55 protein-coding genes, 1 pseudogene and 2 other annotated features (1 of these 58 running past the window's edge) are annotated in these 57,671 nt (G+C 34.3%); of the genes and pseudogenes, 46 read left to right on the top strand and 10 right to left on the bottom strand.

Annotation, left to right across the window (positions count from 1 at the left end; translation table 11 throughout):
* From ytxC to thrS, 3 genes are all read left to right on the top strand, one after another.
* On the top strand, positions 1 to 440 hold the end of the coding sequence (ytxC, locus tag BLP68_RS12410; protein ID WP_176759013.1) for a putative sporulation protein YtxC. The gene continues 481 nt to the left of window position 1, outside the view; the window shows 440 of its 921 coding nt (coding positions 482-921); the start codon falls outside the window, past its left edge; its stop codon occupies positions 438 to 440.
* Positions 441 to 569: 129 nt separating this feature from the next.
* On the top strand, positions 570 to 1,175 hold the full coding sequence (locus BLP68_RS12405; protein WP_242876976.1) for a DUF445 domain-containing protein: 606 nt from the start codon (positions 570 to 572) through the stop codon (positions 1,173 to 1,175).
* A 58-nt stretch (positions 1,176 to 1,233) separates the two neighbouring features.
* Positions 1,234 to 1,449: a binding site (T-box leader), on the top strand.
* Positions 1,450 to 1,527: 78 nt separating this feature from the next.
* Positions 1,528 to 3,447, top strand: coding sequence for a threonine--tRNA ligase (gene thrS, locus BLP68_RS12400; protein ID WP_091544030.1), 1,920 nt, complete (start codon positions 1,528 to 1,530; stop codon positions 3,445 to 3,447).
* Positions 3,448 to 3,623: 176 nt separating this feature from the next.
* On the opposite strand, the gene BLP68_RS22470 is transcribed toward thrS, so the two are convergent.
* Complete coding sequence (locus tag BLP68_RS22470) at positions 3,624 to 3,866, bottom strand: helix-turn-helix domain-containing protein (protein ID WP_091544027.1); 243 nt, start codon at positions 3,864 to 3,866, stop codon at positions 3,624 to 3,626.
* 166 nt (positions 3,867 to 4,032) lie between these two features.
* Between BLP68_RS22470 and BLP68_RS12390 the strand changes: the two genes are divergently transcribed.
* A complete protein-coding gene (locus BLP68_RS12390) occupies positions 4,033 to 4,221 on the top strand; it encodes a hypothetical protein (RefSeq protein ID WP_091544024.1) in 189 nt (62 codons plus the stop codon).
* Positions 4,222 to 4,430: 209 nt separating this feature from the next.
* On the opposite strand, the gene BLP68_RS12385 is transcribed toward BLP68_RS12390, so the two are convergent.
* Positions 4,431 to 6,014 (bottom strand): ATP-dependent metallopeptidase FtsH/Yme1/Tma family protein, encoded by a 1,584-nt coding sequence (locus BLP68_RS12385; protein ID WP_176759012.1) that lies wholly within the window; start codon positions 6,012 to 6,014, stop codon positions 4,431 to 4,433.
* A gap of 340 nt (positions 6,015 to 6,354) precedes the next feature.
* On the opposite strand from BLP68_RS12385, the gene infC reads away from it, so the two are divergent.
* The 29 genes from infC to BLP68_RS12240 all read left to right on the top strand — a co-directional run bounded on the left by infC (position 6,355) and on the right by BLP68_RS12240 (position 39,095).
* Positions 6,355 to 6,873, top strand: coding sequence for a translation initiation factor IF-3 (gene infC, locus BLP68_RS12380; protein ID WP_091544023.1), 519 nt, complete (start codon positions 6,355 to 6,357; stop codon positions 6,871 to 6,873).
* A gap of 20 nt (positions 6,874 to 6,893) precedes the next feature.
* Positions 6,894 to 7,088, top strand: coding sequence for a 50S ribosomal protein L35 (gene rpmI / locus BLP68_RS12375; RefSeq protein ID WP_091544021.1), 195 nt, complete (start codon positions 6,894 to 6,896; stop codon positions 7,086 to 7,088).
* A 28-nt stretch (positions 7,089 to 7,116) separates the two neighbouring features.
* The gene (gene rplT, locus BLP68_RS12370) at positions 7,117 to 7,476 is read left to right on the top strand and encodes a 50S ribosomal protein L20 (protein ID WP_091544018.1); all 360 of its coding nucleotides are present in this window, start codon (positions 7,117 to 7,119) and stop codon (positions 7,474 to 7,476) included.
* A gap of 188 nt (positions 7,477 to 7,664) precedes the next feature.
* Positions 7,665 to 9,011 (top strand): TrkH family potassium uptake protein, encoded by a 1,347-nt coding sequence (locus tag BLP68_RS12365; RefSeq protein WP_091544015.1) that lies wholly within the window; start codon positions 7,665 to 7,667, stop codon positions 9,009 to 9,011.
* Positions 9,012 to 9,024: 13 nt separating this feature from the next.
* On the top strand, positions 9,025 to 9,672 hold the full coding sequence (locus tag BLP68_RS12360) for a potassium channel family protein (protein ID WP_091544013.1): 648 nt from the start codon (positions 9,025 to 9,027) through the stop codon (positions 9,670 to 9,672).
* Positions 9,673 to 10,494 carry a TrmH family RNA methyltransferase gene (locus tag BLP68_RS12355; protein ID WP_242876975.1) on the top strand — a complete coding sequence of 274 codons (822 nt, stop codon included), beginning with the start codon at positions 9,673 to 9,675 and terminating at the stop codon, positions 10,492 to 10,494.
* 102 nt (positions 10,495 to 10,596) lie between these two features.
* On the top strand, positions 10,597 to 10,686 hold the full coding sequence (locus BLP68_RS12350; RefSeq protein WP_091544011.1) for a YqzL family protein: 90 nt from the start codon (positions 10,597 to 10,599) through the stop codon (positions 10,684 to 10,686).
* 38 nt (positions 10,687 to 10,724) lie between these two features.
* Positions 10,725 to 10,949 (top strand) — a binding site (T-box leader).
* Between the two features lie 71 nt (positions 10,950 to 11,020).
* Positions 11,021 to 12,040 (top strand): phenylalanine--tRNA ligase subunit alpha, encoded by a 1,020-nt coding sequence (pheS, locus tag BLP68_RS12345; protein WP_091544008.1) that lies wholly within the window; start codon positions 11,021 to 11,023, stop codon positions 12,038 to 12,040.
* A 27-nt stretch (positions 12,041 to 12,067) separates the two neighbouring features.
* Positions 12,068 to 14,461, top strand: a complete 2,394-nt coding sequence (gene pheT / locus BLP68_RS12340) for a phenylalanine--tRNA ligase subunit beta (protein ID WP_091544006.1) — start codon at positions 12,068 to 12,070, stop codon at positions 14,459 to 14,461.
* 117 nt (positions 14,462 to 14,578) lie between these two features.
* Positions 14,579 to 15,136: a cell division protein ZapA gene (gene zapA, locus BLP68_RS12335; RefSeq protein ID WP_091544005.1), complete on the top strand. Its 558-nt coding sequence runs from the start codon at positions 14,579 to 14,581 to the stop codon at positions 15,134 to 15,136.
* A 379-nt stretch (positions 15,137 to 15,515) separates the two neighbouring features.
* Positions 15,516 to 17,930, top strand: a complete 2,415-nt coding sequence (locus BLP68_RS12330) for a U32 family peptidase (protein ID WP_091544002.1) — start codon at positions 15,516 to 15,518, stop codon at positions 17,928 to 17,930.
* 101 nt (positions 17,931 to 18,031) lie between these two features.
* Positions 18,032 to 19,135: an alanine racemase gene (locus BLP68_RS12325; RefSeq protein ID WP_091543999.1), complete on the top strand. Its 1,104-nt coding sequence runs from the start codon at positions 18,032 to 18,034 to the stop codon at positions 19,133 to 19,135.
* Between the two features lie 141 nt (positions 19,136 to 19,276).
* Positions 19,277 to 19,702: a C-GCAxxG-C-C family (seleno)protein gene (locus BLP68_RS12320; RefSeq protein WP_091543997.1), complete on the top strand. Its 426-nt coding sequence runs from the start codon at positions 19,277 to 19,279 to the stop codon at positions 19,700 to 19,702.
* Positions 19,703 to 19,734: 32 nt separating this feature from the next.
* The gene (locus tag BLP68_RS12315) at positions 19,735 to 19,992 is read left to right on the top strand and encodes a chloride channel protein (RefSeq protein WP_091543996.1); all 258 of its coding nucleotides are present in this window, start codon (positions 19,735 to 19,737) and stop codon (positions 19,990 to 19,992) included.
* A gap of 61 nt (positions 19,993 to 20,053) precedes the next feature.
* On the top strand, positions 20,054 to 20,284 hold the full coding sequence (locus tag BLP68_RS12310; protein ID WP_091543993.1) for a DUF3892 domain-containing protein: 231 nt from the start codon (positions 20,054 to 20,056) through the stop codon (positions 20,282 to 20,284).
* Positions 20,285 to 20,622: 338 nt separating this feature from the next.
* Positions 20,623 to 21,717 carry a dipeptide epimerase gene (locus BLP68_RS12305; RefSeq protein WP_091543989.1) on the top strand — a complete coding sequence of 365 codons (1,095 nt, stop codon included), beginning with the start codon at positions 20,623 to 20,625 and terminating at the stop codon, positions 21,715 to 21,717.
* Positions 21,718 to 21,851: 134 nt separating this feature from the next.
* On the top strand, positions 21,852 to 23,714 hold the full coding sequence (locus tag BLP68_RS12300; protein ID WP_091543987.1) for a sigma-54 interaction domain-containing protein: 1,863 nt from the start codon (positions 21,852 to 21,854) through the stop codon (positions 23,712 to 23,714).
* 265 nt (positions 23,715 to 23,979) lie between these two features.
* Positions 23,980 to 25,281, top strand: coding sequence for a diaminopimelate decarboxylase (lysA, locus tag BLP68_RS12295; RefSeq protein WP_091543985.1), 1,302 nt, complete (start codon positions 23,980 to 23,982; stop codon positions 25,279 to 25,281).
* Between the two features lie 96 nt (positions 25,282 to 25,377).
* The gene (locus BLP68_RS12290) at positions 25,378 to 25,998 is read left to right on the top strand and encodes a nucleoside recognition domain-containing protein (protein ID WP_091543984.1); all 621 of its coding nucleotides are present in this window, start codon (positions 25,378 to 25,380) and stop codon (positions 25,996 to 25,998) included.
* A 13-nt stretch (positions 25,999 to 26,011) separates the two neighbouring features.
* On the top strand, positions 26,012 to 26,548 hold the full coding sequence (locus BLP68_RS12285; protein ID WP_091543982.1) for a spore maturation protein: 537 nt from the start codon (positions 26,012 to 26,014) through the stop codon (positions 26,546 to 26,548).
* A gap of 110 nt (positions 26,549 to 26,658) precedes the next feature.
* Positions 26,659 to 27,588 carry a S66 peptidase family protein gene (locus BLP68_RS12280; protein ID WP_091543980.1) on the top strand — a complete coding sequence of 310 codons (930 nt, stop codon included), beginning with the start codon at positions 26,659 to 26,661 and terminating at the stop codon, positions 27,586 to 27,588.
* The gene (locus BLP68_RS12275) at positions 27,588 to 28,781 is read left to right on the top strand and encodes a M20 metallopeptidase family protein (protein WP_330389157.1); all 1,194 of its coding nucleotides are present in this window, start codon (positions 27,588 to 27,590) and stop codon (positions 28,779 to 28,781) included. Before BLP68_RS12280 ends, BLP68_RS12275 begins: the two co-directional genes overlap by 1 nt.
* A gap of 2 nt (positions 28,782 to 28,783) precedes the next feature.
* Positions 28,784 to 29,638 (top strand): serine hydrolase, encoded by an 855-nt coding sequence (locus tag BLP68_RS12270; protein ID WP_176759011.1) that lies wholly within the window; start codon positions 28,784 to 28,786, stop codon positions 29,636 to 29,638.
* A gap of 153 nt (positions 29,639 to 29,791) precedes the next feature.
* A complete protein-coding gene (locus BLP68_RS12265) occupies positions 29,792 to 31,006 on the top strand; it encodes a radical SAM protein (protein ID WP_176759010.1) in 1,215 nt (404 codons plus the stop codon).
* A 58-nt stretch (positions 31,007 to 31,064) separates the two neighbouring features.
* The gene (locus tag BLP68_RS12260) at positions 31,065 to 31,874 is read left to right on the top strand and encodes an aminoglycoside phosphotransferase family protein (protein ID WP_091543974.1); all 810 of its coding nucleotides are present in this window, start codon (positions 31,065 to 31,067) and stop codon (positions 31,872 to 31,874) included.
* A 416-nt stretch (positions 31,875 to 32,290) separates the two neighbouring features.
* A complete protein-coding gene (locus BLP68_RS12255) occupies positions 32,291 to 34,504 on the top strand; it encodes a hypothetical protein (RefSeq protein ID WP_091543973.1) in 2,214 nt (737 codons plus the stop codon).
* A 62-nt stretch (positions 34,505 to 34,566) separates the two neighbouring features.
* The gene (locus BLP68_RS12250; protein WP_091543970.1) at positions 34,567 to 36,771 is read left to right on the top strand and encodes a glycosyl hydrolase family 18 protein; all 2,205 of its coding nucleotides are present in this window, start codon (positions 34,567 to 34,569) and stop codon (positions 36,769 to 36,771) included.
* A 24-nt stretch (positions 36,772 to 36,795) separates the two neighbouring features.
* Positions 36,796 to 38,544 carry a glycosyl hydrolase family 18 protein gene (locus tag BLP68_RS12245; protein WP_091543968.1) on the top strand — a complete coding sequence of 583 codons (1,749 nt, stop codon included), beginning with the start codon at positions 36,796 to 36,798 and terminating at the stop codon, positions 38,542 to 38,544.
* 194 nt (positions 38,545 to 38,738) lie between these two features.
* A complete protein-coding gene (locus BLP68_RS12240) occupies positions 38,739 to 39,095 on the top strand; it encodes a RidA family protein (protein ID WP_176759009.1) in 357 nt (118 codons plus the stop codon).
* Here the strand turns inward: BLP68_RS12240 and BLP68_RS12235 are convergent.
* Positions 39,083 to 39,691 carry a class I SAM-dependent methyltransferase gene (locus BLP68_RS12235; protein ID WP_091543964.1) on the bottom strand — a complete coding sequence of 203 codons (609 nt, stop codon included), beginning with the start codon at positions 39,689 to 39,691 and terminating at the stop codon, positions 39,083 to 39,085. The two genes, BLP68_RS12240 and BLP68_RS12235, sit on opposite strands and share 13 nt — an antisense overlap.
* A gap of 240 nt (positions 39,692 to 39,931) precedes the next feature.
* Here BLP68_RS12235 and BLP68_RS21990 point away from each other — a divergent pair, with 240 nt between their 5' ends.
* From BLP68_RS21990 to helD, 4 genes are read left to right on the top strand one after another with little or no spacing between them, the layout of a single operon-like run.
* Positions 39,932 to 40,207 (top strand): hypothetical protein, encoded by a 276-nt coding sequence (locus tag BLP68_RS21990; RefSeq protein ID WP_207647919.1) that lies wholly within the window; start codon positions 39,932 to 39,934, stop codon positions 40,205 to 40,207.
* Between the two features lie 17 nt (positions 40,208 to 40,224).
* Complete coding sequence (locus BLP68_RS21985) at positions 40,225 to 40,506, top strand: hypothetical protein (RefSeq protein WP_207647918.1); 282 nt, start codon at positions 40,225 to 40,227, stop codon at positions 40,504 to 40,506.
* A 31-nt stretch (positions 40,507 to 40,537) separates the two neighbouring features.
* The gene (locus BLP68_RS21980) at positions 40,538 to 40,702 is read left to right on the top strand and encodes a hypothetical protein (protein ID WP_207647917.1); all 165 of its coding nucleotides are present in this window, start codon (positions 40,538 to 40,540) and stop codon (positions 40,700 to 40,702) included.
* Between the two features lie 49 nt (positions 40,703 to 40,751).
* The gene (helD, locus tag BLP68_RS12225) at positions 40,752 to 43,094 is read left to right on the top strand and encodes an RNA polymerase recycling motor HelD (RefSeq protein WP_091543962.1); all 2,343 of its coding nucleotides are present in this window, start codon (positions 40,752 to 40,754) and stop codon (positions 43,092 to 43,094) included.
* Here the strand turns inward: helD and BLP68_RS12220 are convergent.
* The 6 genes from BLP68_RS12220 to potA form a co-directional block, all read right to left on the bottom strand.
* Entirely contained in the window at positions 43,091 to 43,639 is a 549-nt protein-coding gene (locus BLP68_RS12220) for a VanZ family protein (protein ID WP_091543956.1), read from the bottom strand. The two genes, helD and BLP68_RS12220, sit on opposite strands and share 4 nt — an antisense overlap.
* A gap of 37 nt (positions 43,640 to 43,676) precedes the next feature.
* Positions 43,677 to 44,372, bottom strand: coding sequence for a helix-turn-helix domain-containing protein (locus BLP68_RS12215; protein WP_176759007.1), 696 nt, complete (start codon positions 44,370 to 44,372; stop codon positions 43,677 to 43,679).
* A gap of 174 nt (positions 44,373 to 44,546) precedes the next feature.
* On the bottom strand, positions 44,547 to 45,590 hold the full coding sequence (locus tag BLP68_RS12210; protein WP_091543952.1) for an ABC transporter substrate-binding protein: 1,044 nt from the start codon (positions 45,588 to 45,590) through the stop codon (positions 44,547 to 44,549).
* 7 nt (positions 45,591 to 45,597) lie between these two features.
* Positions 45,598 to 46,374: an ABC transporter permease gene (locus BLP68_RS12205; protein WP_176759015.1), complete on the bottom strand. Its 777-nt coding sequence runs from the start codon at positions 46,372 to 46,374 to the stop codon at positions 45,598 to 45,600.
* Positions 46,374 to 47,198 carry an ABC transporter permease gene (locus BLP68_RS12200; RefSeq protein WP_091543947.1) on the bottom strand — a complete coding sequence of 275 codons (825 nt, stop codon included), beginning with the start codon at positions 47,196 to 47,198 and terminating at the stop codon, positions 46,374 to 46,376. The genes BLP68_RS12205 and BLP68_RS12200 overlap by 1 nt, the downstream gene beginning before the upstream one ends.
* On the bottom strand, positions 47,195 to 48,241 hold the full coding sequence (potA, locus tag BLP68_RS12195) for a spermidine/putrescine ABC transporter ATP-binding protein (RefSeq protein WP_091543944.1): 1,047 nt from the start codon (positions 48,239 to 48,241) through the stop codon (positions 47,195 to 47,197). Before potA ends, BLP68_RS12200 begins: the two co-directional genes overlap by 4 nt.
* Positions 48,242 to 48,578: 337 nt before the next feature.
* Between potA and BLP68_RS12190 the strand changes: the two genes are divergently transcribed.
* Positions 48,579 to 48,842, top strand: coding sequence for a hypothetical protein (locus BLP68_RS12190; protein WP_091543942.1), 264 nt, complete (start codon positions 48,579 to 48,581; stop codon positions 48,840 to 48,842).
* 175 nt (positions 48,843 to 49,017) lie between these two features.
* Here BLP68_RS12190 and BLP68_RS22465 read toward each other — a convergent pair.
* Positions 49,018 to 49,095: pseudogene (locus tag BLP68_RS22465) on the bottom strand (helix-turn-helix domain-containing protein); the annotation flags it as partial.
* A 373-nt stretch (positions 49,096 to 49,468) separates the two neighbouring features.
* Between BLP68_RS22465 and BLP68_RS12180 the strand changes: the two are divergent.
* Genes BLP68_RS12180 through cas4 form a run of 8 tightly spaced genes read left to right on the top strand, consistent with a single transcriptional unit; the run spans position 49,469 to position 57,534 of the window.
* Positions 49,469 to 51,142 (top strand): TIGR02556 family CRISPR-associated protein, encoded by a 1,674-nt coding sequence (locus BLP68_RS12180; protein ID WP_091543937.1) that lies wholly within the window; start codon positions 49,469 to 49,471, stop codon positions 51,140 to 51,142.
* A 2-nt stretch (positions 51,143 to 51,144) separates the two neighbouring features.
* Positions 51,145 to 52,020: a type I-B CRISPR-associated protein Cas7/Csh2 gene (gene cas7b, locus BLP68_RS12175; protein ID WP_091543934.1), complete on the top strand. Its 876-nt coding sequence runs from the start codon at positions 51,145 to 51,147 to the stop codon at positions 52,018 to 52,020.
* Between the two features lie 10 nt (positions 52,021 to 52,030).
* On the top strand, positions 52,031 to 52,693 hold the full coding sequence (cas5b, locus tag BLP68_RS12170; RefSeq protein ID WP_176759005.1) for a type I-B CRISPR-associated protein Cas5b: 663 nt from the start codon (positions 52,031 to 52,033) through the stop codon (positions 52,691 to 52,693).
* Positions 52,677 to 55,001: a CRISPR-associated helicase/endonuclease Cas3 gene (locus tag BLP68_RS12165; RefSeq protein ID WP_091543927.1), complete on the top strand. Its 2,325-nt coding sequence runs from the start codon at positions 52,677 to 52,679 to the stop codon at positions 54,999 to 55,001. The genes cas5b and BLP68_RS12165 overlap by 17 nt, the downstream gene beginning before the upstream one ends.
* Before the next feature lie 11 nt (positions 55,002 to 55,012).
* Positions 55,013 to 55,666: a CRISPR-associated endonuclease Cas6 gene (locus BLP68_RS12160; RefSeq protein WP_091543926.1), complete on the top strand. Its 654-nt coding sequence runs from the start codon at positions 55,013 to 55,015 to the stop codon at positions 55,664 to 55,666.
* A gap of 2 nt (positions 55,667 to 55,668) precedes the next feature.
* Positions 55,669 to 56,658, top strand: a complete 990-nt coding sequence (gene cas1 / locus BLP68_RS12155; protein ID WP_091543922.1) for a CRISPR-associated endonuclease Cas1 — start codon at positions 55,669 to 55,671, stop codon at positions 56,656 to 56,658.
* The gene (cas2, locus tag BLP68_RS12150; protein ID WP_091543921.1) at positions 56,658 to 56,948 is read left to right on the top strand and encodes a CRISPR-associated endonuclease Cas2; all 291 of its coding nucleotides are present in this window, start codon (positions 56,658 to 56,660) and stop codon (positions 56,946 to 56,948) included. The genes cas1 and cas2 overlap by 1 nt, the downstream gene beginning before the upstream one ends.
* Positions 56,923 to 57,534 carry a CRISPR-associated protein Cas4 gene (cas4, locus tag BLP68_RS12145; RefSeq protein ID WP_091543918.1) on the top strand — a complete coding sequence of 204 codons (612 nt, stop codon included), beginning with the start codon at positions 56,923 to 56,925 and terminating at the stop codon, positions 57,532 to 57,534. Before cas2 ends, cas4 begins: the two co-directional genes overlap by 26 nt.
* Positions 57,535 to 57,671: the final 137 nt, after the last annotated feature.

Raw genomic sequence — 57,671 nt, 5'->3', positions numbered from 1 at the left:
AGAATTACACCATAGAATTAGAGGATACAATAGAAAAGGCGATAGAAGATTATTTAATGGATAGAGAATATAACGAGTTTATAAAGCTGTTAAAATACTTTGTAGATATTCAAGAATCTAAAATTAATACTATTCATATAGTTATAGAGCAGGATCATAATTATAAAATGTATGATGGAGACAATAATCTTATTAACAATGATTATTTGAAGGATATAGCAAAGGAAATGACAGATCATCAATATCTTAGTTATGAAGATATACTAATTAGCACTTTAATTACAATGGCGCCTCAAAAAATATTTATTCATAGAATTAATAATGCTCATCAGCCAGAAATAATAAAAACTATAGGTAGAGTATTTACAACGAAGGTTAAAGTTTGTAATGGATGTGATTGGTGTAATATTAACAGTAATGTAAATAATAATGAAAATTAAACCCCGTAAAAGCGGGGTTTGTTAATTGTTGATGAGGGTAATATATATAATATAAGTAAAACTGCTGATAAAATTGTGATATAATAGCTGAAGTATACTACTAAAGATGATTCAAGAAGGTGAAGGTTATTGGATAGGTTAATAATTATTCTATTACTTGCCCTTATAGGAGCATTAATAGGCTGGATCACAAATCTAATGGCAATTAAACTGCTCTTTAGACCCTTTAAGCCAGTCAAGATACCTCTCTTACCTTTTTATATTCAAGGTTTAATACCAAAAAGGAAGAGCGAGATGGCAAAAAGCATAGGAATTACAATTCAAGAAGAGCTCCTGTCAATTGAGGAGATTATTGATCATTTTATTCAACAGCAAAACAAGGATGAGCTAGTGAAATTTTTAAAGGAAAAAATCAACAATATAATAAATCATCGTTTACCAATAATTATTCCTTCAACAATAAGGGGCATGATTAATAGTTATGTTAGCACTGTTATAGAAGAAGAGGCTTCTGAAGTTATTACCTTGACCATGGAGGGAATGATACATAAGGCAGCAACAAATGTTGATTTAGCTTCTATGGTTGAAGACAAAATAAACGATTTTCCAATGGAGAAGCTAGAAGCAGTGGTTTTAAAAATAGCAAAAGAAGAGTTGAAGCATATAGAAATATTAGGAGGCGTACTAGGGTTTATAATTGGTTTATCACAAGGAATAATTATATTGTTTATGTAAAAAATAAATAGTACTTGACAAATAGAGTTTAATTAATTATAATAATAAAAAATTATACGGTAATGTAATGAAGAGGAAGAGTAGGTTTAACCCAGTACTAAGAGAGGGAGCACCACGGCTGAAAGTGCTTTTGTATATGGTGAACTGAAAACTACCTTGGAGCTGATTCTGAGTAGCGAAGGCGAAAGGGAATACGGTGACTCCGTTATAGTCAACAAGATGGATTGTATATCAATTTAGGTGGAACCGCGGGAACATGTCTCTCGTCCTATGACAAATAGGATGAGGGGCTTTTTATATTTTTGTAAATAATATATTTAAATTCAAATTATATATAAGAGGAGGTCAAAATATGGAAAATATTAAAGTAATACTAAAGGATGGCTCTACAAGAGATGTAAAGAAGGGTACCTCCATCTACGAAATTGCTAAGGAAATTAGCGAGGGCTTAGCAAGAGTGGCAGTTGGTGGCGAAGTTGATGGCAAATTAGTAGATTTAAGTCATGAAGTTATGGATGATTGCAATTTAAATATTCTTCGCTTTGATGATGAGGAGGGAAAAGAATTCTTTAGACATACCAGTTCACATGTCCTTGCACAAGCAGTAAAAAGGCTATACCCTAATGTGAAATTAGCAATTGGACCAGCAATTGATAATGGTTTCTACTATGATTTTGATTTGGAGTATAAATTTACACCAGAGGATTTAGAAAAAATAGAAGCTGAAATGAAAAAAATTGTAAAAGAAGATTTAAAACTTGAAAAATTTCAGCTACCCCGTGATAAAGCTTTAGAAATGGTGATTAATGAAGGAGAAGACTATAAAGCAGAGTTAATTAGAGATCTACCTGAGGATTCAATTATATCATTTTATAAGCAAGGGGAATTTACAGACCTTTGTGCAGGTCCCCATCTACCATCAACAGGTAAAGTGAAAGCCATTAAACTATTAAGTGTAGCTGGAGCTTACTGGAGGGGCAATGAAAAAAACAAAATGCTTCAAAGAATTTACGGTACTTCCTTTGAAAAAAAGAAAGAGCTGGAGGACTATTTAAACAGACTTGAAGAGGCTAAAAAAAGAGATCATAGGAAAATTGGTAAAGAAATGGATTTGTTTAGCCTTCAAGAGGAGGGGCCAGGTTTCCCATTCTTCCATCCAAAGGGTATGGTGGTTAGAAATCAATTGGAGGATTTATGGAGAAGAGAGCATGTTAAGTGGGGCTATGAAGAAATAAAAACTCCAATAATCTTAAATGAGCAGCTTTGGAGGCAATCAGGTCACTGGGATCACTATCAAGAAAACATGTATTTTACTAAAATTGATGATGGGGATTATGCTGTAAAGCCAATGAACTGTCCAGGATCAATATTAACCTATAAAAGAAAGATGCACAGCTATAGAGACCTACCAATCCGAATGGGAGAGCTTGGATTAGTCCATAGACATGAGCTTTCAGGTGTTCTCCATGGTTTAATGAGGGTTAGATGCTTTACTCAGGATGATGCCCATTTATTTATGCTGCCAGAGCAAATTAAGGATGAGATTATAGGTGTAATAGACTTTATTGACTACATGTATAAGATTTTTGGCTTTAAATATCATATTGAGCTTTCAACAAAACCAGAAAATGCCATGGGATCAGATGAAGAATGGGAATTAGCAACAAATGCTTTGAGGGAAGCTATGGAGTCTAAGGGTCTTCCATACAAAATCAACGAAGGAGATGGTGCCTTCTATGGTCCTAAGCTAGACTTCCAGCTGGAGGACTGCATCGGCCGTACTTGGCAGTGTGGTACAATACAGCTTGATTTCCAGATGCCACAACGCTTCGACTTAAATTATATTGGTGCAGATGGCGAAAAACATAGACCAATTATGATTCATAGGGTACTATATGGAAGTATAGAGCGATTTATTGGAATTCTTATTGAGCATTTTGCTGGCAAGTTTCCTACTTGGATTGCTCCAGTTCAGGTGAAAATACTTCCTATTACTGACAAGCATCTAGAATATGCCAGTAAAATAGAGAAGGAAATGAAGGCGAAGGATATTCGCGTTGAATTAGACGCAAGAAATGAGAAAATTGGATATAAAATAAGGGAAGCTCAGCTTCAGAAGGTACCATATATGCTAGTATTGGGAGACAAAGAAATCGAAGCAGAATCTGTTGCAGTAAGATCTAGAGATAAGGGAGAGCTTGGAGTAGTTAAAACTGATAAGTTCATAGATGATATATTAGAAGAGATTAAAAGCAAGAGTATGCAAGTTTAAAAATATATAGACATTGAAAAAGCCGACAATTGTTGGCTTTTTCAATGTCTAGTAAATTATGCTTTTAGCCTCATGCTTCCGAACTAATTATACGCTGCCTTAAGCAGATGGCTGAAATCTTTGATCATGGCAGTGCGCTTATTTCATGGATTGAACTTTTCAACCCTGACCCTAGGCTATTTTATTTCCTGTTCCAAATGAGAAAACAAATCGCAATCAAAAAATTCTCGCACACTTATATTAAGTCCGTCACACAGCTTTTTAATGGTAACTATCCCCGCATTATATGTTGTACCGTTCACAATATCATTTACAGTTGACTGTGTGACCCCCGAAGTGTTACTGAGAGCATTGATTGTCAGATTTCGTTCCCTGCACAAGTCTTCAATACGTTTAACTACTGCTTGAGAAATATTCATTCGCTCACCTCTAAACGTTATTCCGTTAATCAAAGGATATCAATTTATTCTACAAATGGTTAACGGAATACCGTTGAATTAATCTTGAAAGCGATTTATAATAACGTTAAACCGTTAACAGGGTATATGAAGCAACTAAAGCAAAAGATAAGGAGGTTTAATTAATGTGAAGAGAGTGAAATACCAGGAGGAACTGGAAAAAGAGAAAGAAAAATTGGAGAGACTCGTGGGTGAAGCCTTGAAAAATGGTACTCCTATTATACAGGATGAGGCTATTATGACACAGAACCGTAAGGTTGATGTATTAGTAGTTAAGATTCAAAGGGAAAAGGAAAGGCAAAAAGAGGAAAGATAGGACAAGAAAATGAATAGCGCTTTGATTTAAATTATGTAGATAAAGATACTGCCTATTACAGATAAACATATAGCGTATGCAAGTAAAATGGAGAAATGTATCAATTTAACAAAAGTAAATTTATAGGGCTGACAGAATTGTCAGCCCTAAATTAAACATCAATTCAACATTCAACATTCACCATTTATTATTTTACTCATTGCTTTTTATTATACTGCCTTCAATTCCTCTTCGGAAGGAATTTGCTTATTGAAGTCATTACCTAATAATTCATTTAATTCATCATAGTTGAGGGTTTCCTTTTCCATTAAAGCTGATGAGATTTTTTCCAAATCACTGTGGTGACTTTCCAATGCTTCCATTGTATTTTTATAGCATCTGTCAATTATTCTATTCATTTCCCTTGTAATTTGGCGGCTTAATCCTTTGATCATTGAGGGCTCCTGGCAAATATAGCCTAAATCACTCATGCCGTACTCACAGACCATCGATAATGCAATATCTGTTACTTTTTTCAAATCGTCCTTGGCCCCAGTTGAAAGGTGATTAAAAATTAATTCTTCAGCTGCCCTTCCACCCAGCATAACCATAATTTTATTACATAGCTCCGTTTTTGTCATAATGTAGCGATCATCTTGGGGCATTTGCAGAACATACCCTAAGGCTTGACCCCGTGGAATTATTGAAACTTTTTGAACCATATCTGTATTAAGTATTTTTCCAACCAGTGCATGTCCAGCTTCATGATAGGAAACTATCTGTTTTTCCTTCAACAGCACATTGGGATTCTTAACCTGTAATCCAGCAATAACCCTTTCGATGGCTAAATCAAAATGTCTAGGGGTTATAATGGTTTCATTTTCTCTGACTGCTATTATAGCAGCTTCATTAGCAATATTTGATAGGTGAGCACCACTCATCCCATGGGTTTTCTTAGCTAAGGTCTCTATACTAATATCTTCATGTAGAGGCTTGTTTTTAGTATGCACCTTTAATATTTCTTCCCTTGCTTTAATATTTGGATTACCTATATACATATGGCGATCAAATCTACCAGGTCTTAAAAGTGCTTCATCTAATAAATCTAAACGATTTGTAGCTCCTATTACCACCACCGTCTGATCGGTATTAAAGCCATCCAATTCTACCAAAAGCTGATTTAAGGTTTGATCCTTCTCGTTATTACTATCGAGGTGTCTTTTTGCACCTATGGCATCAATTTCATCAATAAATATAACACTGGGAGCTTCTTTTTTAGCCTTCTCAAATAATGTGCGAATTCTTTTTGCACCAACACCAACATATTTTTCTACGAATTCTGAGCCACTGGCTGAAAAGAAAGCAGATTGTGTTTCACCTGCCACTGCCGAAGCCAGTAAAGTTTTACCAGTTCCAGGAGGGCCATAAAACAAAATGCCTTTGGGAATTTTTGCACCCATCTTTTTATACTTTTCTGATTTTTTAATAAAATCAATCACTTCAATTAATTCTTCCTTTACTTCATCTAAGCCTGCTACATCCTCAAAGGTGACCTTTGGTTTTGTGAAAAATTCATTGGTGTTTTGATCTTTATCATTCTTTTTTTCACTATTTATAGTGGCATGTGCGTATTGAGGAGACTTATCTAATTTGATATAATAGAAAAACAGAAAAATTGTAGCACCAAACACAAGCAAACGATCTGTAGAAGTTATTCTGCCATTTATATTGTTTTCAGTCCGGCCAGAAAAGCTAGACATAACAGATAAACCGATAAATATACAAAGAAGTATAAAAATGATTCTTTTTTTCACTGCATCACCACCTTATCTATTCTTCTAAAATTATCTTGCCCAAAAGAATAGAAATAATAAATGAGATTTATAATAATAAAAAGGAAATATATGATAAGAGAAGACTAGGAGAAGACTATTAAATGAAAAATGTTGACAAATAAACCTAACTTTGATATTATATTTAAGACAACAAAGTAGAAGTTCCACTTCTCACCTTGTGACCTAAGTCAGCAGGGTTAATAGAAGATTACTTATAAATTGATTTAATTTATAAATTATTTCTATTAAATTGAAGTGGATACAATAATGTATTCGCTTTTTTTATTGTATATAATATATTAACTGGAGGTGCTAGCTTATTAGAGATTTAAATGATTTACAAATTAATGAAGAGATTAAAGACAAAGAAGTAAGGGTAACTGATGCTGAAGGAGAACAATTAGGGATTCTTCCTACTACAGAGGCTTTAAGCATAGCTGCAAGTAAGAATTTAGACTTAGTTAAAATTGCTCCCCAAGCAAAACCGCCTGTTTGCAGGATTATGGATTACGGTAAGTACAAATACGAGCTTGCAAAAAAAGAAAAAGAAGCAAAGAAAAAACAAAAAGTTGTTACTGTTAAAGAAGTGCGATTAAGCCCAAATATAGAGTCCCACGATTTGAACGTTAAGGCCAACAGAGCTTTAAAGTTTCTTGAAAGTGGTGACAAAGTTAAGGTTACTTTACGTTTCCGTGGAAGAGAGCTTAGTAATACAAGCATGGGTCTTAAGGTAATTAGAGAATTTGCCTCTTTATTAACTGAAGTGAGTACAGTAGAAAAAGACGCAAAATTAGAAGGAAAACAAATGATAATGATCTTAGCTCCAAAAAACGCATAATCTGAAGGGAGGAAGTACTAATGGCAAATAAAATGAAAACCCATAAAGGGGCAGCAAAGAGATTAAAAAAGACTAAATCAGGTAAACTTAAAAGGTTTAAGGCATTTACAAGCCATATCTTAACTAAGAAGTCTGCCAAGAGAAAGAGAAATCTTCGTAAAGCAGCAATCGTTTCTAGAGGAGATCAAAGAAGAATTCAGCAATTACTACCATAGATAACATGAAAAAAAGGAGGTTTTAAAAATGGCTAGAGTTAAAGGTGCTGTAAACGCACGTAAAAAACATAAAAAAGTATTAAAACTGGCAAAGGGCTTTAGGGGAGCAAGAAGTAAACTCTTCAGACCTGCAAACCAGTTTGTTATGAAGGCATTAAGCCATGCATATGTTGGAAGAAAGCTAAAGAAGCGTGAATTTAGAAAACTATGGATTACTAGAATTAATGCAGGAGCAAGAACAAGTGGGTTATCGTATTCAAGATTCATTAACGGGTTAAAAACCTGTGGAATTCAAATGAATAGAAAAGTACTAGCTGATATGGCAGTTAACGATAAAGAAGGCTTTGCTCAATTAGTGGAAACTGTTAAAGAAAAAATAAAAGCATAAGCTATAATATAAAGAGTCCTTATGAGGACTCTTTATATTATAATATGATTAAACATATTATTATAATTAGATAGGCATAAACTGTTAATATAGGTTAATACTTATTTAATGTAACTTTATAATAAAACTTAACATATTTTTACATAAATGATATAATGGGAATAATGAAAATTGAGAGGGAGAAGGATATGAAGAATATAGATAATATTAAGCTAGACCCTACTCAAGTTTTGGTGTTGGGATTTGCAGCTGTAATTCTTGTTGGTGCCTTACTGCTTAATCTACCAATAGCTTCTATTGATGGAAAAAGTATAGGTTTTTTAAATGCACTCTTTACTTCTACATCTGCAGTATGTGTTACAGGATTAGTAGTTGTAGATACAGGGACTTATTGGACAGCCTTCGGTAAAACTGTAATACTAATTTTGATTCAGGTGGGAGGCCTAGGCTTTATGACTATGGCTACCCTTTTTGCAATTATACTGGGAAGAAAAATTTCCCTAAAGGAGCGTTTAGTTATCCAACAGGCCCTGAATCAAAATAGCCTATCAGGGCTAGTTCGTTTTACACAATACATATTAATAGGTACCTTTATAATAGAAGGAATAGGAGCCCTTATTCTTTCCTTTACCTTTGTCCCAGAACTGGGGTGGTCAAAGGGTATTGCATATTCAATATTTCATTCTATTTCGGCATTTTGCAATGCAGGATTTGATATTATAGGTGGAGGAGTAAGCTTAATGCCATATGTTACAGACCCAGTTGTAAATTTTACTGTTTGGGCTTTAATAATATTGGGTGGTATAGGATTTTCTGTTATAGTAGAAGTTGCTAATTTAAGGAAATTTAAAAAGCTAAGCCTACATTCAAAAATAGTAATATTTATGACCTGTCTTCTTTTGGGCATTGGATTTGTTTCATACCTATTGCTTGAGTGGAATAATCCAAATACAATAGGTGACTTAAGCTTCGGAGGTAAACTAATGGCTTCAACTTTTCAAAGCATAACCCCAAGAACAGCGGGCTTTAACACAGTTGATACAAGTCAATTGACAACAGCTTCAAAAATGTTAACAATTGTACTAATGTACATCGGTGGATCACCTGCTTCAACTGCTGGTGGTATCAAAACAGTAACAATGGGAGTTATTTTATTTACTGTTATTACTGAAATAAAAGGGCGAGAAGATACCGAGATATTTGGAAGAAGACTAACCAGAAACATAGTGAATCGTTCATTAACCATTGGTGTAATTGGAATGGCATATATAATTATATCTACTATGCTGCTTACAATTACAGATAGTGGATTCGAATTTATAGAGGTTTTCTTTGAGGCTGCTTCTGCACTAGGCACAGTTGGCTTAAGTCTTGGAATAACATCAGAGCTCAGCGCTTTAGGGAGAATAGTTATAATATTTTCTATGTTTTTAGGCAGATTAGGACCTCTAACCATTGCATTTGCCCTAGCAAGGCAGAATAGAAATAGCAAAGGTGCCATCAGGTACCCTGAAGAGAAAATTATAGTAGGATAGAAGGGGTGGAATAATGAAACAATTTGTTGTAGTTGGTTGTGGGCGATTTGGTAGTAGTGTTGCCAAAACCCTTTTTAAAATGGGTAATGATGTCATGGCCATTGATGGAAATGAGGAAATAATTCAAAACATTTCAGATGAGGTTACCCATGCAGTGCAGGCGGATGCAACTGATGAGCATGCTCTTCGTTCACTGGGTATTAGAAACTTTGATGTTGCAGTTATAACTATTGGATCAGACATACAATCTTCAATTATGACCACTTTGATTGTAAAGGAGCTTGGAGTCAAATACGTTGTTGCAAAGGCTCAAAATGAATTGCATGCAAAGGTTCTTTATAAAATTGGTGCTGATAGGGTTGTTTTTCCAGAAAGAGATATGGGGATGAGGGTTGCCCATAACCTAGTTGCCAGTAATATTCTGGACTATATTGAATTGGCCCCTGACTATAGCATTGTTGAGATATCAGCCCTGGAAGAATGGGAAGAAAAAACTTTACTGGAGCTAAATATTCGCTCTCGTTTTGGAATTAATATAATGGCAATTAAGCACAATAATAAAATAAATGTATCTCCAACGGCAAAGGATATTGTCCATAAGGGAGATATACTGGTGGTAATAGGACATAAGGATGACCTAAGAAAAATAGAAAGAGGCTAGGTGAAGGTGTTGGAGTATCAAGTTATTACCAGTGAACAAAATCCTATAATTAAGCATATAAAAGGATTGAAGCTAAAAAAAAATAGAATAAAATATAATAGCTACCTTGTAGAGGGTGTAAGGATTATTGATGAGGCGATTAGACATCAAGCTCAGATGGAAAGGGTTGTTTTTTGTAGTAGCCTAGTGAATGTAGAGGGTGGAAGAAAGCTCTTAATGCAGGCTCAAAAAAAATATACTGTAAATGAAATTACACCAGAGCTAATGAAAAAGCTATCTGATACAGAAAACCCACAGGGAATTATTGCCGTTGCCCAAAATCAGAACAACTCATTGGAAGCCATAAATATCAACCACCAAGCTACTATAGTTATATTAGATCGAATACAGGACCCAGGAAACCTTGGAACAATTATTCGAACAGCAGAAGCTGCAGGTACCGATGGGATTATTTTAACAAAGGGGAGTGTTGATCCCTATAATAGTAAAACAATACGAGGAACAATGGGAGCATTATTTCATATTCCTGTAATAATTTGTAATGACAATGATGAATGGATAGAATTTATTAAGAAATATAAATTCAAGCTTTTTGCCAGTCATTTAGAAACTAATCAAAGCTATGATGATATAGAGTATCCAGAAAAAACTGCAATAATCATAGGAAATGAAGCCAATGGAATAGATGAGAAGCTTTTAAAAATAGCTGATGAGGCTATTAAAATACCTATATATGGTAAAATTGAATCCCTTAATGCATCTGTTGCGGCGGGACTTTTAATGTATAAGGCTGTTGAAAAACGCAAATCTATAAATGATTAGAAATTTCAAAAAACTTTCTCCAAATATCTATACTTTCTTGTTATAGCAATTATACTATGCTATAATGTACCTATAATGGCTATAGGGAAGGAGTGTGGTCCCATGAAGACCGCCGATGTATTCTGGAGAATATTTGAATTAACTGGTTCCGTAACAGCCTATATGATGTATAAAAAACTCATAATGAATTAATAGTAATAATGAACAGTAATCTAATAATAAAAGTATACTAAAAGGCTTTGAAGGAGAAAAGTAGGCTATACACTGTTTTAAAGAGAGAGGGTGCCGTTGGCTGGAAGCACCTTTATTATAAGAATAGCAGAAGTTCGCTCTTGAGCTGTGGGGTTGAAATATAGTAGGCCCTGCCGGTTTAGACCGTTAAAAATTTTGAGGTGGTGTATAGTTTATATACACTATTAGGGTGGTACCGCGGAGTAAAAACCTTCGTCCCTTTTGGGATGAAGGTTTATTTTTATTTTTGAGTATTTGTAGAAAAGGAATTTTCAACTAAGAAAGGAGAAGCAATATGGAAGCAAAATTAATGGAATTAGAAAAAAAAGCTAAAGCTGAAATTGAAGAAGCAAATTCCTCTGATGAATTGGAGAGGGTGAGGGTCAAATATTTAGGGAAAAAGGGTGAACTAACTGAGGTTTTGCGTGGAATGGGTAGCCTTACTGCTGAGGAAAGGCCCCTTGTAGGTAAAATAGCCAATGAAGTTAGAGGAAGCATAGAAACATTATTACAGCAAGCGAAGGAAAGTATAAAAACTAAGGAGCTACAGCATAAGCTACAGGCAGAGGCTTTAGATGTAACTATGCCAGGCAAACAAGTAGCAATAGGTAAAAAGCATCCCTTAACTAAAGGAATGGATGAGCTAAAGAATATATTTATTGGAATGGGCTTTAAGGTTGTCGAAGGTCCTGAGGTAGATACAGTACATTACAACTTTGATGCTTTAAATTCACCTAAAAATCATCCATCTAGAGATATGAGTGATACCTTCTATATCACAGAAGATATTTTGCTGCGTTGTCATACATCAACAGTACAAATTAGATCAATGGAAAATATGAAACCACCAATTAGGATTATATCACCAGGTCGATGCTTTAGAAATGATACCCCTGATGCCACCCATTCTCCAATGTTCCATCAGCTTGAAGGGCTTGTGGTGGATAAAGGGATCACATTAGGAGACTTAAAAGGAACCCTAGAGGTTTTTGTAAAGCATTTCTTTGGGAGTCATACCAAAATTAAATTTAGACCCCATCACTTCCCCTTCACAGAACCAAGTGCAGAGGTTGATGCAAGCTGTTTTAAATGTGCAGGTGAAGGCTGTAGCGTATGCAAGGGTAGTGGCTGGATTGAACTTTTAGGCTGTGGAATGGTTCATCCTAATGTATTGGCCAATTGTGGAATAGACCCAGAAGTATATAGTGGATTTGCCTTTGGCATGGGAATTGATAGGTTGATTATGAATAAATATGAAATTGATGATATACGCCTATTGTTTGAGAATGATATGCGCTTTTTAAATCAATTTTAGATGAAACAATTATAGGAGGGAAATGAAATGCTAGTACCAGTTAAATGGTTGAAGGAATATGTAAACATTGAATTATCTACAAAGGATCTTGCTGATAAAATGACCATGTCAGGCTCTAAGGTTGAAACAGTTGAAGCATTTGGAAAGGGAATTGAAGGAGTTGTGGTGGGTAAAATCGAATCAATTACGCCCCATCCAAATGCAGATAAGCTAGTTATTTGTAAGATTAACATAGGAAAAGAGCTGCTTCAAATAGTTACAGGTGCAACTAATATTAAAGAAGGTGATTATGTACCAGTGGCCATTGATGGTGCAAAGCTTGCCGGGAATCTTAAAATTAAGAAGGGTAAGCTGAGGGGCGAGGTTTCTGAAGGAATGCTCTGTTCTCAAGATGAAATGGGAATAGCTAAAGGACTTATTTCAGAAGAAAACAAAGATGGAATTTGGATTCTAGATCAAGAATACCCATTGGGGACGGACTTTATGGAGGTAATACCCTTTAAGGATGAAGTTATAGAATTTGAGATAACCTCCAATAGACCAGATTGCTTAAGTATGGTGGGAATGGCCAGAGAAGTAGCTGCCACCATAGGACAGCCTATAAAATATCCTGAAATACAGTTTAAAGAGATTAACGAAAAGGCATCTGATAAGGCTAGGGTAGTAATTGAAGATACAGAAGGCTGTCTACGATATGTGACAAGGGTAATAAAAAACGTAAAAATAAAGCAGTCACCACAATGGATGCAGCAGCGATTAATTAAAGCAGGAGTTAGACCTATTAACAATATAGTTGATATTACCAATTATGTTATGCTTGAATATGGTCAGCCCCTTCATGCCTTTGATTTTGATAAAATAGGTGGAGATACCATCATCGTAAAAAAAGCACAGGAGGGTGAACGCTTTAAAACCTTGGATGGAGTAGAACGTACCCTTAATAGTAATATGACAATGATAGCAGATGCAGAAAAGAATCTTGCCATAGCAGGAGTAATGGGAGGAGAAGAATCTGAGGTTACAAAGGATACAAAGTGGATACTGTTAGAGTCAGCCACCTTTGACATTGATAATACAAGAAACACCTCCAAAACATTGGGATTAAGGACAGAGGCATCTACTCGTTTTGGAAAGGGCGTAGATTCAAGCTTGGCAATAGTAGCTGCAAATCGGGTTTGTCAGTTGATTGAGATGCTGGAAATAGGAGAAGTGTTGGAGGGTGCTATTGATGTATATCCTGCCATAAAAGAAAAAAGAGAATTAAATATTCGTCCAAAGCGTATTAATGAACTGCTGGGCACAAATATTGACACTGTTGAAATGATTGAGATTCTAAAATCATTGGAGATTGACGCCATTGAAAAGGGTGAAGAATTAACAGTAACAATACCCACCTATAGAGACGATCTACTAATGGAGGCTGATTTCGTTGAAGAGATTGGTAGAATCTACGGATTCGATGCAATAGCCCCCACCATGGCCAGAGGAAATATTGTTGTTGGAGGAAAAACCAACGGACAGATACTTGAAGAGCTAACAAAGGAGCTATTGAATGCTTTAGGCTTTAATGAAGTGCTTAGCTACTCCTTTGTAAGTCCTAAAAGCATTGAAAAAATCAACGTTGATGAAAATAGCATTAAGAGAAACTTTGTTAAATTAATTAATCCATTGGGTGATGAAACAAGCGTTATGCGTACCAGCTTGCTTCCTAATTTATTGGAGATTATTTCTCGAAACCAAAATCGTAAAAATGAAGAAGTACGGGCATTTGAATTGGGAAGAATTTTTGTTCCTAAAAATGAAGTCAATGAACTGCCCTATGAAATACCTCACTTGGTTTTAGGTATATATGGTGAAGATGAAGACTTTTTCACATTAAAGGGGGCCATTGAAGGATTGTTAAAGGGCCTTGGAATTAAAGATTATGACTTTGAAGCAGAAAAATACCACAGCACCTATCATCCAGGTAGATGTGCAAATTTGGTTATTGGCGGAAATGTTGTGGGTGCTTTAGGAGAGCTTCATCCTATAGTAATGGATAATTATGATCTTGATAAAAAGTGCTATTGTACAGAGTTGGATTTCAGTCTATTACTACAACTAGCTAGAGTTGATAAATTATATCAGCCACTACCAAAATACCCAGCAATAACGAGGGATTTTGCAGTTGTATTAAAAGAGGACATTTATGTTAAAGAAGTTGAAAAAATCATAAATGAAAATGGTGGCGAGATTTTAGAGAGCTTTAAGCTATTTGATATTTATCGAGGAAATCAAGTTCCTGAAGATCATAAAAGTGTAGCCTATACCTTAACATATCGTCATAGTCAACGCACATTGACAGATGAGGATGTAAATAAAATCCATGATGGAATTTTACAGAAAATTAAAGAACAGTTAGGAGGAAGTCTAAGGGATTAAGACTGTTCTCCAAAATTTAAAAAAATATAGAAGTTTATATAATTTTTGCAGGATATTGCAACTTTATAAAGAAATTATTTAAGTGAATGATTATATTCATTTAAAGGGGCTGGATTTATGCAGGTTAAAAACAAAGTTTTAATCAAAATAAATGGACAAGAGTATCCAATCGTCGGAGCAGAACCTAAAGAATACCTTTTAAAGGTAGGTAGCTTTGTGGATGATCGTATGGAAGAAGTAGCAAGGGCAAATAAGCGGCTTAGCACATCTATGATTGCTGTTTTAACATCCATAAATATTGCAGATCAATATTTAAAGCAAAAAGATGAGATAGAGCTCTTACAACAGCAATATACTGTCCCTTTGAATAAACTTGAAAAAATAAAGGCAGAGCTTGAGATTACTCAAAAACGCCTAGAAGAAACAGAGTACTTCGGCTTACAACAGGATGAGCAATTAAATGAGTTGAGACAATTTAAAGAGAATCATGAGAAGGAAACCATTTCACTTAAAAATAGGCTGCAGGAAAAGGAAAATGATTTACAAAAGGCAGAAGAAATTATAAATGATCTTCAAAATAAGCTGTTTGAAAACCAATTAAAGCTTGTTGAAGCAAGAAAACAGCTGGAAGGTTATATAGAAACCTCTGAAAAGGGAAAGTACAAAAATAAATAACCACATGGTTTTTAGAAGTAGTGATATAATAATATTGCTACTTTTTTTTATTTAATAGAAAAGTCCTACTTTTCTATTAAATTCGGGGTTGTTAAGGGGGCGATCCCCCTTATGATCAATGAGGAGGATACAGCGAAGCGTCCAAAGGACCTGAGGGGTTCCTTTGGAAAACAAAAGCATTTTATCCATAGGATTTAACGCATGAAATGCTTTTGTTCGAAAAATGTCCAAATATTTAAATGAGTAATGAGTAATCTAGGAAGAAATTTACTGTAGTAAATTTCAACATCAATTCAACATTCAACATTCAACATTAATCATTAAACTTATAACTTTTAACATAATACTTATCAATTTGTTTAAGAAAGGTTGTTTTAATATGTCTACAATCGAATTGCTAGCACCAGCTGGAAGCTTCGATGCATTAAAGGCAGCCCTCCTTAATGGAGCAGACGCTGTCTATTTAGGTGGTAAAGATTTCAGTGCCAGAGCCTATGCATCAAATTTTGACAGAGATACACTAAAGGAAGCTGTTGAATTTGCACATATAAGAGGAATGAAGATATATGTCACCATCAATACCCTACTAAAGGATACAGAGGTTAATAAGCTTTTAGAATATGTTGCATTTTTATATGAGATAGATGTTGATGCATTAATCATTCAAGACTTAGGGGTCTTATCTTTAATCCATCATGGATTTCCAGATTTTGAGCTCCATTGTAGCACCCAAATGACCCTTCATAATAGTCATGGAATAGAAGTGGTTAAAGAGCTTGGGGTTAAAAGAGTGGTACTGGCAAGGGAGCTAAGCCTTGAAGAAATTGCAAAAATACATAAATCAACTGGAATGGAGCTTGAGGTTTTTATCCATGGCGCCCTTTGTGTTTCTTATTCAGGACAATGCTTAATGAGTAGCTATATTGGGGGGCGTAGTGGCAACAGAGGTAGGTGTGCTCAGCCCTGTCGCAGAAGCTATAGGCTTTTATCTGATGAGGGTAAGGGAAAAGACAATCAAGCTTATCATTTAAGCATGCGGGATTTAAACACATTGCAATATGTGGATCAGCTAATTGATAGTGGAGTTACCTCCTTTAAAATTGAAGGACGAATGAAAAAACCTCAATACGTTGCTTCAATCGTAAGAAGCTATAGAAGGGCCATTGATAACTACATTAGCACAAAGCAAGTAATTAAGGATGAAAAAACACAGCATGAAATGGCTCAAATATTTAATAGAAAGTTCACTAGGGGCTTTTTATTCAGTAGTCCAAGGGAAGAAATTACAAATATAGAAAAGCCCAATAACAGAGGAATCTATTTAGGTGAGGTAAAAGCAGTATTTCCAGAGAAGAATTTCGTACAGTTGCTTTTAAATGACCCATTGGCCAAAGGAGATGGGGTAGAGGTGTGGAGTTCAACCCAACATGATATTGGGGGATACATTTCGGCTTTATTTGTTAATAAGAAACCAGTAATACATGCTGAAAAAGGAAGTATAGTAGAGTTTGAGATGAAGGGTAGTATAAAAAAAGGGGATAAAGTTTTTAAAACCCTTGATATAAACCTAATGAATGAACTGGAAAACACCTATGCAAATAAGGATGTTGCCATAAAGATCTGGGGAGAAGCTATAGTTGAGAAGTCTAAGCCGATGAAGCTTTATATATGGGACGAAGCAGGAAATACAGTATATCAAGAATCTGAATACATAGTTGAAGAAGCTAAAAAAATGCCAATATCAGAGGAACGGGTGCTGGAAAACCTTAATAAGCTTGGAGGAACTCCCTTTACATTTGAACATATTAAGCTTCAGCTGGAGGATGGGGTTTCTGTACCTGTGTCGTCAATAAACAGTCTTAGAAGAGGTGCAATAGATAAATTAAAAGATATAAGGAGTAACCATAATAAGAGAATAGCTGTTAAAGATATAGGTAAGAAACCACTAAAGGAACCAATCTCTAGGCTCATTGAAGGTAACGATAAAAAAACAGAGTTATCCTTACGGATAGATAGTATAGACATACTAAAATCTATTGAAGCAAAAGAAATTACAAGGGTATATTATGGAGATTTAAATACAATTAAGGAGGCAATTGAACACTGCAGGAAATATAAGTGGGAAATTTATTTTAGGTCCCCTAATATTGTAAAGGATAAAGAGTATATTTTAATTAATGAAAAGCTTAGAAATCTAAAGCTAGACGGTATTTTAGCAGGTGATATTGGGATGATAAGCATTGGACAAAAGTCCTTCAACCTCCCTGTTGTAGCGGATTACACCTTAAATCCCTTTAATAGCTATACTATTGATACCCTTCTAGCCTTAGGAGTTAAAGGGGTTGTATTATCAACAGAGTTAGATTTAAAATCCATAGGGAGCATTATGGCTAACAAATCGATAGACATAGAGCTTATGGCTTATGGCAAGCTGGCTGTAATGACTTTAGAATATTGTCCACTGAAGCTTCAAAAGGAGTGTAACCACAAGTGCCATCAGTGTAATGTAATGGCATATGATTATAAATGGAAACTAACAGATCAAAAAAATATGGCATTTCCCATTGCAAAGGACTTTTTAGGAAGAACTATAATATTAAATTCACAGCCCCTATATATGCTGGATAAGCTTAAGGAACTAAGAAAGATTAATCCTAAGAGGCTCCAGTTATCTATCACCGATGAAAGCCCAGCTGAAGTACAGAAGCTAATCAATCACATTGAGAATGAAGATTCAACAGCAGCTTTACCAAAGAGCTTCACCCGTGGACACTATTTTCGAGGTGTAGAGTAAGTAATTGAAAACAAAAGCAGTAAAATGTAAAATAAACACAAGAAAACAAATTGCATAGGGGGGACAACTCAGTCTGCCCATTGCTAATAAGGGGGATTACTATGGATATAAAAAATTTAGAGACTCCTTGCTTGGTGGTAGATTTAGACAAGCTTGAAAGGAATATAGAAGAAATGCAGAGGCTAGCAGATCATCATGGGGTGGAGCTATGGCCAATGATTAAAACCCACAAAAGCTCCTATATAGTAGAGAAGCAGATGGAGGCCGGCGGGAAGGGTATATTGACAGCAAAGCTGTCTGAGGCTGAAAAAATGGTAGAGGCTAATGTAAAGAGAATTATACTGGCTTATCCAATAATAGGTGAGAATAAGCTACAACGACTGATTGATCTGACAAAAAAGGCTGAAATATATTGTAGCATTGATTCAATTGCAGCAGCTACTATACTGAATGAAAAAGGCATCGAAGCAGGGATTATATTTAAGTGTATCATAATTGTAGATAGTGGACTTAAAAGATTAGGTATAACACCTAATACTGCAGGAGAATTCTATAGAACTATTAGAAATTTAAGCAATGTGAAGATTGTGGGAGTAGCAACCCATGGAGGACATGTATATGGAGCTATTAATAAAGATGATGTAAAAAGAGCTGCGAGAGAAGAGATTAATGCAGTTGAGGTAGCTGCCCAACAGCTACAAAAGGAAGGTATTAATTGTGAAATAATAGCAATAGGATCTACCCCTACAGTAATGGCAATTGAAAATTTTGGATTAATTAAGCAGATTCGTCCTGGCAATTACGTTTTCTACGACGCAGTTCAGGTGGCTTTAGGGGTGGTTCCAGAGGAGAGATGTGCTCTATCAATTCTTGCCACAGTAATAAGTGTTCCGGAAGAAGATAGAGCCATAATAGATGCAGGAAGTAAAATCCTGTGCCTAGATGCAGGTGCCCATGGAAATAATAATATTGTAGGCTATGGCAGAATCAAGGGTAAAGGGAGTATTACTGTAAAAGGATTATCAGAGGAGCTTGGAAAGCTTCAATATGACCCAAAGGAAATAAGCTTAAAGGTTGGAGAAATAATTGAAATAATACCAAATCATGCCTGTACTGCAGCAAATATGCTTGATAAGATATATGGTGTTAGAAATGGCAGGGTAGAAACTGAAATAATTGTATCGGCAAGGGGAATGGTCTATTAATCAAAAATCAATGAGTAATGAGTAATGAAGACCTAAAAACTAATAGGGAACAAATAAAGTAGGGGTGGACGACCCTGTCCACCCAGGGCCCACGACCCTGTCGACCCAAGAGAATAAAGAATTAGAAAAGGGGAGAAAAAAATGCTAAGCAAACTTGCAGAAAAATATTATAGCTCAACGTATGATCTTAATTGTGCAGAAGCTATTATATATGCAGCAAATGAAGAATATAAGCTTAACTTACAAAAGGAAACTTTAAAAGCTATGTCAGGTTTTGGTGGAGGGATGGCTGTGGAAGGAGTGTGCGGTGCAGCAGCAGGCGCCGTTGCAGTTTTGGGTATACTATTTACTAAGGAGAAAGCCCATGAAACAGAAGGCCTAAAGGAGCTGACAGCTGATCTGGTAAATAGGGTTGAAGATAGATTAAAAACCATAAACTGTAAAGAACTAAAGGATTTATATAGAGATGATATAACTAAGTGCAAATTAGTAGTTATTGCTACTGCAGATATACTGGATGATATAGTTACAAATGAGAGGACAAAGGATTTGCGCTATAATGATTAATTAGGAATTAGTACTTAATCTCCAATGGAGACATGGGGCTTTCAGCCTCCTTGGTTATTGCAGGAATGGCAGCCAGTCTTGCTAGTATTGCTAATGTTCCAATTGCAGCAGCAATTATGCTGGTGGAAATGGTAGGACTTCGGTTGGGCGTACCTGCAGTAATAGGAAGTGTTATTGGATACGCAATTGGACACAGTCGTGTTATTTATGGTGTAAACTCTCCTGATCAATGGCAGTTTATGCAGAAGAAACATTTGAAGGATATTGATAAGAAACTAGATAGTCATTAAGTATACAATACGCATAAATAATATGCCAATACAAACACTATCTTCAGGAGGGATTCATAATATGATAGACAAAACTAGAATTATTAAAGTTAGAAAAAATCCTGATGGAGATATTACTGATGTTATGCTGACAGATGGTAATGTATATGCAATAGAAGATGCAATTACCTTAGCAAAGGATGGTAAAATCGAAGGTGTTAATGTTGGTAAGGCCAAAAATGGTCGAGAATATTTAAGATCAAATGCTGATGGTAAAAAAGATAATAATTTAGATAATTTGCAATTGCTTTAAATGTATCAGACCATTTTGATTAAAATAACTCAATTAATGCCAGTCATTTGACTTAACACTCTTGATTTTTTAAATTGGGAGTGTTTTTTATTGAAAGTAAGATAATTCTAATTATGATAAATATTATTCATAAAAAATAAATGTTATATATAACATAATAGAGATATGCTTTCTATGAATTAGAATTTTTTTTATTTATCCTTTAACAACTGAGTCTTCTGAAAAGTATTGCAATTAAACGGACAATTAGATAAACTAAAATTATTACAGAAAATTTAATTTATATGCATAAGGTGATCTGATATATAGAGCTAATATATCAAGGGAGGAAGATAATTATGAAGATTGTAGATATCCAGGTAGGAAGGATATCAGTTCCTTTAAGAACACCTTTTAAAACGGCTTTAAGAACAGTGAAGAGTATTGAGGATATAGTGGTTAAGGTAGTGACAGATACAGGACATGTTGGGTATGGTGAAGCTGCTCCTACTGCTGTAATTACAGGAGATACTACTGGAGCAATAATCGGGGCCATCAATGAATCTATAAAGCCTCAACTAATCGGTTTAAGTATTAATAACTTTGAAGATGTTATGCAAAGACTACATGGATCACTATTAAAAAATTCAAGTGGAAAAGCAGCTGTAGATATTGCCCTTTATGATCTATTTGGACAGCTCCACAATGCACCTTTATACAAGCTATTAGGAGGCTATAAGAAGGAAATCATTACAGATATAACAATAAGTGTCAATGAGCCTGAGGAAATGGTTAAAGACAGCTTAGATGCAGTAGGTCGGGGATATAAAACCCTTAAAATTAAGGTTGGTAAAGACCCTCTAAAAGACATGGAAAGAATGAAGGCAATTAGAAAAGCTATAGGCTATGATATCCAGCTTAGAATCGATGCTAACCAAGGTTGGAAACCAAAGGAAGCAATAAATATTTTAAGGAAAATGGAGGATGCAGGGCTAGAAATAGAGTTTGTAGAACAACCTGTATTGGCCCATGACTTTGAAGGATTGAAGCTTGTAACTGATAATGTAAGTATACCAGTATTGGCAGATGAAAGTGTTTTTTCACCAAGGGATGCATTAAAAATTCTTGAGATGAGGGCAGCTGATTTAATTAATATAAAGCTGATGAAAACTGGAGGAATCTATAATGCATTGAAGATTTGCTCCATTGCAGAAACCTATGGTGTAGAATGTATGATAGGGTGCATGCTGGAAAGCAAGATTAGTGTAACAGCAGCAGCTCATTTGGCAGGAGCAAAAAGCATTATAACAAAAATTGACTTGGATGGACCAGCACTATGCAGTATTGACCCAGTAGAGGGTGGAGCAAATTTTGAAGAATATAAAATAATCCTGCCTGAAGCAAGTGGTTTAGGGTTTGTACGAGTTCCTGAAGAATTTTTCAATAATGATTAAGGTATAAATTAAAAGAAATTAGACACAGAAAAGTCTAGTGTTAAACATAGTATTAGTGATGATGGGGGAGGCAACTCCCCTTTAATTTTAAATGTAATGGAGTTATATTTATAAACTTAAAGGAATGATTAATCATGTTTATAAACGATGGGTACGTAAAACAATTCACCGATATGATGTCGGAGGGATTTATTTTTATTGATACTTCCGGTAAGATACAAATTTATAATAATAAAGCCAAGGAAATTTTCGGCATAATCTATAATCAAGGAACAGGACATATGGCGGGAAGAATTACCGAGGGTGATATTGTAATAATTGGTGACAATAGCTTAGGTAAAGACGATGGAGGACTCACTCCAAACGATTTAAAGGTTATTGGAATCGATGATAATAATATTCAAATAGGAGACGCTATTTTAGCTGTGGGTGTACTGGGAGATCACAAGCAAAAAGCCATTTACAAATATCAGAAGGCATCAGATAAGAATGGAAAATTTCACTTATCAGAAAAAGTATCAGATAAAAATGTAGATATCTCTATTGATTATGATAAAAGAATCATCAATATAGCAGTAAATGACCAAAATTTTGATATGGGTTATGTAAATGCTATAGGTCATATGGTTATATTAGATAAAAACTCTGGAAGAGTTAAATTCTATCAGGCAAAGGGTTATACCACAAGAGGAGAAGAAATAAATTATATACTAAAGGGACGAGAATTTAGAGCAAAGGGCAGTGATGTGGACGCATTAAATGTAATTGGTAAGGATATATTTGAAATACACAATGATAGTCCCACCATCAAGGAGTTTTATGAAGCAGCAAGAGGATCTGATATAAGCTATAAGGATAAATTCACCGAAATCAATGGAAGACCTACCATTTGTACCTTGGTAACTCTAAACAATGGAAAATATAGAGTTGGTGCTGCCCTGAAGGTAGAGGACATTTCTGAAATAAAAAAAGTTATTCGTGAACGAGATGAAGCATTACTACATTTAGAGCAGGTAGAGAAAAAGCTAAAGGAAGAAGAAACTCTATTAGAGTTATTTCCTGAGATAATTGGTGACAGTAAAGAAATACGACATGTAAAAAATCTTGCCTATAGAGCCTCAAAATCTAATTCTACAGTGCTAATTTTAGGGGAAAGTGGTACAGGAAAAAGCTTATTTGCAAAAGCAATACACAAGGCTAGTAAATACAGCCATCACCCCTTCATCCATGTTAATTGCGGTTCGATACCAGAAGCACTATTGGAGAGCGAATTATTTGGATATGAGGGAGGAGCCTTTACAGGAGCTAGAAGCAGCGGTAAGGCAGGTATGTTTGAATTGGCCGAGGGAGGTACAATTTTTTTAGATGAAATAGGAGAGATTTCACCAGTATTACAGGTTAAGCTACTACAGGTTTTACAGAACAAAAGCTTTTATCGAGTTGGCGGAAATAAAAAAATTACTGTAGATGTGAGAATAATTGCTGCAACAAATAAGAATCTTGAAGAAGAAATGATTAATGGAAGCTTTAGGGAAGATTTATATTATAGAATTAATGTTTTCCCAATTTGGATTCCACCTTTACGGGATAGAAAACAGGATATATATTCACTTGTATATTACATTCTCCCATATATTTGCAAAAAAATAGGCTGTGAGGAAAAAAGAATTTCAGGGGAGGCCCTTAATATATTAGCAGAATATCATTGGCCAGGAAATATTCGTGAGCTGGAAAATATTCTTGAAAGGGCGGTTAACTTGGCAGAGGGCAACATACTTTTATCCAACCACTTATTGGTTGAGCATAAAGGTATTAAGAATAGTAGCCACGGCTTAAATAGTGGTAAACCACTTAAGGATACTTTACAAGAGGCTGAAAGAAAGGCTCTTTTGGAAGCACTTAAGATTCATAATGGCAATAGAAATAGAGCAATGCAGGCGTTAAGTATAGGAAAAACTAGCTTTTACGAAAAACTTAAAAAGTACAATATAGAATAGTTCGCATTTGTGTCCTGTTAGTCCGCGAAAACGAACCTGGCCATAAGATGATTTACAGTAAGCACAATCAAATATTCTGTTTAATTATCTGAAGAATATTTGGAATCAAGTTCGCAAAACCGTACAAATTAATATGTCTCCAAGGGTGTAATATGAATTTCACATTGGTAATTCAACCGATTTCATAATTGGCATAATTATTGCTTGTATTGTATTACAGCTCTATATATTAGAAAATTATGAAAAAGTAGAAGGGGACATTGCCATGGAAATCGCAGAAAAGGTGAGGACAAACTTTGAGTTTGCAGGATGTGACACCGTTGAATTAGCTAAAGAATATGGAACACCATTATATGTTGTTTCAGAAGAAAAAATTAGAGAGCAATGTAGAGAAATTACACAATCATTCTTAAAAAAACATCAGAATACTAAAGCCACCTATGCAAGTAAGGCATTTCTTACTCTAGCAATGTGTAAAATAATAGAGGAAGAGGGATTAGGATTAGATGTAGTATCTGGTGGAGAATTATTTACAGCAGTACATGCTGATTTTCCAATGGAAAAAATAGTTTTTCATGGTAACAATAAATCCTATGAGGAGATTTATATGGCTGTATCCCATGGGGTTGGAAGGATAGTTGTAGACAATTCCCATGAGCTTGATATGCTTGAAGATATTACCAATGAACTTAAAAGAACTGTAAAGATTTTATTTAGAGTTTCACCAGGAGTAAAGGGTGAAACCCATGAATATATTTTAACAGGACAAAAAGATTCAAAATTTGGAATACCCTTGGAGGGTGATGGTATTCTTCAGGTGGTAAAAAAAGCCACAAATTCTCAATTTCTTAAGCTAATGGGATTTCATTTTCATTTAGGATCACAGCTTTTTGATAAAAATGCATATATACTAGCTATAAAAGCTCTAACAAATCTAATGAAGGAATTAAAGGATAAATTATCCTATGAGACACAAGAACTGAATACAGGTGGAGGCTTCGGTATCTATTATACAAATGGAGATAAACCAAAATCCATTGCTTATTTTACAGATGCCATTATGGAAGAGTTAAAGATTCAATGTAATAGCCTACAGCATACAGTTCCTTCTGTAGTTATAGAGCCAGGAAGATGGATAATTGGTAACGCGGGAGTAACCCTATATACAATTGGGGCAGTGAAGGAAATTCCCAATGTCAGAACCTATGTAAGTGTTGATGGTGGATTACCAGATAACCCTAGGCCAGCTCTATATAAAGCGAAATATGAAGCAGTTATAGCAAATAAAAATAACCAACCTCGAGATAGAGTGGTTACTATCGCAGGAAAGTGCTGTGAAACGGGTGATATTTTAATTTGGGACTTAGAAACTCCAGAAATTAATTCAGGAGACATTTTGGCGGTGCTTAGTACAGGGGCATATAATTACTCTATGGCAAGTAATTATAATAAGCTCCCTAAACCAGCTGTTGTTTTGGTTAATAAAGGGAAGTCAGATCTAATAGTAAAGCGTGAAAAATATGAGGATTTAATTAGGAGAGATATTATCCCAAAGCATCTTCTATAAAAATTATATTATTAATTTATACAAACCTTTTAAGGAGGTGAAAACTTCAGTTTGTCGGACATTTAACTATAATCTTTTAGAAGGGGGAAGAAGTGTATGATTAATGTTGTTTGGTTTTTATTTATTGCAATAGGAATTATAGTAGCAGCTTTTACCGGTAACATAGAAGCAGTTACAGATGCAGCCATAGCAAATGCAAGAACAGCTGTAGATTTATCAATGGGACTTATTGGAGTTATGGCCTTATGGCTAGGAATTATGAAAATTGCAGAAGTTTCTGGATTAATTAAATCAATTTCAAAAGCACTTAAATTCATTATGGTACCTTTATTTCCAGAAGTACCAGCAGACCATCCTGCAATGGGAGCTATAATAATGAATATGGCGGCAAATATTTTAGGACTGGGAAATGCAGCAACACCATTAGGTTTAAAGGCAATGCAAGAGCTACAGGAGTTAAATCCTAACAAGGATACGGCAACAAATGCTATGTGTACCTTCTTAGCTATTAATACATCCTCAGTTACTTTAATACCAGCAAGTATTATAGCAATAAGAGCATCAGCAGGATCAGCTAATCCAACTGAAATAATTGGACCCATAATTGTAGCGACCCTTGCATCTACTGTTGCTGCTGTTATAGCAGTAAAGCTACTGCAAAAGCTACCTGTTTTTCAAATTAAGCCACAAGACCTAGAAGAAGTAAAAGGCCAATAAAGGGGGGAATAATATGTTTATTGATATAATGAATACGATTTCAAAGTTTGCAATACCATTTATATTATTATCAATACCAGCCTATGCATTTTTCAAAAAGGTTAAGGTATATGAAGCCTTTACTGATGGAGCAAAGGAAGGATTTACAACAGCAGTTAGAATTATCCCCTTCCTAGTTGCAATGCTTGTATCAATTGGAATTTTTAGAGCATCAGGAGCCATGGATCTTCTAGTTAAGGCAGTAAGTCCTATAACAAATCTAATTGGAATGCCTGGTGAAGTATTACCAATGGCTATAATGAGACCCCTTTCAGGTGGTGGGGCATCAGGTATTATGAGTGAGTTAGTTACTAACCATGGACCAGATTCACTAATTGGAAGAATGGCTTCAATTATGCAAGGATCTACTGAAACAACCTTCTATGTATTAGCAGTTTATTTCGGTTCTGTAGCCATTAAAAAGACTAGACATGCGCTTCCTGCAGGACTTATAGCAGATGCTGTTGGTCTTATAACCGCTGTTTTAGTAGCAAATTTAATGTTTAGATAGATAAAAGCATATAATATAAAAATAAATAGGGCTATTATTCAATAGCCCTTTCATTCTTTCATGATACAAGTAAATTATTACTAAAATTAGCTATGGTAGGAGGAAAAATTATGATTAAACCTAGAGCTTTAAAAAAAGGAGATACAATAGCAGTTGTGGCACCTTCCAGTCCTGCAACTCCAGAGAAGGTAAAAAATGCAAAGGTACAGCTGGAGGCATTAGGATTTAATGTAATAATGGGAAAAAGCTGCTATGAAAAACATGGGTATTTATCAGGTATAGATCAAATTAGAGCCGACGATATAAATAACATGTTTATGAATAAGGAAGTTGATGGAATAATTTGCTTAAGGGGCGGCTATGGTGCTGCGAAAACTTTAGAAAAATTAGATTTAGATATGATAAAAGCTAATCCAAAGGTGTTTGTAGGCTATAGTGATATAACAGCCTTACATCTAGCTATGAACCAAATATGTCAGCTTATAACCTTCCATGGACCTATGGCAGCATCTGACATTGCAGGTGGGTTAGACGACTATTCAAAGGAACATATTATAAAAGCCATAATGGAGCCTACACCAATGGGTATACTTAAGAATCCTGAAGAAATAAAAACCCAATGTCTTGTCAAGGGCAAAGCTACAGGAGAAATAGTTGGAGGAAACCTAGCATTGGTTACATCAACAATGGGTACACCATTTGAAATAAATACAAAGGGTAAACTACTCTTTTTAGAGGAAATTGGAGAAGAACCATATCGAGTAGACAGAATGCTGACACAGCTGGCACTTGCAGGTAAGCTTGATGATGCAGAGGGAATAATCTTGGGTGATTGGAATAATTGCAATCCATCTAAGCATAATGAAAGCCTAAGTCTAATGGAAGTGTTTGAAGAGATAATTGTACCATACCAAAAACCCACAGTTTATGACTTGAAGGCAGGTCATTGTACCCCTAAGCTAACAATTCCTTTTGGAGTTAAAGCGACACTAAATGCAGATGAAGGCATTCTGATTATGGAGGAGGCGGCAACAATTTAATGATGAAAACAACACATCCACTTTTTTTAGAGGCAGAATCAATTAATAGTTGGTTAGTTAATGTGAGAAGAGATTTTCATCGGGAGCCTGAACTTGGTATGGAGGAATATCAAACACAAAATAAAATTATTAAATATCTTAAGGAAATGAATATACCCTACACAATAGATATTGCCAACACAGCGGTGGTTGGTATAATAGAAGGTAGTAAAAGGGGTAAAACTGTAGCCTTAAGGGCAGATATGGACGCCTTACCAATGGAGGACTATAAAACTGTCGATTATAAATCGACAATTAAGGGAAAAATGCATGCCTGTGGCCATGATGCCCATATGACTATCCTACTGGGAGCAGCAAAGATATTGAAGAAAAAGGAATCAAATTTAAAGGGCACCATAAAATTGCTTTTCCAACCGGCCGAAGAAACCTTAGGTGGAGCAAAGCCCATGATTGAGGCTGGAGTAATGAAGAATCCAAAGGTAGATGCAGTTTTTGGACTACATGTAACACCAGAGCTTTCTGCAGGGCAAATCGGTGTTAAATATGGACAGATGAATGCATCCTCTGATACAATACATATCATGATTAATGGAGAAAGTACTCATGGAGCCTATCCCCATGGAGGTATAGATGCCATAGTAATTGCAGGTCATATAATAACTGCACTACAGACAATTGTTAGTAGAAATGTAGATCCAAGAGAATCTGCAGTAGTTACCCTTGGTGAAATCTCAGGTGGAACACAAGGAAATATTGTAGCCAACAGGGTATTGATGAAGGGTACAGTTAGGACGTTAAATCCTCAGAGTAGAGACTTGGTAATAGAAAAAACAAAAAAAATTATCGAGAATATTGCTATATCAATGGGAGGTTCAGCAGAGCTACAAAGAAGTGAGGGCTATGCTGCTTTAATAAATGATGACCATTATGTTGACCTTGTAAAGGAAAATGCAGAAGAAATATTGGGAATAGATAATGTAAATATAATAAAAAGTCCTAGCTTAGGAGTAGAGGATTTTGCATATTTTCTACAGGAGGCACCAGGTGCCTTTTATAGACTAGGCTGTAGGAATGAAGACAAGGGTATAATTCATGAAGGACACAGTAATTTGTTTGATGTTGATGAAGACTGTCTTCCAGTTGGAGTAGCTATGCAGGTTAAAAATGTATTATCTGTTCTTGAGGGGGAATGATGATGAAGGAGCTTCAAGATATAATACAAAAGCATATTAATGAGATAGAGGGTACTGCTGCAATTTATGTAAAGGATACGGAAACTAATGAAGTAATAACTATAAATAGCCAGGAGAGGTTTCATGCCGCCAGCACAATTAAAATTCCTATACTATGGGAAGCCCTTAGGCAGGTGGAGAAAGGAAGCATAAAACTTGATGATAAAATCCTGTTGAAGGATGTTGATAAAGTAGGGGGATGCGGAGTATTGTTTCTGCTGCATAATGGACTTCAGTTAACCCTAGAGGACCTACTGCATTTAATGATAGATATTAGTGATAATACTGCAACTAACATGGTGATAGATTTTATTGGTAAAGATAATGTTAATAAGGCATTAGAGGAATTAGGTATGGTAGATACCTTTTTAGCTAGAAAGCTAATGGTGGTTATACCAGGCGTCTACAGCTATACCTGTGCTAAAGATATAGGAAGAATATTAGAGGCTTTTATTACCCATGAAGGTTTACATAAGGAATATGCAGAAAAAGGGTTAGCAATTTTAGAAGCACAGCAACTGAACAATAGACTATCTCAGGAGCTTCACCTATGTGGTCAATGTGAGTTTAGGGTAGGTCATGATAATACATGCCCCCAATGTGGAGCTTCAATTGCTGATGTTGATTCAAAACCCCTACATTTCCCCCACAAAACCGGTGAAATAATAGGCGTAACTCATGATGCTGGTATAATGCACATCAAGAGTAAAAGGATAATAGTTGTGGCTCTAACAAAAGGACTTAAAAATAATAAGATTGGATATAATCTATTAAGTGATATAGGACTTGAAATATATGATTACTTTAATAATCGGTAAATGTATAAAGCCATATAAGTGTGAATCTCTCACCTATGTGGCTTTTTTGATGTATGGTTTTACTATTCCAATGGTTAGATAGGTGTTATAATATAATAATAATGTACTCTCCTAATGAAAAACTTTAACCAAAACTGCCAGAGAGGTGATCTAATGACTGAATTATTTCAACCAACAGCACAACTTAAGATTTCCCTTACCTCCGATTGTAATAATGATTGTGTAATTTGTCTTAATAAAACAACAAGATCTAGGAATGGGCAGAATAAAGGGCTTTCACCTGATAAAATAAAAGAACTGATTGATGAAGCATCTGCTCTTGGAATGGTTGGAGCCTATTGGACCGGTGGCGAACCTTTAATTGAGTACGAAAGCTTATTAAGATTAATGGAATATTCATCTAAAAAAGGTTTAATCTCGTCAATAGTAACCAATGGTGGATTAATTGGAGCCTATGGAAATTATAGAAAATTAAATCAAGAACTTCTTCAAAAAGCAGGCTTGTTTAAACTATCTACTACAGAGATTGTAAAATCTTTAAAAAATGCTGGACTTACAAGAATTTACTTTAGCGTTGATAATAATCACACCACCCTTGAAGGGGCAGACACAGAAGTCCATAAATCTGTACCTACTGAGGTAATCTCTCAAAGCATAGGGACATTTCTAGATGAAGGATTTGGAAGGGTACATGCTTTGGAGGCCATTGGTTATCAGCTAAGGATGACCGCAACCTCCAGTGGTGTATGGTTAAACCCTACAAAAGAAATTATACAGGATGTAATTAATAAACTTGGTGTAAAGCTGGAAAAAGAATTGTCTACCCAAGAAATTGTTTATGCTAATGAAAAAGGTAAAATATTATTAAAGCTTTTAGGTGTTTCCAACATTGGAGATGCAGAAGGTCTTGATGATAGTATGTTGGAGAGTAAAGCAGGAAAAGATATTTTTCATATTAAATGCTCTCATTTTATTCCTACAGAACAGGCATATGATAAGGGCAAATATCATAGAGATCTGTTTGTAGATTACAATGGGATTGTATATACCTGTGGGAATCACGCATATCCGGTTGGAAATGTCTATAGGGAATCCTTGGCATCAATAATAAAGGGGATTAATATGCCAACCCTAGACAATGAGTTTGGAATGAGTAGGAAAGTATTCCATTCCTTACTACTACTTTCCGAAAATAAAAATATCGGAAATAATGCAATTGGTGAGGCATTTCGATTGATGTATGCCGAAAATCCAAAGTTGATAGAAAGTTTAAAAACACAATGTGGTGGGTGTAACTCTTTAGGTAGTCAAAAAGATATACAGACTGCATTTCTTAAAGCCTTTGAGACTATTTATAAAAAGAGATAAAAATTAATAGAATGATATAATGAAAAAATATTATTAGTAGATATGAGGGGATTAATAGATGGGCAAGGGGCAATTAATTGGAAAAGGGATGACAGCAGAAGTATATGAGTGGGAACAGGATAAAGTTTTAAAGCTTTACTTTGATTGGGTTCCTGACCAATGGGTTAAATATGAAGCTATGGTGGGAAAGGCAGTATATGAAGCTGGAGTACCTTCTCCTGCTGTATATGATATTGTAAATGAAGAAGAGGGCAAGGGTATTTTATTTCAACGCATTTATGGTAAATCAATGCTGAAGCATATCGAAAATAAACCATGGAAATTATTTTATTATGCTGGTTGTATGGCTAGGCTCCATGTTAAAATTCATAGCTGCTCTGTAGATAAACTACCAACACAAAATGAAAAATTCACACACGCAATTAAAGCTTCAGCTAATATACTTAAGGATAAAGAGAAAAGGATATTAGGTTATCTAGAAAGCTTACCTGCAGGAGGAAAGGTTTGTCACGGTGATTTTCATCCTGATAATATTCTTATAACAGATAAAGATATTTTAGCAATTGATTGGACCAATGCTTATTATGGAAATCAGCTAAGTGATGTGGCCAGAACCTGTATTATGATCACCACTCCCTTTATGCCAGCCGGGACTTTAAAAGTGACTCTTTTATTTTCTAAAATACTTAAAGGGCTGATATATTCAACCTATTTAAAGGAGTATGTTAAATTATCAAAAACTAAAACTGAAGATATTTTTGCATGGATGCTCCCGGTGGCAGCCGCAAGACTCAAAGAAAAAATACCAGGTGAAGAAAAATGGTTATTGAAAATTATAGATAAAGAATTGAAACGATTAGGTGTATAGGCTTTAATATAATGAGTAATAGCTAATTAAAAAGTCATGATAGAGGGAATTTTCCCTATATCATGGCTTTTGCACGTTTTTAGGAAAAAAATAGATTATTTTACAATAAATAACATAAAAATAATAAAAATAATTTTCATATATTGTAAAATATTACAAATTATACAATATATATATGATATTATACTTATTAAAAAGAAAAAGCCTTAGTTAATAATTTTAAATATTAAGCGGACTTATTTATACATGACACATTACAGCCCTTGATATGTCGAAAAAATAAAATATAATTAATGACCATTTATTAGACATACAAAGAGGCAAGTAAATAATAGGAGGTGAAATTTCAGAATATTCAAGATAAAGCAAGACATATATCGAAAAATTCAACAAGAAAGGAAGGTAAGTAAAAAATTATGATTTGTAAGAAAAAGGCTGTACCGTTTATTTTTCTGATGGTGTTGGCTATAATAGTTCATGGCATTACACCTATTGCAGCAGACAGCACTGCAGAAGCAACATCAGAAACACTTCAAATTATTGGAAATACCACCCAGAGTAATGGATATTATACTTTAAGTATAATAATTCCAAGTGGTTTTACAGGTGGTTCTATTAATCTTTATGAAAACTCTCAACTGGTTAAATCATTTAATAATGTGCCAAAATCACAGCAGCAAGTAATACTAAATATGCCATTTAAAGAAAAAGAAATAGGCGAGTATAGTTATACAGCGGAAGCTATGGGGGATTTTGGGACTATACATAGTCAGCCCCTAACTATACAAATAATTCAAAGAAGTGATGGCAAAGCTACTGGTTTACCACTAAAACCTAGCCTTGCTCAAAGTAACTGGGACGGGAGTAAAGACTATAGTATATATATGAATATGTGGTGGGGCAATAATGGACATGGGTGGTTATTATATGAGAATGATAATCTAATATATGCTGCTGACCTTGTTGATGATTCTCCACAGCCTCAAAGTGCTGTTGCAGTATTTAATAATAAAAGAAGCGGAACCTATATTTATAGATGTGAATTGATAAACGAATATGGTACTGTTTCCAGCGATAGCCTTTCATACACTGTAACAGGTAATGGAGAAGCTCCTGATATACCATTGCCAGACATTGCTCAGACCTACCCAGCAATAGGCTATGCCATAGCAAGTGAAACAGAAACAGATTTTGAATGGATATTTGTCGTATCAAATCCCAATAAAGAATATCTGTGGGATGGAACCTGCTTTGATGTATGGTCAATCAGCTTTGAAACCACTTCAGACATAACAGAAGTCGATGGTGCCCACTCCTTTGTTAAAAATGGTGATACAATAACCATCTACCTTAAAGGTCATGAGCGAGTTTTAACTCAGGATAAAGCTATAACAATGACAGTTAGAGGTAATAAGAGGGGAAATATTACAGAGCCTCAAAATGTGCAAGCTCAATTGATGCGGGGGGACATGCCCTACCCTGAATATAAAGGGCTTCCATCAAGCTGGTATAAAGGGAAGATTAATCTTACTATTTCTGATCTAATAGAAAACCCTTTAGAATACTACAATGGAAACACTCCTATTGGAACAAATCATTTTATTGTATATGACCCAGTAAATGAAACACAACTAATTATTGCTGAGCCTACAGCTGTTGACTATCCAGTTAATGGTGTTGAGGGAATAAAAATGTGGATTCCATCAAGATATGTTGCTATGGGATTAGGCTTTGCTCAAGAAATATTCAAGATAAATCCCCACTATATGACAGCCCTTGGAACAAAAGAAAATTTTACATTTGGATTGGTTCCAGAAAGCTCAGGATATAGTGAAAATCCCGTCATAATTGATGGAGAATTATGGTACTGGCCAATACAAAAAGCTCATGCTGATGGTCCCTTTCAACAGGAGGCTGGTAACTTTAATGAAGTTAAACAGCAATATCCAGATTATTTGAGTAAGGATGCAGTCCATGGTAACTATGTACCTATAACAACTGGCTCAGATGATGATTCAAGCTATGTTGTATCAGCTATTTCCTCTGCTATTAGCCTTACAATGACAAGAGAATTCTTATATAGTATTCCTAAGCTTAAAACTAAAGAATTCTTTACTCAAGCAAGGGATCCTTGGGCAGAATTTACCTTTGTGAACTATGCGTATAACAGAGGGGTTTACGGTTTCCTACAGCTGAATATTTTTACTGATCATAGGGATAGAGCCCTTCAAGCAGAAGATCTTGGTACAGAATTTGGTTTATCAGGCTTTGCCAGTCACCTTGAAAACATTCGTGCCATGATTAATGCTTCCAATAACGAAACAGAGAATATATACGATGCTCAGCTTACCTGGGATAACATCGAAGAATTCTTAAATAAGCTAAGGCTGTTTTATAGAAATGGAGCTCCCACTGATGAAGAATGGACTTTAATGACAGAAGATGTGGAAAGAGCCTTTAATTTGCTTTCTCAGCACTGGGATGGAAATACAGTATCCTTAAGATATGATTTCCTTACACTTTTAAGGGTTGCAAAGGCTCATCTTCCAACACCATATACACCTAATCCAACAGGACAAACCTGGGCAGATCAAATAAACAGCGCAAATGGGGGAACACCACAGCATTAGCATATTAAGCAACCTTGACTAACTAAGTAAAATCATAAAAAAATTTAGTTAGGAGGATAAATATGTACAAAGGAAAAAAAATACTTTTAGCCTTAATGCTTGCATGCTTTACTTTACTATATATGCTGCCTGTAGATTCAATTGCAGTAGAAGATCTGAAAAATAGCAATTCATCCAATCAAAAAAGGATAGTGGCATACTTTGTTGAATGGGGAGATCAGCCTTTAAAGGACAACTACACTGTAGACAAAATACCATGGGATAAGGTAACTCATATTAATTATGCCTTTGCAAAGGTTGGCAGTGACAATAAAATTGCCTTTATTGACAGAAATGCAGCTATTGAAAAGGATTACCCAGGGCAATTGCCAGATTTACCATATAAAGGTCATTTCAACCTTTTAACAAAATATAAGGAAATATACCCTAATGTTAAAACACTAATAGCTGTAGGTGGATGGTCAGAATCAGGTGGCTTTTACACTATGGCAAGAACACAAGAGGGTAGAGAAGCCTTTGCCAATAGCTGTATAGATTTTATCAGAGAATATAATTTTGATGGTGTAGACATTGATTATGAATACCCCACAGCAACATCACAGGCAGGTAATCCTAAGGACTATCCTGTTGCAGAGCCATTAAGAGATGTACTATATGATGATTATGTTGAGCTGATAAAGCTGTTGCGGGAAAAAATAGATACAGCCGGCCAAGAGGATGGCAAAGAGTATTTACTTACAGTTGCTGCACCTGCCTCATCATGGATACTTGGTGGAATGAAAACCAGTGACTACGCTGAATATCTGGATTTTCTAAATATAATGACCTATGATTTTCATGGAGCGTGGAACGGCTTTGTGGGTCATAATGCTGGCCTGTGGCCTGATGACCGAGATCCTGAAACTATGCCCCTAGGCATACCCGTTTTAAATATAGATTGGGCATATAGATATTATCGTGGTGTTTTACCACCTGAGAAGATTAATATCGGTATACCCTACTATTCACGGGGATGGAAAAATGTAAATCCATCAACCTTACCAGGTGGTCTATATGGTTCAGCTCCGCAAAGTGGTGGAGGTGCCGATGGCAATAATGGTATTTGGAATGATCCACCACCAGAAGAGCCATCAGGTACAAATCCTATATGGCATATGAAGACACTTGAAGGAACAGAGGGATATCAAAGATACTTTGATGATGTAAGTAAAGCACCTTATTTATGGCATCAAAATGATAGAGTATTTTTATCATATGAAGATGAAGAGTCACTGTCACATAAGCTGCAATATGTGATTGACAAAGGACTTGGTGGTATTATGATTTGGGAGCTTAGCGGTGACTATGACCAACAAACTGATGGAAGCTATGATGTTGGCTATTCTTTAACAACCTTAGCCCATGAAACCTTTGCTAATGCACCAGACCCAGAATTACCACCAGAGCCCCCTGTTTTACCAGTGTTAGACTATAAAATAGAGTTTGATGGTGACTATGACCATCCAAACTACTCCTATGAAATGAAAATTATAAATAATAGCGACCAAGACATACCAGGGGGATGGAAGCTGGAATTTGACTTTCCCAAAAGTGCAACCATAACTTCTGTATGGGGAGCCGCTTTATCTCAGCCTGTTTCAATGGGAGACTTTTATAGATATACAATTACTGGTAGCTCATGGATGGCAATACCTAAAGGTGAGTATGCTACACTACAGGGCATGATTAAGCTATGCTTTGGTGGAGGACCACAGAATTTTGTATTAAATGGATATGCCTCCAGCTATGAAAGAGGTACTGATCCTGATCCACAAAATCCTAAGGCACCTGTATTAGCAGTTGATAATCACCTTAATCAAGGAGATTATACTTTGACTGTTACAATACCAGAAAACAGCAGAGCCACATCCATGAAGCTATATGAAAATGATGTGGTTATTAGCGAAGAAGCAGTTGATCCGGATAACCATGTGGAGTATATAACTGTAACCTTTAACAATAAACCAGAGGGTGACTACACCTATATCTGTCAATTGACTAATATGAATGGAGAAACAGCTAGTAACCAATTACTAGTTAAGGTTTCAGCCGATACTGAACCAGAGTATCCAACCTGGAATTCCACCTCAATATATTTAACAGGTGATAGAGTAACCTGGAATGGAAGTGTTTGGGAGGCAAAATGGTGGACTCAAGGAGAAGAGCCAGGCACTACAGGAGAATGGGGAGTCTGGAAGCATATTAACACCCTGATTCAAAGTGAATAAATTAAAATTTAAGGAGGAAACGAAATGAAAAGAAAGCAAATTATTAAAATATGTTCAGTGTTTTTCTTAGTAATGCTGTTCTTAGCTAATCAAGTTAGTGTAGGACTTACAGCAGCATCATTGGAGGAGGACCAAAGTCAGCAATCAGCCAATAAAAGAATAGTTGCATATTACACTGCATGGAGTACCTATGGCAGAAACTATAATGTTCCAGATATTCCAGCAGATAAAATTACCCATATTAATTATGCCTTTGCCAATATTTCAAATCAAGGAACAATTATGTTGGGAGACCCTTGGGCAGATGTAGAAAAGGCATTCCCAGGAGATAGCTGGGATCAGCCCCTTAAGGGACACTTTAATCAGTTAAATAAATTAAAAGAAAATCACCCACATTTGCAAACCTTAATATCTGTTGGTGGTTGGACATGGTCAGATAAGTTTTCTGATATAGCTTTAACCAATGCATCAAGGAGTAATTTCGCCGCCTCATGTGTTGACTTTATACGTCAATATGGATTTAATGGAGTAGATATTGACTGGGAATACCCTGTAGAAGGTGGAATGCCAAATAATATATATAGGCCAGAGGATAAGCAGAACTTTACACATCTATTGAGGGAATTAAGAGAGCAATTGGATGCAGCTGGTCAAGAGGATGGAACATACTATTTATTAACTGTTGCAACCAGTGCCGGAGCAGATAAAATACTTAATTTAGAGTTAGATCAAATACATCAATACCTTGACTTTATAAACGTAATGACCTACGATTTCCATGGGGGATGGGAAAATATAACCAATCATCATGCACCACTTTATGCAAATCCAAATGATCCATCCTCCAATAATCCTCCAGGATACATTAAGACAAAATACAACACCCATAGTGCCATTCAACAATATCTTGATGGTGGAGTTCCAGAAGATAAAGTTGTAGTAGGTGTACCATTCTACGGACGAGGATGGTCAGGGGTAACAAATAACAATAATGGTCTTTTCCAAAGTGCAGCTGGAGTGCCGCCTGGGACTTGGGATGATTGGGCCAGTGGAAATACAGGAGTATTCGACTATACAGATATTAAAAGGAATTACCTTCCAACCTATGGCAACCATTTTGATGAAGCTTCTAAAGTACCATATGTCTATAGTCCTGCCACTGGGATAATGATTAGCTATGAAGACCCTATTTCAGTGGGTCTTAAATCAGACTATGTAATGGAAAATAATCTAGGTGGAATAATGTTCTGGGAGATAAGCTGTGATAGAGATAGTGATCTTCTTAATGTTATTTATGATAAGCTAAATGATGGAGGTACACAACCATTAAATCCAAAGTCATCAACAGTAAGTACAGATAAGGTAGAGAATGATGGCAACTACACAGTAACAGTTACCATTCCTCCAAAAAGCAGAGCTGACTATATAAAGCTAACAGAAAATAATGTTGTTATACTAGAGGAAAATGTAGACGCCAATTATAACAATAATACAACAATAGTTGTACCCTTCAGCGATAAACCGGAAGGTATCTATATTTATCAAGCACAACTACTTAATGATTACGGAAGCACCGTAAGTAATGTTCTAAATGTAACAGTATCTGAGGGCGGAGTTGAGCCCATATACCCAGCATGGAACAGCACCAGCATTTACCATGTTGGAGATAAAGTAACCTGGCAAAATTCTGTTTGGGAAGCCAAATGGTGGACTCAGGGAGAAGAACCAGGAACCACTGGTGAGTGGGGTGTATGGAAGCTAATATCAGAGTAGTAGGTTGTTATGAAAAGCTTATATAAATAGATCAAAAATAAATATAATAGAATAAAGCTAAAAGAGCCATATAGGTGAGAAAATAACACCTATATGGCTTTAAATATTGTGAAGGAAAATACGAAGAAATGTCAAATAAGTACTGTAGCAAAATTTTTTTGCTTTTACAAAATAAAATAATGGGGGTTACTTATGTGATAAAGAGAGTTGTAATTCCACCATACGATAAGTATGAGCTATCTACATTTGTTGTAAAAAACGAAACTGTTTATATTGGTCATTATGGTGCAGCAGGGTCAACAGTAGAAGAACAATTGGAAAATATATTGAAGGATCTTGAAAAAGATTTAAGGGAAATAAATTTGACTTTAGAAAATGTAGTTAAATTGACTATTATTTTGAAAGATATTCAGGATTTTAGAAAAATACACGGGGTTTGGACTAAATATTTTAAAGAGGGAAATTATCCCGTCAGAACCACAATAACCTCCGATTTTATTGACGATACATGTTTAATTCAAATTGAAGGTGTAGCTTGCTATAATTTTTGACACACTGCCACCATTAGATAGTATTTTTGATTAGGCTTTGGAATTTCAATGGTGGTATCAATTTGATGATACATTGTTATCTGGGAAAATGCTTTTAAAACCTCTATAAACTCTGACTCTGTGTATTGATATACATGAAAGGGACTTGCACAGGGTTGATTTTTTCCTCTGCCAAAGGGGGTAGATATAATAAGGGTACCATCTGGCTTCAATAGGTTATAAAGATTGCTGACAAAAATAGAATCCCCTTCAAAATGTTCAATGGTTTCTAGACTGACTATGGTATCAAAGGTGCCATATTTTTTATATAAATCTACATTCAAAGCATCATCTACATAATAATCTGCTTCTACAAATCCATAGTTATTTTTTGCATATTCAATAGCTTCTTCAGAAAAATCAATTCCTACGTATTCATTTACATTAAGGTTTTGTTTTAAGATTATTTCACTGCCATAGCCTACACCACAGGCAATATCTAAAACTCTTCCTTTGCAAAATTGCTTAGAAAATTCATAACGGGCAATGTGCTCTATTAAAAGACCGTTTTTTGGATTCATTAAATTAGGTATAACTCTTTCTCCTGTATAATTCATAATTAATTCCTTTCAATTTGAATTTGCATTTTAATTATAACCATAAATTATAAAACAATTATAACAAAATAGCTTAAAGATAACAAATTCATCAATTATTAAACTTGTTGTATACTAGTTTATTATGTATACTATTCAGTAGGAGAAAACTCGTATTCTGATAAAAATATTTTATGCTTAAGGATAGGTTTCTTGATTTAAGAAAATCTATCCTCATTACTTTATATAGGGAGGCGAAAAATGAAAACTAAAGAACATATTCAAACCTCCTTTTTTTATGGGTGGCTTGTAGTAGCAATTGCAGCATTGGGGCTTTTTTTCTCTGGGCCAGGTCAAACCTATTCAATTTCTATATTTATCAATTATTACGTTGATAATTTAGGGTGGAGCAGGACACTGGTATCAAGCTATTATTCCATTGCTACCCTTACGGCAGGACTTATTCTTCCTATAGTAGGAAAAGCTATAGATGCTAAAGGTCATAGAAAAGTGATGGCTTTTATTGCCACATCTTAGGTTTGGTTTGCTTGTGGATGAGCTTTGTAACTAAACCAGCTATGCTGATAGTTGGGTTTGTATTCTTAAGACTTTTTGGTCAAGGCTCCATGACCTTAATTCCTTCTACCCTGGTTCCACAATGGTTTATTAATTATAGAGGGAAGGCATTAAGCCTAATGGCATTAGGCGGTGTTGCTGGTTCAGCGCTATTGCCCCCCATTAACAATTGGTTAATAAATAATATGGGAGTAGGTTTTGATCTTTGTGGCCTTCGACTCAGTCAGTACCGGTGTGCTATGGCCCAATTATTTCGGTAGAAAAAACCTAGGAAGTATTCGTGGTATCACAATGACAGCAATGGTTATTGGTTCTTCTTTAGGACCGTTGCCCTTCGGATATGCATATGATGTTTTTGGAGGATATAAAGAGATTCTATTATTTATGATGATATTTCCTATATTGGGAAGCTTATCCTCATTCGTGTCACCAGCACCTAAGGATCCTATAAAATAAAATGTAGACTAATACTATAAAAAAGACCTTGAAGGAAGGGAGAAAGTTAATGCCGGTAAAGGGACATCCAGATTATAAGCAGGAAGTAGAGCGATTAGAGCATACTAAGGAATATATAGAAAAAACCTTGGATGCAACAGAGGAGTATCGAAAGCTATATAAAGAAAATATTAAAGATGCCATGATTAATCTAGACTATCTTGATAGCTCCCAAAGCTATATCAGTGTGTTGATTAATACAAAATTTATAGAAATGGCGGATCGAAACTTTGAAAGCTTATCTAGATCTAGGAAGAAGCCTTATTTTTCACGAATTGACTTTAAAGAGAAGGGAAGTAATAAAACAGATAAGCTCTATATCGGAAAGACCTCACTATTTAGGGCAGAAGATAGTGTTCCTCTGATTGTAGACTGGAGGGCTCCCATAGCTAATGTATACTATGAAGGTAGACTGGGTGAAACCACCTATGAGGCAGAGGGGGTTACGCAAGAGGGAGAACTATTATTAAAACGTCAATATACTATAGAAGAGGGAGAACTTAAGGATATTTTAGATGTTGATATTACAACCAATGATGCCTTTTTACAGGCCTCCTTAGAGGCAAATGCTGAAGAAAAGCTAAAGGATATTGCATCTACTATTCAAGCCGAACAAAATAGAGTTATACGGGCAGATATGGGTAAACCTTTAATTGTTCAGGGAGTCGCAGGCAGTGGAAAAACAACCATAGCCCTCCATAGAATAGCCTACTTCATATATACCTATGAAAAAACCTTCCATCCAGAAAGCTTCATGATTATGGCACCAAATAAGCTGTTCATTAATTATATCTCTGAAGTTTTACCAGAGCTAGGGGTAGAAAAAGTTAAGCAGACAACCTTTATAGATTTTATGGTGGAGCTGCTGGGGAATAAATATAAAATGGTAAGCTCTGAAAACAAATTAATGGAATTTATACGTGCTGGCACCCATGAGGCATCTACTAAAGAACAAAATTTGGTGAAATGGGCTACAGCCTTTAAAGGTTCTATGGATTTTAAAGCTATTATTGATAACTATGTAAAGACTTTAGAATTAAATTTTACGCCTAAAGAAGATTTTATTATAGAGAATCTAGTAATTATGACTGCCGATAGCATTAATAGTATGTTTATAGAAGAGTTAGGATATTTACCTTTATATAAAAGAGTTAACGAAATAAAGAAAACACTTACCTATAAGTTTAAGCAAGTTAAAAAAGGTATTCTAGAAAATACTGAGGAAAGATTTGATAGGGAGCTTGAACGGCTGCGAAATACTGGGGAAGCAACAGAGGAAAGAAGGCTTAAAATTGTAGACTTAATTAATAAAAGGGATGATAAGCTAAAAGCATTAAAAAACCAAACTAAAACATTGGTGAAAAAATATATAGCTAAATTTCCAAAGGTAGATCTTTTTGACTATTATTCAGAGCTGATGAGTAATGGAGAGGTTCTTAATAAATATTCCAATGATCAATTGCCTCAAGTTGAAAGTGATTATCTATGTCAGAAAACTAAAGAGCTTTTATTGAGTAAAAAAGTAGAACTTGAAGATTATGCAGCGTTAGTGTATTTAAAGCATAAGATATTTGGTTTCGAGAAAAAAATTGATATTAATAGCATTGTTATTGATGAAGCTCAAGACTTTAGCGTATTTCAAATATATACCTTAAAGACAGTTCTAAACACAAATATGTTCACCCTACTGGGAGATATTTCTCAAGGAATACATTCATATAGGGGAATTCAAAATTGGGAGCAGTTATTGGAGCATGTATTCGATGCTAAAAGAAGCAACTACATGACACTGGTTCAGAGCTATCGTACAACCATTGAGGTTATGCAGCTGGCAAATGAAATTATTAGAAAACTAAACAACCCTCAAATAGTTTTAGCAAAGCCAGTAATACGGCATGGAGAAAAACCAGAGGCAAGAAGCTTTAAGGATGAAAATAGCCTATTAAATGAATTAGAGGAGAAGATTCTTTTTATTCAAAGAGAAAGCTTTAAATCTATTGCAGTTATATGTAAAACCAAGGAAGAATGTTTAAGGGTAAAGAAGCGTTTAGATGAAGGGAAAAAGATTAATGCTAAGCTTTTGGATGAAAAGGAAGAAATCTATGAGGCAGGAGTTGTCTTAGTACCATCTCATTTAGCAAAGGGCTTGGAATTTGATGTAGTTCTAATTACCAACTTAAAAGAACAGTATAGAGATAATGAACTGGACATTAAGCTATTATATGTTGCAATGACAAGAGCTCTCCACAGATTATATATCTATCATATAGAAAATAAAATGCCACTAATGGATAATATTGGTGAAGAGCTATTGAAAAAGTCAACAGACTTTCAAAAATTAAAAACCTCCTAAATAGGAGGTAATTTTTGTTTTGACTTCTTTGTAATGAATAGAGAAAACAGAATTAATAGTGTTGCCATTGTGATACCAATTAAGTCAATCCCTACATCTATTAAGCTGCTAACTCTGCCATCTGTAAATGATTGACGGAATTCGTCTAATGCAGCAATTGTAGTGGCTGTAAAAAATGAAATTAATACAGCGCTATAGGTTTTGTATGTGTACTGGTTAAGTAAAAAGAATAACACTATTGTTAAACTAAAAAAAACAAACACATGGGCGATTTTTCTTAATAAAAATTCAATGATTACAGGATTTGCTTGAGCATAGGCATAAAAATCATTGCTTACCGTCTGAATAGGAGTTAATTCATTCATATCGACAGGTAAACGCTGAGCAATAATTTCAGCTATACGAATAAAATATACATCAAATCTCATGACAATAGTATTTAGTTGTCTTAAAACCGGCAGCACCCTTAAACCTGGGATAGAGGAAAGATAAAATATCCCACCTATTGTTATTATTGCAATAATCCAAGCATTAATTTTTTTCATCAACTACCTGTCCTTCCCATTAATACCATTAGTATATTTAAAAATCAATTTCTACCCTTATTAATCGTCCTAGTATTTTAATACCCTTAACATCTATAATTATAGGTTTTTTATCACCAGTTCCTTCAATTAATTGAACCTTATTGCCATCTACCTTTTTTATCCTTCTCAAATATCTTTTATTATCATATTCTAGTAAATGAAAGCTACCATTCATAAATTCATGGTTTAAATAGATAAGGCATCTATCATTCCTTTTAATTCTATACTGACTAAGGCTGTCATCCGCCGCCTCTATATAAATTAGTTTATCTGGATTAAAACCCTCTACCTTCTTATCAATAACAGGAAAGGCTTTGTATCCCCTTATACTAACCATTTCGACATCATAGATGGGTATCTGCTTAATGATGTTGGATAATGCCTCGCCCCATTGTGCAAAAGGCTCTATATCATTTCTTTTTATTGATCTGTCCGCCGTAGGCTTGGGAAGCTTTCTTTCAATTTTTTCTTCTCTTTTTTCATCTTCATTAGGTGCTAAAATCATAGCTTCTTCTAAATCTGTACCAAGCGCCTTAGAAATCTGAGCAAAAAGCTTCTCGTTAATTATTTTTCTTCCCCCCTCGATATCTATAATAAAGGATTCAGCTACACCACACTTTTTGCCTAGCTGCTTAGGGGTCATACCCTTCTTAATTCTCTCATCTTGAATTCTTTTTCCTACACGACTCATGCTTTCACCTCTTAAATAGTAATTTCCATAAATATATTTGAACATAGACCCTATAAAAAGTCAATGCAGACTGACGAAAAAAACGCATTTCTTACTGCTGTAAAAGACCTAGCAATTTTACGTATTTCTGTATACGCTACCTTCGCTAGGTCTTTTCATATTACTATTGTTGCATTATCTTGCCTTTACTTCTGTCCAAATTTTATCGTATTCCCGAAGGAAGTCCGAAAGATCCTTGAAAACCTCACAGTTAACCAAGTCCTCTAATTCTGGGTAAGCAGTTGGGTCATTAATTAAATCTTCATCTAGTAAATTACGGGCTTCTATATGGGGGGTCGAATACCCAATATAGTCAGCATTCTTAAAGGCAATGTCAGTTCTACTCATAAAATTAATAAATAGCTCTGCATTTTCTTTGTTTTTACTAGTCTTTGGAATGACCATTGCGTCAAACCATAAGTTACTACCTTCCTTTGGTATTGCATACTCAAGATCAGGATTCTCCCAGTTCATATATACAGCGTCTCCAGACCAAACTACAGCTAAGGCTGCTTCACCTGCAATCATTTTGTCCTTTACTTCATCACCTACGTATGCAAGCACCAAGGGTTTTTGTTCAATTAATGCATCCTTGGCTGCTTCCAGCTCATCAACATTTTTAGTATTAAGAGAGTAACCTAATTTCTTTAAAGTAATACCAATGGAATCCCTCTGACTATCCAACATTAATATCTGCTTTGCATATTTTTCATTCCACAGAATATCCCAGCTATCTACAGTATCATCTACCATTGTTGTGTTATATATAATTCCAACGGTTCCCCACATATATGGAACAGAATACCCATTGGTAGGATCATAGCTGAAATTTTTAAATTCGTCACCTATATATTTGTAATTAGGGATGTTATTATAATTTATTTCATACAATAGATCTTCACTAATCATTCTTTCAATCATATAATCTGATGGGAAGGCAACATCATAATCGCTACCGCCAGCCTTTATTTTTATATACATATCCTCATTAGTAGCAAAGGTGTCATATATAATTCTAATACCATATTCCTCTTCAAAATCTTTAAAAATTGATTCATCAATATAGTCTCCCCAGTTATATACCTTTAGTGTAGGTTTGCTTTGGCCACATCCTGTCATTATAAAAATTACTGTAGAAATAAGCACCATAGCAACCACAGCTTTGATAATCTTTTTCATCTTTAAATCACTCCTTTATTATATTGGTTTTAGACATTCTTTTATTCACTATTATTAATAGCAACAATACAGTAACAAACATTATGGTGGAAAGGGCGTTAATTTTAGGGTTAATGCCCCTCCTTGCCATTGAATAGATAGTTATCGACAGGTTAGATACGCCTGATCCAGTAGTAAAGAAGCTTATTACAAAGTCATCTAGAGATAGGGTGAAGGCAAGCAAAAAACCTGTGATTATACCTGGCATTATTTCAGGTATAATTACTTTTCTTAAGGCATAGCTTGGGCTTGCTCCTAAATCTAAAGCAGCTTCATAGATATGCTTATTTAACTGCTTTAACTTTGGTAAAACCGATATAATTACATATGGTATGTTAAAGGTTATATGAGCCAACAATAATGTTAAAAACCCTAATCTAATTTTTAAGAAAATAAATAACAGCATTAAAGAAATTCCTGTAACAATATCCGGATTCAACACTGGTAAATAGGTTAAATTCATTACCATTGATCTTTTAAATTGCTTCATATTATGTATTCCTATGGCAGCAGCAGTACCAATGGCAGTTGCAATAGTTGAAGAGAGAATGGCAATAACTATTGTATTGTATAATGCAGACATAATTTGTCTATCCTGAAATAATTCAATGTACCACTTTAGGGTAAAGCCATCCCAACTCCCTCGGGATTTTGACTCATTAAAGGAAAATACGATTAATACCATAATAGGGGCATATAGAAAGAAAAAAATTATAAAGGCATATAGTTTTTTCAAATAACTCATCACCACAACCCAGCCCCCTCGTTCTCTTTTTCATATTTTGACATGAATCCCATACTAATGAGTATTAATATAATCATAACAATGGAAATTGCTGAGCCAAAGTTCCAATCACCAACAAATAAAAATTGCTGCTCTATTAAATTACCTATTAGAGTAAATTGACCTCCTCCTAAAAGTCTTGAAATTACAAAGGTTGTAACTGCAGGCATAAATACCATAGTAATTCCAGAAATAACCCCAGGTATGCTTAAGGGAAATATAACCTTACGTAATACAGTATATGAATCAGCTCCCAAGTCTTCGGCAGCCTCCAATAGGCTTTTATCAATTTTGATTAAAACAGAGTAAATGGGCAAAACCATAAAGGGTAAAAAATTATATACCATACCAAGAATTACTGCCTCCTCGGTATATAACAGATTAATGGGTGGGATTCTTAATAAGCTCAGAAATGAATTTATTATTCCTCCTCTTTCCAATAGTGTCATCCATGCATAGGTTCTTAGAAGAAAGTTCATCCACATAGGAATAACAAACAATAACACAAGGGTGTTCTTCATTTTTAAATCTTTATTGGCCAGTATCATTGCCATTGGATATCCTAATATAAGACATATTACTGTACTAATAAAAGCCAGACGGATTGAACGCCAAAGCACTAGTAAATAAATAGGTTCAAAAAACCGCTGAAAATTTTCTAATGAAAGCTTAAATCCTTCATCAGTTCTAATTGTAATTCCGAAAAATAATATCAATAATATAGGAAAAACAATAAAAATAGTCATCCAAATTATATATGGTGATGAAATACGACCTTCCTTCATCTATCTATCACCTTCCTCATAATATGGATATCATTTGGCTGAATGATAATTCCTACCTTTGTGCCAACAGCCTCCATTAAAGTACTATGAATCATCCACTTTATATCATTGCAGGATACCATCATTTCATAATGAACTCCCTTAAATATAACGGAAACAACTTTACCCTTCAGCATACCGTCATCTTCTTTTACCAGCTTAATATCCTCTGGTCGAACAACAACATCAACCTCTTGATTATCAGAAAAGCCTTTATCAACACAATCAAATTCCTTACCTGCAAAATGAACAAGATAGTCTTTTATCATAATGCCTGAAACTATGTTGCTTTCACCAATGAAATCTGCAACAAAGGAGTTTTTAGGTTCATTATAAATGTCAACCGGACTTCCAATTTGTTGAATGGTGCCATTACTCATGACAACAACAGTATCAGACATAGTTAAAGCCTCTTCCTGATCATGAGTTACATATATAAAGGTAATTCCTAATTTCTGTTGAATGTTCTTTAACTCAATTTGCATTTCTTTCCTAAGCTTTAAATCTAACGCACCCAATGGTTCATCCAATAGAAGAACCTCAGGTTCGTTAACAAGTGCCCTTGCAATAGCTATTCGTTGTTGCTGGCCACCACTCAAAGAGTGAATTGATCTTTTTTCAAAACCAGGCAGATTAACCAATGATAAAATATCCCTTACCTTGCTTTGAATAATTTCCTTATCAATTTTTTTAATATTTAATCCAAATGCTATGTTTTCAGCCACACTCAAGTGAGGAAACAGAGCATATTTTTGAAAAACAGTGTTAACCTTTCTTTTAAAGGGAGGAATGCTAGTAATGTCTTTTCCCTCAAAGAAAACTTCACCAGAAGAAGGGGGTTCAAAGCCACCAATAATTCTTAAGGTAGTTGTTTTGCCACAACCACTGGGGCCTAAGAGGGTTAAAAATTCATTTCTTCTAACATATAGATTAATATTTTTCAGTGCTTCACTTCCATCATAGCTCTTTGATATATTCATTAATTCGATAATTGGCTTTGACATCATTAATCCCCCTTTAAATGCAATTATAGTTAGATATAATTGGTATTAATAGTAAACTTTTTGTTTCGTTATATTAAACTTTATAAACAATATTAGAATGCCATATCTATGCAATAAAGTCAATAATTACAGGAAAATTTCATTTGAGTTTTAAAAAAAATTTAAATCTACTAAAGGTGTAAGACATCAAACCTTCTGATTATCTGACGGGGTTGTAATTATTTATAATAAATCAGATGTTATAAAAGTGATATAAAAATATGGAAAAATGTTATAATGAGATTATAGTATAAAGTTAAATTTATTAATCAATAAAATCATTAAGGAGGTTATATTGATGACAGGTATAAAACAATTTGTAAGCTCACTTTCTATTGAAAAGTTAAATCTATCAATTAGTATCATATTTATTGTTAATCTGATTATAGGGTCTGTTTTACTATGGGTAGCTTTCTTCATATTGTGGGAAATTTTGTTGATAAGGCTCTTTATTAAACAGAGAAATGAGAAAAAGTACTGGTTTTCATATACATTTTTAGCTGGCTTTATTGGAGTGTTGTGCTTAAACACTTGGTTTTTGATAAAGCTTATTAATATATAACACATTAATAGGCTATGTTGAATGAGTATTTTATTGAATAAAATGTACTTGAAGGATGAGTTTTATGAAGAAGATTTTAACAATATTATTATTTGATAGAGATCCTGATACCGTAGATTATATTAAAGCTGCTAAAGAAAACAAAGACGTTTTCTTCTCCTAGTAAAAATGAAATAGAAGTAAATAGAGCTTTTGCAATTTCAGCTAATCTTTCTAGAGAAGGTTTACTTCGATTATTCTCAATATCACTCAAAAAAAGATACAGATATGTTTAAAAAAAAATAAAAATTATCTATAGAGATGCATTTAGCTGTCCAATGGAAAGATATAGGTTATAGAATAACACTGCATGCATTACGCGATGTTGTGATATAAATGAATACATCACTCATAGAGATCGTAGCAATATCAACTAATCTTTGGCTATGTTAATGTAAGGTAAAGAAAACAGATGAAGAGATTGTGGATGTTGAAAAGGCTAATGAATGATGGAGTTACATGAATATAGATGTGAAAATTTTTATAAATACATGTTCGACAAAATCCTCTAAATTTCAACAAAGGGTTTTGTTTTTTTTTGCAGAATTCAAATTTAAAATCAATTAAAAGAAAGGAGGTTATGGAAAATGATTGAACATATAAAAAATATTGGCGCTTATGTTTTAGAAAAGCATCCCAATGAAAGTGTTATCAATGGTATGGTAAATACAATAGAATCAAAGGACATGAAATACATACTGTTGATTAATGTGCTAGAAAGAGAAATTAAATACACTACCAAAGACTTCGAAAAAGATGTTGTTTATGATGCACTTTTCTATCAGTCTGGCAGAGGAGCTGAAGGGGGAGGTGTTAGATTAGACTTTTATGTAGACATAAGTCAAGAAAAAATAGAAGAGAGATTTAAAAAAGGACGAGATAAATTAAAGAAAGCCTGTGAGTTTTGTGAAATTGGTAATCGCTATGAAGAGATAAAAGAACAGGTAGAAGCATATCTACAGGAGAAGGATAAGAATACTTTTGCTGTTATACAAGTGAATGGAAAGATGCCTAGAGAACTATTTGAGGATAAATTCATTAAAAAAATGTATAGTATGGTTTATAAAAGTTTACCAGGAAAACATATTTGCCATTTATGTGGAGAAGTAGGACAAGGATACAATACCACAACCTATAAATTTTATACCAATGATAAAGGTATCTATAACAACGTAGAACATAAGGAAAAGAGCGGTATTATCATAGGAGAAGGCTGCTTAAATGATATCATTATCGGAAAGAAGTATCTTGAAGAAAATCTAAGCACCTACTGGAGTTCGGTTGGAGAAAAGGTAATGTTTTTACCTCATCATTATGATGAAGAAATTGCTAATTCATATGAAAAATCCTACATAAAAGAGAGAAACGGAGAAGAGCAAAGAATTACAACGATTCGTTTGAATGAAGAGGAGTTAGTGGAAGAAGTAGGGAAAACAAAGGCGGTAACGGATATGATTTTTTATGAAGATGATTCAAAATTCTTTTATATAAATCATGTTCTCCAGAGTGTTTTACCCTCAAGATTTAGTTATATAGGGAGCTTATTTAATAAATATCAGATAAAGCTCAATACCATCTTAATGTATAGTACAGCAGTTAAGATATCATCGGAAAATATTGAGACTACAAAAAAAGAAAAAATGAGAATGATAGAATCCATTTTTACAGGAAGAAAAATAGATAGAAACCTATTCTTCAAAAGAGTAACAGATGTGTATAAACATTATTACCTAAAGGAAGAACACAAAAAATATGCTTGCATGAGAAGCATAAATAGAGCCTACAATTTTTTATGGGCTTGTAACTGTTTAGAGAAGGGATGGGATGTAATGGCGGATTATAAAGATTATATAGAGCTTTTTGAAAAAAATAAAGAATATTTTGACACAAATGAAAAAATGGCATGGTTTATACTGGGAAAAGCCTATAGTACCATGGTTTATTTAATGAAGAACAACAGAAATAAAACAGATGAAAATACCAACGAAAATGAAAGAACTTCGTTAGAAAAGAACTTTTTCTTTTCTAGGAAATTTGATTACAAGGATTTTGTTTACTTTTCAAATATACTAACAGATAAGGCAATTAAATATAATGTAGATAAAAGTTACTTTAAAAAAATGATATGTGAAGCAAAAGAATATATGGCAAAAAAAGAAAACAAGTTATCCTTTGATGAATCAAAATATCTATTTTTCTGGGGAGCAGATTCCTATTTTAAAATAGAAAAAGAGGAAAAACAAGAAAGTGAGGAGGAGTAAACATGGCAAATACAAGGGAGTTTGTATTATATTCAGACGCTACTATGTCAAACGCCAATGGAGATATGATTAATGATAATCGTCCTAGACAGGATGAAAGAACTGGAAAATTGGAAATGTCTGATGTAAGGATTAAGAGATATGTAAGAGATGAAATGGTAAATAGGGACATGAAGGTATTTGTAAAACCGACAAAAAATGAAAAAAATAATTTTATTGACTGCAAAGGGGTAGCAGAGAAAGTACGAAAAGAAGAAGATGTAAAAGAAGACGAACTTGAAGCTAAATTAAAAGAAGCATATAAGGATGTAAAATTATTTGGTGCAGTTGTAACGAAACCTAAATTCAACATTACCGGACCGTTACAAGTAATGTGGAGTAGGAGTTTACATGAAGCAGATGTAAAATTTGCACAGGGAACTTCTGTTTTTACATCGGCAAAAGAGGCAAAGCAGGGGACAATATGGTCTAAATATTTCACACCCTATGCATTATTCAAAACCTACATGGTATACAACGATATGGTAGCAAAAAAACAAGATATTGAGGTCAAAGAAGAAGACCTAGAAGAATTCAAGGAACTATTATTGACTGGCATCAAAAACTATAGAAGTACTTCTAAAAATCAGATGCCTAGACTTTTGGTAGAAGTTATTTATAACAAAAACTATATCGATGGAGAACTAGATTACATCAAAGTAAATCAGAAGGTATCAGACCTAGAACTTAGAAGCATTGAGGAATTTGTATTTGATTTAGCTCCTCTAGGAAAATACTATGAATCTAAGAAGGACAAGATTGTAGCGGTCAATATTTATAAACATGAGAAAGTGGCATTGATTAATGCGCAAGAAGTCTTTAACCAATTTGATATATAGAGGTGGTGAGATGCAAACTTTAGTATTCACAGCAAAAGGGGCATATGCACGTTTCCGTTGTCCTCATACAACAACATCTGCTCTAACCTTTTTATCAATCCATCCTATTGCAGTAAAAGGATTGATAGGGGCGGTTTTAGGTGTAGCGTATGATGAGATGTACGAACATACCAAGAATATGAAAATAGGAATACAGGTGCTGAACCCTGTTTACAAAGATACCCAGTCCTTTAATTTAATTGCACAAACCAATAATAATAAAGCTGCTAATTTTCAATCTAGGGTACAGTTTTTACGAGATGTAAAGTATAGAATATTTGTATCGGATGAAGAGGAAAAACTACAAAGATTAATGGATGCGTTACAATCTCATGAATATGTGTTCACTCCTTATTTAGGATGTAGTGAGCATATAGCAAAGCTTGAGTATGAAGATATGCTTTTTGGCAATGTCTACAGTGGACAATCAGTTGATACCTTAGTACCAAAAGAATATACAGTACTTGACATAAAAGAAGACTTAGCTATTTATATAGATAGAATTCCTATAAAAAATGCTAAAGATAGGGAGTACCTAGCATACAGCAAAATAGTTTTTGGTGTAGACATACCGTTACAGACAAAAGATTGTGAAATCTATCGGGTAGGTGAGAGGAATGTCTTTTTCTTTTAAACTAAAGTCCCATGTGAAAGAAGGAGAATCTTTTAAAGATGGTCAGCTTTTAGTTGACCATCTCAAAGGGGTTCGAGATATAGCCATAGAGACCAGTAGGATGCATGGAATAACTGGAGAAATTGAAGATGTTATTAACATGATCTGTTTGTGCCATGACTTTGGAAAAGCTAGTGAGTATTTTCAAAGATATTTAAAGGATGAATATGATGGAAACCTAAAAAATCATGGTGAAATATCTGCTTATTTTGCCTACTATATGCTACCAGAACCTTGGAAAATCATAGGATTTATGGCAGTGAAAAGGCATCATGGTGACTTAGATCCTGATAGGATTTTCTTTGATTATAATATAGACCTACTACTGAAAATTGCCACTAGCATAGAGAAAAACAAGATAGAATTAAATGAAATTTATCAGCAGGATATTTCAGAGTTTTTTACAATAATAAAAGATGAAATATTCCTAAAAAATCCTTGGAAAAGCTTCAAAAAAAAGATGAAGTCCTTTACCATAGAAGATTTTACATGGATGCAGTATCTATGGTCCCTATTATTGACAGGAGATAAAACTCAACTAATTCGAGGTAAAGCCTATCAAAATAGCACAAATGTATATGAGGGCTATGTAGATAAATACAAAGAAAAAGTTAAACATGCCTTAAGAGAAAAATTTCCTAAAATAGAAAATACGGAGCTGTTTCATATTAGAAACCAAATTTATCAAGAAGTAGTAGAAGGCATAAAAGAAGTGGATCTACAAAAAGATCATTTGTTTTCCATCAATGTACCCACTGGAACAGGAAAAACATTAAGTGTTTATGGGGCAGCGTTTCAGTTGTTAGAAAGAATTTATCATGAAAGTGATAAAAAAATTAGACCTACCGTCATTTACACCATTCCCTTTACCAGTGTTATTGATCAAAATTATCAGGTGCTAGAAGATATATTTGATAGCAATGGTTTAAAAGGATTTGAAAGCTTTATACTAAAACATCACTCTATGACAGAGTTGAACTATACGGACTATAATGAAAAAATGGACGAAGCCACAGAATACAAAAACTATGACGCACGCTTTTGTGTAGAAAATTGGCAAAGTACTGTTGTTACAACTACCTTTGTTCAATTGTTTAATACGATCTTTCAATCAGGTAAAAATGCAGTAATAAACAGGTTTCATAAACTAGCAGGCTCTATTATTATATTAGACGAGGTACAAGCGATACCACCAAAATATTATGATATTATTGAACAAATCTTTGAAGTGTTATGTAACAAGTTTAACTGTTATGTCATTACAGTAACAGCTACAAAGCCATTATTTCTTGAAGGAGTAGAGCTTGTTAAGAGTAATGTAAAAATATTTAGCACACTAGATCGGATACAGATAGAAAACCATACAGCCAGCCCCATCTATCTAGATGAGTTTTCACAAATCATCATAGAGGATATACAGGAGAAACAAGATAAAAGCTTTTTAATTGTACTGAACACAGTAAAATCTTCCTTAAAAATTTTGGATGATTTGAGGGATTCGGAAGCTATAAGAAGCATCAATAGAAAAATACTTTATTTGTCTACAGAAATACATCCTCAAAGAAGATTAGAAATTATTCAGCAAATAAAAGAAGATAAAGATAATAAGTATGTGCTTGTATCTACTCAGTTGATTGAGGCGGGGGTAGATGTAGATTTTGATATAGTATATAGAGATTTTTCCACAATAGATTCGATTAATCAAACGGCTGGAAGAGCAAATAGAAATGCTATTAGTGGAAAAGGGACTGTAAAAATTTATTCTTTAATAAATGAAAACCATTCTGATAAAAAGTTTGCAAGATATATTTACTCGGAAACTTTACTAGATGCAACAGAAGAGATTATAAAAGACAAATCTATTATTCTAGAAAAAGATATTTATGAAATTAACAAAGCCTATTTTAAAGCTGTTAAAGAAAGGAAAAGCAAGGACCCTTCAAAGGACCTTGAAGAAGCTATAGCAGCCTTTAACTTTGGAAAGATTAGAGAACTATTTAAACTTATTGAAGAAAATTATCAGAAAGAAGATGTCATTATAAACTACAATGAAGAGACACAAAAATGTTTAGATATCATTGAAGAAGGAAATGGCGAATATCAAGAAGTTCTTAATGCGTGGAGGGTTTTAAATAAGTATAAAGTAAGTGTTAACAAAGAAGATATGGATAATATAAATACCCTTACTATAAAAGGTATGCATGTGCTTGACAAGCAGTATTATGATAAAGATAAAGGCATTATCAGGACAAGTACAGCAGTATTTTAGGAGATGAAGAGATGGAGATTGAATACACACTTGTAAAATTTGAAGATTTAGATTTAAAAACAAGAGAGGCAACAAAGATAAGGGGATACTTTGCAAATAAGCATTGTGAAAGTGAGATACTACATAATCATAAGGGAGCACAGTTAATTTATGAATATCCAAAAGTACAATACAAAATCATTAACACAACCCCCATGATATGTGGAATAGAAGAAGGAGCTAAATTGGTTGCAGACATTGGATTAAATACAGATGAAATGATTCTAGATGGAAAGTCTTTTGATACCTTTCAAAAAGAAATAATTAAAGAAAAAAAAGCTTTTAGATTAACAAATCATTATTTACAGTATAAATTTATTACACCATGGATTGCACTAAATCAGAAGAATAACAAAATTTTTAATGAGGCTAATGATATGGAAAAGGAAGAAATACTAAAAAAAATCATAGTAGGGAATATTTTATCTATGGCAAAAGGATTAAAGTATACTGTGGATAAACAAATTCACATATGGATAGATTTAAAGGAATGTGCGGCAAATTTCAAAAACATCAAGATGCGGGGATTTAAAGGGAATTTCAAAGTCAATTTTATGATACCTGATTATCTAGGTTTAGGAAAATCTGTTTCGCGAGGTTTTGGAACAATCAAAAGGAGTGGATAAAAATGAAGCTTGTTATAAACTCCCCAGGAGTGTATCTCTGTAAACGTGGAGACTGTTTTCAGCTTCAAAAAGACGATTTAAAACAGGAATACTCTGCTAAAAAAGTTGAGCAAATTCTTATCACAACTCGCGCTGCTTTATCGACAGATGCTATTGAGCTGGCAATAGAAAACAATATTGATATTATTTTTTTGAAAAGCACTGGACAACCCTTGGGAAGGGTATGGCACTCAAAGTTAGGAAGTATTAGCACTATTAGAAGAAAACAGTTATTCTTGCAAGAACATCCTTTTGGTCTGATGCTAGTTAAGGAATGGATAGTACAAAAACTGGAAAATCAAATTGAGCATCTTAATAAATTAGCGATAAATCGAAGGGATAATCGTAGAGAAACAATCAAAGAAGGAATAGAGAAGATTAAAGTACAGATTAATAACATTAAAGGATTAAAAGCTAAAGAGACTGTTGATGAGGTAAGGGATAGTCTACAGGGATATGAAGGATCATCTGGTCGAGTTTATTTTGAGATATTAAGCCAATTGATCCCAGAAAAATATAAATTCAATGGTAGAAGTCGTAACCCAGCTAGAGATGAATTTAACTGTCTTCTAAATTATGGTTACGGAATACTTTACTCAAATGTAGAAAAAGCCTGTATATTAGCAGGATTAGATCCTTATATCGGCATTATGCATACAGACAACTATAATAAAAAGGCACTGGTATTTGATCTCGTAGAGATGTATCGTGGATATATTGATGAAATTGTATTCAAACTATTTACTACGAAAAAAATAAAGAAGGATATTTTTGATGAAGTAGGCGAAGGTGGTTACTATTTAAACCAAGAAGGAAAGAAACTACTAATCACCGAATACAATAAGGAAATGGAGAGAAAAATTCGTTACAAAGGGAGAAACATCGAATTGCAAAATATTGTCCAATATGATTGCCATAGCATTGCAAATCAAATTCTAAAGGAGGACTTATGATGTTGATTTGGGTAATCTATGACATTAGTAGTAATAAAATTAGAAATCATGTTGTAAAACAATGTAAAAATATTGGCTTATATAGGGTGCAAAAAAGTGTTTTCTTAGGAGATATAGAGGAAAATGATTTAGATGAATTGAAACTAAAAATAGAGGACATGGTGAATTTAGATAAGGATTCAGTGTATATTTTTCCAATGAGCAAAGCAGAACTGAAAAAAGCTGGTTTAATAGGACAAGCTTTTGATAAGGAGCTGGTAACAGATGAAATCATCTCTAAATTCTTTTAATGAACATCAATATTATATTACACCTTCAGAAATAATTGAATTTCTATATTGTAAGCGATTTATTTATTTTATGAAATGTTTGGGTATTCAACAGTATGAGGAAAAAAGATACAAAGTCCAAAAAGGAAGGAACATTCATGAAAAAAGAGAAAAAGAGAATAGAGATTATTTAAGAAAACGGTTAAATGTTATTGATAAGGATATAGATGTGTCTTTAGTATCAAATAAATATAAGATAAGAGGAAAAGTAGATGAAGTGCTAACACTAGTCGATGGAACAATGGCACCTTTAGATTATAAATTTGCTGTATATGATGATATTATTTATTCTACCTATTATACACAAATTGTTATGTATGGATTGATGATAGAAGAGGTATATGATAAATTAGTGAGTAAGGGATATGTTGTCTATTGTAGGGATGGATATACTGTAAAAGAAGTGGATATTACTGATAATGAAAAGGAAAATATGAAAAAAACTATTAGTGATTATACAAAAGTTATAGAAGGATATTTTCCAAAAGCAACAAGATATAAAGCTAGATGTATTGATTGTTGCTATAAAAATATTTGCATTAAATAAAAAAATGGCATATTATTTAGTTAAATACAGAGGTGTAGAGTGGTGTTTATGGTGCAAAAAAGCTACAAAAGTTACTACATAAACAGTAAAACCAGCAAAAAAAGGTATCAGCAAAAAACATGTAAAATCAACCTATT

The organism is Alkaliphilus peptidifermentans DSM 18978, from assembly GCF_900101495.1.
Classification (GTDB): domain Bacteria; phylum Bacillota; class Clostridia; order Peptostreptococcales; family Natronincolaceae; genus Alkaliphilus_C; species Alkaliphilus_C peptidifermentans.
This window is presented reverse-complemented; position numbering and strand designations above follow the sequence as displayed.

What these genes read in the sequence shown, in the direction of transcription:
- thrS (WP_091544030.1), top strand. Translation starts at nt 1,528, where the DNA reads ATGGAAAATATTAAAGTAATACTAAAGGATGGCTCTACAAGAGATGTA.
- BLP68_RS22470 (WP_091544027.1), bottom strand. Translation starts at nt 3,866, where the DNA reads ATGAATATTTCTCAAGCAGTAGTTAAACGTATTGAAGACTTGTGCAGG.
- rpmI (WP_091544021.1), top strand. Translation starts at nt 6,894, where the DNA reads ATGGCAAATAAAATGAAAACCCATAAAGGGGCAGCAAAGAGATTAAAA.
- rplT (WP_091544018.1), top strand. Translation starts at nt 7,117, where the DNA reads ATGGCTAGAGTTAAAGGTGCTGTAAACGCACGTAAAAAACATAAAAAA.
- BLP68_RS12365 (WP_091544015.1), top strand. Translation starts at nt 7,665, where the DNA reads ATGAAGAATATAGATAATATTAAGCTAGACCCTACTCAAGTTTTGGTG.
- BLP68_RS12360 (WP_091544013.1), top strand. Translation starts at nt 9,025, where the DNA reads ATGAAACAATTTGTTGTAGTTGGTTGTGGGCGATTTGGTAGTAGTGTT.
- BLP68_RS12350 (WP_091544011.1), top strand. Translation starts at nt 10,597, where the DNA reads ATGAAGACCGCCGATGTATTCTGGAGAATATTTGAATTAACTGGTTCC.
- pheS (WP_091544008.1), top strand. Translation starts at nt 11,021, where the DNA reads ATGGAAGCAAAATTAATGGAATTAGAAAAAAAAGCTAAAGCTGAAATT.
- pheT (WP_091544006.1), top strand. Translation starts at nt 12,068, where the DNA reads ATGCTAGTACCAGTTAAATGGTTGAAGGAATATGTAAACATTGAATTA.
- zapA (WP_091544005.1), top strand. Translation starts at nt 14,579, where the DNA reads ATGCAGGTTAAAAACAAAGTTTTAATCAAAATAAATGGACAAGAGTAT.
- BLP68_RS12330 (WP_091544002.1), top strand. Translation starts at nt 15,516, where the DNA reads ATGTCTACAATCGAATTGCTAGCACCAGCTGGAAGCTTCGATGCATTA.
- BLP68_RS12325 (WP_091543999.1), top strand. Translation starts at nt 18,032, where the DNA reads ATGGATATAAAAAATTTAGAGACTCCTTGCTTGGTGGTAGATTTAGAC.
- BLP68_RS12320 (WP_091543997.1), top strand. Translation starts at nt 19,277, where the DNA reads ATGCTAAGCAAACTTGCAGAAAAATATTATAGCTCAACGTATGATCTT.
- BLP68_RS12315 (WP_091543996.1), top strand. Translation starts at nt 19,735, where the DNA reads ATGGGGCTTTCAGCCTCCTTGGTTATTGCAGGAATGGCAGCCAGTCTT.
- BLP68_RS12310 (WP_091543993.1), top strand. Translation starts at nt 20,054, where the DNA reads ATGATAGACAAAACTAGAATTATTAAAGTTAGAAAAAATCCTGATGGA.
- BLP68_RS12305 (WP_091543989.1), top strand. Translation starts at nt 20,623, where the DNA reads ATGAAGATTGTAGATATCCAGGTAGGAAGGATATCAGTTCCTTTAAGA.
- BLP68_RS12300 (WP_091543987.1), top strand. Translation starts at nt 21,852, where the DNA reads ATGTTTATAAACGATGGGTACGTAAAACAATTCACCGATATGATGTCG.
- lysA (WP_091543985.1), top strand. Translation starts at nt 23,980, where the DNA reads ATGGAAATCGCAGAAAAGGTGAGGACAAACTTTGAGTTTGCAGGATGT.
- BLP68_RS12290 (WP_091543984.1), top strand. Translation starts at nt 25,378, where the DNA reads ATGATTAATGTTGTTTGGTTTTTATTTATTGCAATAGGAATTATAGTA.
- BLP68_RS12285 (WP_091543982.1), top strand. Translation starts at nt 26,012, where the DNA reads ATGTTTATTGATATAATGAATACGATTTCAAAGTTTGCAATACCATTT.
- BLP68_RS12280 (WP_091543980.1), top strand. Translation starts at nt 26,659, where the DNA reads ATGATTAAACCTAGAGCTTTAAAAAAAGGAGATACAATAGCAGTTGTG.
- BLP68_RS12275 (WP_330389157.1), top strand. Translation starts at nt 27,588, where the DNA reads ATGATGAAAACAACACATCCACTTTTTTTAGAGGCAGAATCAATTAAT.
- BLP68_RS12270 (WP_176759011.1), top strand. Translation starts at nt 28,784, where the DNA reads ATGAAGGAGCTTCAAGATATAATACAAAAGCATATTAATGAGATAGAG.
- BLP68_RS12265 (WP_176759010.1), top strand. Translation starts at nt 29,792, where the DNA reads ATGACTGAATTATTTCAACCAACAGCACAACTTAAGATTTCCCTTACC.
- BLP68_RS12260 (WP_091543974.1), top strand. Translation starts at nt 31,065, where the DNA reads ATGGGCAAGGGGCAATTAATTGGAAAAGGGATGACAGCAGAAGTATAT.
- BLP68_RS12255 (WP_091543973.1), top strand. Translation starts at nt 32,291, where the DNA reads ATGATTTGTAAGAAAAAGGCTGTACCGTTTATTTTTCTGATGGTGTTG.
- BLP68_RS12250 (WP_091543970.1), top strand. Translation starts at nt 34,567, where the DNA reads ATGTACAAAGGAAAAAAAATACTTTTAGCCTTAATGCTTGCATGCTTT.
- BLP68_RS12245 (WP_091543968.1), top strand. Translation starts at nt 36,796, where the DNA reads ATGAAAAGAAAGCAAATTATTAAAATATGTTCAGTGTTTTTCTTAGTA.
- BLP68_RS12235 (WP_091543964.1), bottom strand. Translation starts at nt 39,691, where the DNA reads ATGAATTATACAGGAGAAAGAGTTATACCTAATTTAATGAATCCAAAA.
- BLP68_RS21990 (WP_207647919.1), top strand. Translation starts at nt 39,932, where the DNA reads ATGAAAACTAAAGAACATATTCAAACCTCCTTTTTTTATGGGTGGCTT.
- BLP68_RS21985 (WP_207647918.1), top strand. Translation starts at nt 40,225, where the DNA reads ATGAGCTTTGTAACTAAACCAGCTATGCTGATAGTTGGGTTTGTATTC.
- BLP68_RS21980 (WP_207647917.1), top strand. Translation starts at nt 40,538, where the DNA reads ATGACAGCAATGGTTATTGGTTCTTCTTTAGGACCGTTGCCCTTCGGA.
- helD (WP_091543962.1), top strand. Translation starts at nt 40,752, where the DNA reads ATGCCGGTAAAGGGACATCCAGATTATAAGCAGGAAGTAGAGCGATTA.
- BLP68_RS12220 (WP_091543956.1), bottom strand. Translation starts at nt 43,639, where the DNA reads ATGAAAAAAATTAATGCTTGGATTATTGCAATAATAACAATAGGTGGG.
- BLP68_RS12215 (WP_176759007.1), bottom strand. Translation starts at nt 44,372, where the DNA reads ATGAGTCGTGTAGGAAAAAGAATTCAAGATGAGAGAATTAAGAAGGGT.
- BLP68_RS12210 (WP_091543952.1), bottom strand. Translation starts at nt 45,590, where the DNA reads ATGAAAAAGATTATCAAAGCTGTGGTTGCTATGGTGCTTATTTCTACA.
- BLP68_RS12205 (WP_176759015.1), bottom strand. Translation starts at nt 46,374, where the DNA reads ATGAGTTATTTGAAAAAACTATATGCCTTTATAATTTTTTTCTTTCTA.
- BLP68_RS12200 (WP_091543947.1), bottom strand. Translation starts at nt 47,198, where the DNA reads ATGAAGGAAGGTCGTATTTCATCACCATATATAATTTGGATGACTATT.
- potA (WP_091543944.1), bottom strand. Translation starts at nt 48,241, where the DNA reads ATGTCAAAGCCAATTATCGAATTAATGAATATATCAAAGAGCTATGAT.
- BLP68_RS12190 (WP_091543942.1), top strand. Translation starts at nt 48,579, where the DNA reads ATGACAGGTATAAAACAATTTGTAAGCTCACTTTCTATTGAAAAGTTA.
- BLP68_RS12180 (WP_091543937.1), top strand. Translation starts at nt 49,469, where the DNA reads ATGATTGAACATATAAAAAATATTGGCGCTTATGTTTTAGAAAAGCAT.
- cas7b (WP_091543934.1), top strand. Translation starts at nt 51,145, where the DNA reads ATGGCAAATACAAGGGAGTTTGTATTATATTCAGACGCTACTATGTCA.
- cas5b (WP_176759005.1), top strand. Translation starts at nt 52,031, where the DNA reads ATGCAAACTTTAGTATTCACAGCAAAAGGGGCATATGCACGTTTCCGT.
- BLP68_RS12165 (WP_091543927.1), top strand. Translation starts at nt 52,677, where the DNA reads ATGTCTTTTTCTTTTAAACTAAAGTCCCATGTGAAAGAAGGAGAATCT.
- BLP68_RS12160 (WP_091543926.1), top strand. Translation starts at nt 55,013, where the DNA reads ATGGAGATTGAATACACACTTGTAAAATTTGAAGATTTAGATTTAAAA.
- cas1 (WP_091543922.1), top strand. Translation starts at nt 55,669, where the DNA reads ATGAAGCTTGTTATAAACTCCCCAGGAGTGTATCTCTGTAAACGTGGA.
- cas2 (WP_091543921.1), top strand. Translation starts at nt 56,658, where the DNA reads ATGTTGATTTGGGTAATCTATGACATTAGTAGTAATAAAATTAGAAAT.
- cas4 (WP_091543918.1), top strand. Translation starts at nt 56,923, where the DNA reads ATGAAATCATCTCTAAATTCTTTTAATGAACATCAATATTATATTACA.